This window comes from Pontibacter sp. HSC-14F20 (assembly GCF_019599265.1).
GTDB lineage: Bacteria > Bacteroidota > Bacteroidia > Cytophagales > Hymenobacteraceae > Pontibacter.
In genome coordinates this window covers 1-57,671 of record NZ_JAHZTC010000011.1, presented here as the reverse complement: position 1 = coordinate 57,671, position 57,671 = coordinate 1, and the positions used below count along the sequence as shown (strand labels likewise).

Annotated in this window: 48 protein-coding genes (1 of these 48 running past the window's edge); 16 read left to right on the top strand and 32 right to left on the bottom strand. The window is 49.3% G+C overall.

Annotated features, from left to right (window positions below; translation table 11 throughout):
* The 6 genes from K3G39_RS12225 to K3G39_RS12200 all read right to left on the bottom strand — a co-directional run.
* Window positions 1-717 carry the beginning of a SusC/RagA family TonB-linked outer membrane protein gene (locus K3G39_RS12225; RefSeq protein ID WP_220626460.1) on the bottom strand. Its footprint begins 2,496 nt before the window's first position, so the window shows 717 of its 3,213 coding nt (coding positions 1-717); its start codon is at window positions 715-717; its stop codon lies off the left edge, out of view.
* A 1,002-nt stretch (window positions 718-1,719) separates the two neighbouring features.
* Complete coding sequence (locus K3G39_RS12220; RefSeq protein WP_220626459.1) at window positions 1,720-3,141, bottom strand: SusD/RagB family nutrient-binding outer membrane lipoprotein; 1,422 nt, start codon at window positions 3,139-3,141, stop codon at window positions 1,720-1,722.
* An 11-nt stretch (window positions 3,142-3,152) separates the two neighbouring features.
* Entirely contained in the window at window positions 3,153-6,362 is a 3,210-nt protein-coding gene (locus tag K3G39_RS12215) for a SusC/RagA family TonB-linked outer membrane protein (RefSeq protein ID WP_220626458.1), read from the bottom strand.
* Between the two features lie 550 nt (window positions 6,363-6,912).
* Window positions 6,913-9,066: a ferrous iron transport protein B gene (feoB, locus tag K3G39_RS12210; RefSeq protein WP_220626457.1), complete on the bottom strand. Its 2,154-nt coding sequence runs from the start codon at window positions 9,064-9,066 to the stop codon at window positions 6,913-6,915.
* Between the two features lie 12 nt (window positions 9,067-9,078).
* Entirely contained in the window at window positions 9,079-9,327 is a 249-nt protein-coding gene (locus K3G39_RS12205) for a FeoA family protein (protein WP_220626456.1), read from the bottom strand.
* A 160-nt stretch (window positions 9,328-9,487) separates the two neighbouring features.
* On the bottom strand, window positions 9,488-11,938 hold the full coding sequence (locus tag K3G39_RS12200; protein WP_220626455.1) for a bifunctional UDP-N-acetylmuramoyl-tripeptide:D-alanyl-D-alanine ligase/alanine racemase: 2,451 nt from the start codon (window positions 11,936-11,938) through the stop codon (window positions 9,488-9,490).
* Window positions 11,939-12,100: 162 nt separating this feature from the next.
* Here K3G39_RS12200 and K3G39_RS12195 point away from each other — a divergent pair, with 162 nt between their 5' ends.
* Window positions 12,101-13,051 carry an EamA family transporter gene (locus K3G39_RS12195; protein ID WP_220626454.1) on the top strand — a complete coding sequence of 317 codons (951 nt, stop codon included), beginning with the start codon at window positions 12,101-12,103 and terminating at the stop codon, window positions 13,049-13,051.
* 71 nt (window positions 13,052-13,122) lie between these two features.
* Here the strand turns inward: K3G39_RS12195 and K3G39_RS12190 are convergent, their stop codons facing one another.
* The 3 genes from K3G39_RS12190 to K3G39_RS12180 all read right to left on the bottom strand — a co-directional run bounded on the left by K3G39_RS12190 (window position 13,123) and on the right by K3G39_RS12180 (window position 17,234).
* Window positions 13,123-13,488 (bottom strand): hypothetical protein, encoded by a 366-nt coding sequence (locus K3G39_RS12190; RefSeq protein ID WP_220626453.1) that lies wholly within the window; start codon window positions 13,486-13,488, stop codon window positions 13,123-13,125.
* Window positions 13,489-13,578: 90 nt separating this feature from the next.
* The gene (locus K3G39_RS12185) at window positions 13,579-16,164 is read right to left on the bottom strand and encodes a DUF5686 and carboxypeptidase regulatory-like domain-containing protein (protein ID WP_220626452.1); all 2,586 of its coding nucleotides are present in this window, start codon (window positions 16,162-16,164) and stop codon (window positions 13,579-13,581) included.
* A gap of 188 nt (window positions 16,165-16,352) precedes the next feature.
* A complete protein-coding gene (locus tag K3G39_RS12180) occupies window positions 16,353-17,234 on the bottom strand; it encodes a DMT family transporter (protein ID WP_220626451.1) in 882 nt (293 codons plus the stop codon).
* 253 nt (window positions 17,235-17,487) lie between these two features.
* Here K3G39_RS12180 and K3G39_RS12175 point away from each other — a divergent pair, with 253 nt between their 5' ends.
* A complete protein-coding gene (locus tag K3G39_RS12175; RefSeq protein ID WP_220626450.1) occupies window positions 17,488-17,970 on the top strand; it encodes a regulatory protein RecX in 483 nt (160 codons plus the stop codon).
* A 333-nt stretch (window positions 17,971-18,303) separates the two neighbouring features.
* Here K3G39_RS12175 and K3G39_RS12170 read toward each other — a convergent pair whose 3' ends face one another.
* The 7 genes from K3G39_RS12170 to K3G39_RS12140 all read right to left on the bottom strand — a co-directional run bounded on the left by K3G39_RS12170 (window position 18,304) and on the right by K3G39_RS12140 (window position 27,206).
* A complete protein-coding gene (locus K3G39_RS12170) occupies window positions 18,304-18,933 on the bottom strand; it encodes a DUF4230 domain-containing protein (RefSeq protein ID WP_220626449.1) in 630 nt (209 codons plus the stop codon).
* Window positions 18,934-19,001: 68 nt separating this feature from the next.
* Window positions 19,002-19,901, bottom strand: coding sequence for a 1-aminocyclopropane-1-carboxylate deaminase/D-cysteine desulfhydrase (locus tag K3G39_RS12165; RefSeq protein ID WP_220626448.1), 900 nt, complete (start codon window positions 19,899-19,901; stop codon window positions 19,002-19,004).
* Between the two features lie 45 nt (window positions 19,902-19,946).
* Window positions 19,947-22,391 (bottom strand): YfhO family protein, encoded by a 2,445-nt coding sequence (locus tag K3G39_RS12160; protein ID WP_220626447.1) that lies wholly within the window; start codon window positions 22,389-22,391, stop codon window positions 19,947-19,949.
* Window positions 22,392-22,597: 206 nt separating this feature from the next.
* On the bottom strand, window positions 22,598-22,870 hold the full coding sequence (locus K3G39_RS12155; protein ID WP_220626446.1) for a DUF4834 family protein: 273 nt from the start codon (window positions 22,868-22,870) through the stop codon (window positions 22,598-22,600).
* Window positions 22,871-23,595: 725 nt separating this feature from the next.
* Window positions 23,596-26,409, bottom strand: coding sequence for a carbamoyl-phosphate synthase large subunit (carB, locus tag K3G39_RS12150; protein ID WP_220626445.1), 2,814 nt, complete (start codon window positions 26,407-26,409; stop codon window positions 23,596-23,598).
* Between the two features lie 133 nt (window positions 26,410-26,542).
* Window positions 26,543-26,743: a helix-turn-helix transcriptional regulator gene (locus tag K3G39_RS12145; RefSeq protein WP_304610123.1), complete on the bottom strand. Its 201-nt coding sequence runs from the start codon at window positions 26,741-26,743 to the stop codon at window positions 26,543-26,545.
* A complete protein-coding gene (locus K3G39_RS12140) occupies window positions 26,733-27,206 on the bottom strand; it encodes a hypothetical protein (protein WP_220626444.1) in 474 nt (157 codons plus the stop codon). The genes K3G39_RS12145 and K3G39_RS12140 overlap by 11 nt, the downstream gene beginning before the upstream one ends.
* A 306-nt stretch (window positions 27,207-27,512) precedes the next feature.
* Here K3G39_RS12140 and K3G39_RS12135 point away from each other — a divergent pair, with 306 nt between their 5' ends.
* From K3G39_RS12135 to K3G39_RS12115, 5 genes are all read left to right on the top strand, one after another.
* Window positions 27,513-27,734 carry a hypothetical protein gene (locus K3G39_RS12135; protein WP_220626443.1) on the top strand — a complete coding sequence of 74 codons (222 nt, stop codon included), beginning with the start codon at window positions 27,513-27,515 and terminating at the stop codon, window positions 27,732-27,734.
* Between the two features lie 265 nt (window positions 27,735-27,999).
* On the top strand, window positions 28,000-28,398 hold the full coding sequence (locus K3G39_RS12130; RefSeq protein ID WP_220626442.1) for a hypothetical protein: 399 nt from the start codon (window positions 28,000-28,002) through the stop codon (window positions 28,396-28,398).
* Window positions 28,399-28,567: 169 nt separating this feature from the next.
* Entirely contained in the window at window positions 28,568-29,932 is a 1,365-nt protein-coding gene (locus K3G39_RS12125; protein WP_220626441.1) for a lysophospholipid acyltransferase family protein, read from the top strand.
* Between the two features lie 172 nt (window positions 29,933-30,104).
* Window positions 30,105-30,650, top strand: a complete 546-nt coding sequence (locus tag K3G39_RS12120) for a hypothetical protein (RefSeq protein WP_220626440.1) — start codon at window positions 30,105-30,107, stop codon at window positions 30,648-30,650.
* 90 nt (window positions 30,651-30,740) lie between these two features.
* Complete coding sequence (locus K3G39_RS12115; RefSeq protein WP_220626439.1) at window positions 30,741-32,255, top strand: HTTM domain-containing protein; 1,515 nt, start codon at window positions 30,741-30,743, stop codon at window positions 32,253-32,255.
* Window positions 32,256-32,301: 46 nt separating this feature from the next.
* Here K3G39_RS12115 and K3G39_RS12110 read toward each other — a convergent pair whose 3' ends face one another.
* From K3G39_RS12110 to K3G39_RS12090, 5 genes are all read right to left on the bottom strand, one after another.
* Window positions 32,302-32,748: a hypothetical protein gene (locus tag K3G39_RS12110; protein WP_220626438.1), complete on the bottom strand. Its 447-nt coding sequence runs from the start codon at window positions 32,746-32,748 to the stop codon at window positions 32,302-32,304.
* Window positions 32,749-32,886: 138 nt separating this feature from the next.
* The gene (locus K3G39_RS12105) at window positions 32,887-33,333 is read right to left on the bottom strand and encodes a hypothetical protein (RefSeq protein WP_220626437.1); all 447 of its coding nucleotides are present in this window, start codon (window positions 33,331-33,333) and stop codon (window positions 32,887-32,889) included.
* Between the two features lie 251 nt (window positions 33,334-33,584).
* On the bottom strand, window positions 33,585-34,061 hold the full coding sequence (locus tag K3G39_RS12100) for a hypothetical protein (RefSeq protein WP_220626436.1): 477 nt from the start codon (window positions 34,059-34,061) through the stop codon (window positions 33,585-33,587).
* Window positions 34,062-34,073: 12 nt separating this feature from the next.
* A complete protein-coding gene (locus K3G39_RS12095) occupies window positions 34,074-34,844 on the bottom strand; it encodes a zinc dependent phospholipase C family protein (protein ID WP_220626435.1) in 771 nt (256 codons plus the stop codon).
* Window positions 34,845-34,909: 65 nt separating this feature from the next.
* Window positions 34,910-35,701, bottom strand: a complete 792-nt coding sequence (locus K3G39_RS12090; protein ID WP_220626434.1) for a phosphatase PAP2 family protein — start codon at window positions 35,699-35,701, stop codon at window positions 34,910-34,912.
* A gap of 139 nt (window positions 35,702-35,840) precedes the next feature.
* On the opposite strand from K3G39_RS12090, the gene K3G39_RS12085 reads away from it, so the two are divergent.
* Window positions 35,841-36,401, top strand: a complete 561-nt coding sequence (locus K3G39_RS12085) for a DUF4864 domain-containing protein (RefSeq protein WP_220626433.1) — start codon at window positions 35,841-35,843, stop codon at window positions 36,399-36,401.
* Window positions 36,402-36,428: 27 nt separating this feature from the next.
* On the opposite strand, the gene K3G39_RS12080 is transcribed toward K3G39_RS12085, so the two are convergent.
* Together K3G39_RS12080 and K3G39_RS12075 are read right to left on the bottom strand one after the other, a co-directional pair.
* Complete coding sequence (locus K3G39_RS12080; RefSeq protein ID WP_220626432.1) at window positions 36,429-36,908, bottom strand: GNAT family N-acetyltransferase; 480 nt, start codon at window positions 36,906-36,908, stop codon at window positions 36,429-36,431.
* A 93-nt stretch (window positions 36,909-37,001) separates the two neighbouring features.
* Complete coding sequence (locus K3G39_RS12075; protein WP_220626431.1) at window positions 37,002-37,499, bottom strand: CHRD domain-containing protein; 498 nt, start codon at window positions 37,497-37,499, stop codon at window positions 37,002-37,004.
* Between the two features lie 163 nt (window positions 37,500-37,662).
* On the opposite strand from K3G39_RS12075, the gene K3G39_RS12070 reads away from it, so the two are divergent.
* Window positions 37,663-38,253: a membrane-associated protein gene (locus tag K3G39_RS12070; protein WP_220626430.1), complete on the top strand. Its 591-nt coding sequence runs from the start codon at window positions 37,663-37,665 to the stop codon at window positions 38,251-38,253.
* Between the two features lie 52 nt (window positions 38,254-38,305).
* On the opposite strand, the gene K3G39_RS12065 is transcribed toward K3G39_RS12070, so the two are convergent.
* The 4 genes from K3G39_RS12065 to K3G39_RS12050 all read right to left on the bottom strand — a co-directional run bounded on the left by K3G39_RS12065 (window position 38,306) and on the right by K3G39_RS12050 (window position 43,001).
* A complete protein-coding gene (locus K3G39_RS12065) occupies window positions 38,306-39,403 on the bottom strand; it encodes an efflux RND transporter periplasmic adaptor subunit (RefSeq protein WP_220626429.1) in 1,098 nt (365 codons plus the stop codon).
* Between the two features lie 43 nt (window positions 39,404-39,446).
* Complete coding sequence (locus tag K3G39_RS12060) at window positions 39,447-40,697, bottom strand: ABC transporter permease (protein WP_220626428.1); 1,251 nt, start codon at window positions 40,695-40,697, stop codon at window positions 39,447-39,449.
* 297 nt (window positions 40,698-40,994) lie between these two features.
* Window positions 40,995-42,239 (bottom strand): ABC transporter permease, encoded by a 1,245-nt coding sequence (locus tag K3G39_RS12055; protein ID WP_220626427.1) that lies wholly within the window; start codon window positions 42,237-42,239, stop codon window positions 40,995-40,997.
* 42 nt (window positions 42,240-42,281) lie between these two features.
* On the bottom strand, window positions 42,282-43,001 hold the full coding sequence (locus K3G39_RS12050) for an ABC transporter ATP-binding protein (RefSeq protein ID WP_220626426.1): 720 nt from the start codon (window positions 42,999-43,001) through the stop codon (window positions 42,282-42,284).
* 351 nt (window positions 43,002-43,352) lie between these two features.
* Between K3G39_RS12050 and K3G39_RS12045 the strand changes: the two genes are divergently transcribed.
* Entirely contained in the window at window positions 43,353-43,883 is a 531-nt protein-coding gene (locus tag K3G39_RS12045) for a hypothetical protein (RefSeq protein ID WP_255594279.1), read from the top strand.
* On the opposite strand, the gene K3G39_RS12040 is transcribed toward K3G39_RS12045, so the two are convergent.
* From K3G39_RS12040 to K3G39_RS12020, 5 genes are all read right to left on the bottom strand, one after another.
* A complete protein-coding gene (locus K3G39_RS12040) occupies window positions 43,880-44,659 on the bottom strand; it encodes a pentapeptide repeat-containing protein (protein ID WP_220626424.1) in 780 nt (259 codons plus the stop codon). The genes K3G39_RS12045 and K3G39_RS12040 overlap by 4 nt on opposite strands.
* Window positions 44,660-44,745: 86 nt before the next feature.
* Window positions 44,746-44,955 carry a hypothetical protein gene (locus K3G39_RS12035; protein WP_220626423.1) on the bottom strand — a complete coding sequence of 70 codons (210 nt, stop codon included), beginning with the start codon at window positions 44,953-44,955 and terminating at the stop codon, window positions 44,746-44,748.
* 141 nt (window positions 44,956-45,096) lie between these two features.
* Window positions 45,097-46,500, bottom strand: a complete 1,404-nt coding sequence (gene lpdA / locus K3G39_RS12030) for a dihydrolipoyl dehydrogenase (RefSeq protein WP_220626422.1) — start codon at window positions 46,498-46,500, stop codon at window positions 45,097-45,099.
* Between the two features lie 160 nt (window positions 46,501-46,660).
* The gene (gene odhB, locus K3G39_RS12025; protein ID WP_220626421.1) at window positions 46,661-48,247 is read right to left on the bottom strand and encodes a 2-oxoglutarate dehydrogenase complex dihydrolipoyllysine-residue succinyltransferase; all 1,587 of its coding nucleotides are present in this window, start codon (window positions 48,245-48,247) and stop codon (window positions 46,661-46,663) included.
* 120 nt (window positions 48,248-48,367) lie between these two features.
* The gene (locus K3G39_RS12020) at window positions 48,368-51,124 is read right to left on the bottom strand and encodes a 2-oxoglutarate dehydrogenase E1 component (protein WP_220626420.1); all 2,757 of its coding nucleotides are present in this window, start codon (window positions 51,122-51,124) and stop codon (window positions 48,368-48,370) included.
* A 711-nt stretch (window positions 51,125-51,835) separates the two neighbouring features.
* Between K3G39_RS12020 and K3G39_RS12015 the strand changes: the two genes are divergently transcribed.
* From K3G39_RS12015 to K3G39_RS20885, 6 genes are all read left to right on the top strand, one after another.
* Entirely contained in the window at window positions 51,836-53,563 is a 1,728-nt protein-coding gene (locus K3G39_RS12015) for a M28 family metallopeptidase (protein WP_220626419.1), read from the top strand.
* A 336-nt stretch (window positions 53,564-53,899) separates the two neighbouring features.
* The gene (locus K3G39_RS12010) at window positions 53,900-54,130 is read left to right on the top strand and encodes a hypothetical protein (protein ID WP_220626418.1); all 231 of its coding nucleotides are present in this window, start codon (window positions 53,900-53,902) and stop codon (window positions 54,128-54,130) included.
* 130 nt (window positions 54,131-54,260) lie between these two features.
* Complete coding sequence (locus tag K3G39_RS12005) at window positions 54,261-55,445, top strand: HRDC domain-containing protein (RefSeq protein ID WP_220626417.1); 1,185 nt, start codon at window positions 54,261-54,263, stop codon at window positions 55,443-55,445.
* 25 nt (window positions 55,446-55,470) lie between these two features.
* Window positions 55,471-56,880 (top strand): aspartate ammonia-lyase, encoded by a 1,410-nt coding sequence (gene aspA / locus K3G39_RS12000; RefSeq protein ID WP_220626416.1) that lies wholly within the window; start codon window positions 55,471-55,473, stop codon window positions 56,878-56,880.
* Between the two features lie 106 nt (window positions 56,881-56,986).
* Entirely contained in the window at window positions 56,987-57,226 is a 240-nt protein-coding gene (locus K3G39_RS11995) for a hypothetical protein (protein WP_220626415.1), read from the top strand.
* A gap of 37 nt (window positions 57,227-57,263) precedes the next feature.
* Complete coding sequence (locus tag K3G39_RS20885; RefSeq protein ID WP_255594278.1) at window positions 57,264-57,392, top strand: hypothetical protein; 129 nt, start codon at window positions 57,264-57,266, stop codon at window positions 57,390-57,392.
* Window positions 57,393-57,671 lie beyond the last annotated feature (279 nt).

Below are 57,671 nucleotides of genomic sequence, written 5' to 3'. Positions count from 1 at the left end.
TGCTGCGCGCGAACCATAAAGCGCTGTTGCAGCAGCACCTTTCAGTACGTTCACAGACTCAATGTTATCAGGGTTCAAGTCAGCTGCAGCGTTACCAAAGTCAGCACCACCACGGCCAGTAGCCTGGTTAGAACCATTGTTGTTGGCATTACTTACAGGCACACCGTCAATAACGAAAAGGGCCTGGTTGTTACCAGTTAGTGAAGAATAACCACGGATGATAACGTTAGTAGAACCACCCATGGTGTTGTTGGTTCTGATATCCAGACCAGCAACTTTACCTGACAGTGAGTTTACTACGTTTTCATTTCTGGCACGTGTAATTTGGTCTCCGCTAACTTCCTGAGCTGAATATGCCAGCTCGTTTCTGTTACGCTCGATACCAAGGGCAGTAACTACCACCTCACCTAACTGGCGGGTATCAGTTCCCAAAGACACGTTTATAGTAGATTCGTTACCGATCGGCCGCTCAATTGTCTGATAACCAATAAATCGGAAAACAAGGGTGGTGCCGCCTTCCGGCACATTTACAGTATAAGTACCGTCTGCCCCCGAGGCAGTACCCACTGATGTGCCTTTCACCAGGACTGTAACCCCTGGCAGCGGCTGTTTAGTACTAGCGTCTGTCACCGTACCGGTGATTGCCCTGACTTGCGCCATCGCCTCTTGGATAAAGGCCGACACAAGCAGCAGGCATAGCATTAGAATTTTTTTCATTGCGCTGTTTGTTTAGGTAAGAATTAATTCAAATTGGTTAAGGTGTTATTTTGTCACTGCGCTGGCTAGCAGCTTCAGTTCGTTTGTTTTATATGAAACATGAGCTCAGGCTCACTTTATCTGTTGATCACCTCCTTCTTCTATCACTTTCCTCCGTTCCCTATCTCTCGTGCTGATCAATGCCGTTGACAGAAAGGCCCTCTGCAGCAGGCTCCTGCCCTGATTCACCTAAATTGCTGGAGCCAGCATATTAAGAGTACAGAAGCACGACCCTGAAAAGAAGATTATCTTCAACAAATCATTGTATCAGATACCGAAAAATCTAAACTAAATTATAAAATTTATAAAAATATGAACACAGCCGTAGCCAGAGCAGACAGTATAAGCCTGAAAACAACAGTCAGATAACCTTAAAAACAGGTTATGGTAATCGATAAATACTTAGGAGGCCGCTAATTTACCTGCAATTGGTAAGCGGCGGTGAGATAAGAATAGCTCTAGGAGTAGTAGAGTTCTTTTCATTATTTTATTTGTTTAAGGTGAGAGATGTTCAATTTTAAAGAATGTTTTCGGCTTTCACAAATATTTAGTGCGTTTTTTAACCTCAAAAGCAAATCTTAACCATCTTCCCAGCGTCTCTTAGGGATCTGATTTCATCCTAATCTGAGCAAATCGGTAAAAGCTCCTCCTTATACGGACATATATGGGAAAGGATAAATTTATTCAATACTATAGTAGAAAAATTAAATTTTTAAAACATAAGACAAACAAAATCAAGTTCTTAGCTTCTTTGGTGTTAAAGATGAGAACACGATAAAGCTAGGCGTACTCTACTTCCTGTTCCAAATGTAAAAACCCGAACTAACAACCACACAATAAACTGTAAATCAGTAATTTATAACTTGACACCTATTATCAGAAAAGAAAAATGCCCCCGAAGCTCGGGGGCATTTTCTGCAGAAAACTACTATCAAGTTTATCTTCTATACATTCGGTCTGCCGCTATCGCACATCCCAGAATAGCTTCGTAGAGCTTTCGTCTCCTCCTATTGCCGATGCCGCTGCTCCACGATTAGTTGGGTTCAACGTCTGCTCGTTAACAGGATAGATCAATCTTGTTGGTACAATCAGTCCTTCCACCGGTGGTGCCAGGGTTGGTGCATCCAATCTTCTCCAGGTTAACCATGCCTCATAACCGCGGTTGAAAAAGGCAATCCAGGCTTGTGTACCAATTTTTTGTCTCCAGTCACCGGGAGCAGTAGCGTAGTTAACCCCAGGTTGAGCCAAATAAGCGGTTACCTCAGCTTCTGTTCCACCCCAATCTAAGATGGATGCTCTGATAGCTGCATTGTAATGTTCAGCAGCGGGCTCAGCAATAAAGCCTCTTTCTGCAGCCTCTGCCAACAGGAACTCAACTTCAGCGTAGTCCAACAATACCCCACGGAAATCAAGTGCCGCCACTTTCTCACTTACAGTAGAGTTATCTTCATAATTGTTGGCAAAGCCAACTCTGCCGCCTACAAACTGTCCGTCAACATCTGTAAAGTATTGCGGCCTTCTAGGGTCATTCAGCGCATTCATCACATCAACCAATGTGCTGGCTGCTATAAAGTCTTCCCTCGCCGAAAGCGGACCTGTCACGTTATCAGAAATGGGGTTGTTGTTCGGGGTTGCAGCCGTGTAAGGGAATGTTGCATTATCGGCGTTACTTTGGAACACATTTGGCGCTGCTTCCGCTACAAGCGTTCTGGCTTTAGCTTCATCAACATCGGCTATCACCATGGCTAACCGCAGCTTCAAAGAGTTACCAAACTTAATCCATTGCGCCATATCTCCATTATAAAGCACATCTCCTTCTCCAAATCCATCTTCCTCAGTATTGATAAGACCAAGAGCCATGTCAAGGCGTTCTAGGATATCGTTGTAAATCACCTGGTCATCATCATAAACTGGCTGCGTATTGCTCGGATCAAGCGCCTCGGTATAAGGAATATCACCAAAAGAAGTTACCAGCACTGACCAGGTATATACCTCCATAATCTCAACTTGAGCCAACTGGTTATTTTTCACTACCGGGTCTATCGTCTCATTAGCGACTAACAATCTTTTAGACTCTTTCAAGTCAGCGAGTACGTCCCGGTAAAGCGCATTCCAGAAGTTCTGAGGAATCAAACGGCCAGTCATGTTATACCTCGGCTCCTCCACATATTGCGTCGTAGCCCAGTGCTGCACATACAACCTGATGTTGTTCGTGTTTACGTTCGGGGTAGTCAACACATCCGTCAGGCCTAGCAATGCATTGGTGAACAGCGTGGCAGCCGGGACATCGGTGGCCCGCTTCGTGTCAATATTATATTCATCCAGGTCGTCTACGCACGCTGCCATAAATACCAGCGTGAATAAGCATATGATAAGTTTCTTCATCTCTTGATAGTTTAGAAGTTAAATCTGACGTTAAATCCGTAGTTTCTGAAGGCAGGGTATGCGCCAGACTGATACCCTCTTGATGCGTTACCTGAACTCAAGCCTTCTTCCGGATCAGAGTATTCCATGTTCTTGTGGATGATCCACAGGTTTCGGCCAATCAGTTGTAATTCAACTCCTTTAATAAAGCCGATATTTTCTATTAAAGTCTGTGGCAAGGCATAGGAAATAGCAACTTCTCTCAACTTCACGAAACTGCCGTCGAATACATACATTGCCCTCGGGGCCTCTATACCACCGGCAGCATATCCGAAAGGAGTATTTCCGTTGCCGTCTGTATTCTCTGCATACACATCGTTAGGGGTGCCATCTTCTTTCACGCCGGGCAGCAGTACACCACCACCTTCAGCTACCGGAAGACGAGAAGGGTTTCCTTTGTCGTTTACCCCTGCAGAATTCGGATACAGGCCTGTTGCTTCGCCATACCACTGGTCAAGAGAGAACACATCGCCACCATGACGCACATCTACCAGGAAGCCGAGCGATAGACCTTTAAAGGTTAGGGTGTTGTTAACCCCACCAGTCCAGTCCGGGTTCGGATCACCGATAATGTCAGCTGCGTTGCCAGAGTTTATGTAGTACCCGTCGGAGTTTACTGTCTTCTGTCCGTTCGTGTAGACGAAGTCAGTGCCCCTGATCACACCAAATGGATGACCGACAGCGGCGTTCAGAGATACACCACCCTGGAAAGTGGCAAGTGGAATGTTCTGAACATCCTGGTACAGACTAAGGACTTCACTTCGGTTACGGGCGAAGTTGATATTGATGTTCCATGAGAAATCTCCTGACTGAACAGGTGTAGCAAAAGCAGCCACCTCAAAACCATTGTTTTCTACTTCCCCGGCATTCACCCACTGTGCGGTGTAGCCCGTAGCACCAGTTGTAGATACGTTGATGATCTGGTCTACTGTGCTTGAACGATAATAGGTGAAGTCAAACCCAAACAGGCTATTGAAGAAATCTGCCTCAATACCAGCTTCAAAGCTCTTGGTTCTTTCTGGCTTCAGGTCCTCGTTGTTTTTAGTGTTCGGTATAGAGAAGAGTGGAATTGAGCCTAATCCTGTTGGCTGTGTGTACACATCGAAGATACTAAATGCCGGAGCACTGTTGCCTACCTCGGCATAGTTTACTCTAAGCTTACCACCTGACAGCCAGGGTACTTGGAGAAGATTAGAGAACACCACGTTTCCAGCTATAGACGGATAGAAGTATGAGTTGTCTCCTTCTGGCAATGTTGTGGATTTATCCCGACGGGCAGAAAGCTCAAGGAAGTAGGTGTCTCTGAAGCCGAAGTTGGCATTTGCAAAAATGCCATCAACACCTACGCGCTCAAAGTTTTCGATAGGAGCAGTGATGGGGTTAACTGAGTTTGAGAGCGTGTATAGTCTTGGTACAACAAGGCCACCATTCGTACTTGCTCTTATATCTCTGAGGCGGTTTCTGCGCAGGTTGGTTCCAATCAAACCATTCAGGCTAATATCTTCCGTAATATCCCTGTTGAAGTTTAAGAAGAGGTCATAGTTGGTTTCATTGAACTCCCGGTCATATCGCTCATATTCACTCACGTCAGCACTTCCTACGGCCACACGTTCTTCCTGCATATCTGTGGTTGTGTTGTATGTGACTCTGCCCATTAAGTTTAACCAGTCCGTAAACTTGTAGGTAGCAGTTACATAGCCATAGAAGTTGTCTCTGGCATCATTAGAGTAGTTCTCGAATCTGGACCAGTAGGGGTTGTCAGAATAGATAGGGCCAGTGTTTGCCGCATTCCAGTTCCAGGTAATGTTCTGGCGGTTTCTGAAATAGGCAGCTTCCTGCTCTTCAATATCTACGTTGGTTTGCCACCACTGCCTGAACTGCTGGTTAGGGTTACGACCTTGGTAACCTGTGCCATACCTACCCACACCTACTGTGCGCGAATAATTGGCAGAAGCACTTACCGATATCTTCTCAGTTGCCTCAAAAGAACCCGTAAAGTTAAAAAGGTCTTTATCAAGCGTTGCATTGGGCAGGTTGCCTTTAATATCGTTTCGGGTATAGCCTACATTAAAAGTAGTTTTATCGCCACCACCGCTTATCATAATACTCTGGTTAGAGTTGACACCAGTTTCATAAAAATCACGGGGGTCATTCGCAGCAGCTACCCAGGGCCTTGTCTGTCCAAAGTTGGGGTGGAGCGGATCAATAGCGTCCCATTGGTATACCTGCAGGTTCGGGTCGAATCTAGGCCCATAGGAAGCATCATCCTGAAAACGAACGACCGGCGCAACGCCGCTACCCAGGTCAGCTGAGGTACGGAACGCCTGGGAATAGCCTGCTCCATATTCTTTCTGGTAGTCAACGTAAGTGCTCCTGTCCATCGTGCTCCAGGTAACACCACTATTAACTGTAATGTTGAGGCTGTTCTTCGCGCCTTTCTTGGTCGTGATCATGATAACGCCGTTTGCTGCGCGCGAACCATAAAGCGCTGTTGCGGCAGCACCTTTCAGCACGTTCACAGATTCAATGTTATCAGGGTTCAAGTCGGCGGCAGCGTTACCAAAGTCAGTTCCCGTCCTACCAGACTGCTGATCGGCAGTGTTGGTATTGGCATTACTTACCGGCACGCCGTCAATTACAAACAGCGCCTGGTTGTTACCTGTGATGGACTTGTTACCACGAATGATTACGTTCGTAGATCCACCCATCGTGTTGTTGGAACGGATATCAAGACCGGCCACTTTACCTGAGAGGGAATTCACGAAGTCGGCAGGCCTGGTGCGCGTAATCTGCTCACCACTTACCTGCTGCGCAGAGTAAGCCAGCTCATTCTTATTTCGCTCGATACCCAGTGCTGTTACCACAACTTCTCCGAGTTGTTCTGTGGCTAGAGGGAGTGCTACGTTAATAGTAGTAGCATTTCCAATGGCCCGTTCAGTCGTACGGTAACCAAGGAATCGGAATTCTAAGGTAGTGGCACCATCCGGCACCGTTAAAGAGTAGTTTCCATCGGTACTTGTAGCGGTACCTACGGATGTTCCCTTCACCAGTACCGCTACACCTGGTAGAGGCTGATTTGAGGAAGCGTCCGTCACATTGCCAGTAATAACCCTTCCTTGGGCCAGTACTTGTAGCTGCAACGCAAAGATGAGTAAGAAGCTTATTGCTAGAAGTTTTTTCATCGCTTTCTGGATTTAGTAAAAATCAGAGTATGGTTGGCTTATAGAATTAAAGCCAAGTATCCAGCGCCAGAGTGGCGTCTGTTCAGAAGAAGGCAGATGTTGGTTCCCGGTGCCGATAGGCAGCCGTTCAGATGTAGGCGTATTATGCCGGAGCCAGAGTGGCGTCCGTAAAGTGGAGATACTAAGTGATTGCAGCTATCAAACCCATTCAATTATAGCTTACCAGGAACCTACCACATTCGGCCGCTGCATTTATTCCTGCGCCATATGTTATACCTATAGTGCAGCATATTTGTTATAACAATTTAGACTTAATCTTAATATTTTTAGCAATAGAGCAAATATTAAAAGACAAATAATACAAAATCAGGTATAACTCATGCACTTCTGAGATTTTACAAAGAGCGCGTATACCTTGACATACTTAAATTGTGTAATCTGCTATTCCTACGACGCCAGGTATAGGTAAATAAACAGCGTCCTTTCAGGTATAGAAACAAAAGGCCCGCTCCTTTCGGGGCGGGCCTTTCAAATTATATGAGGTTGTGGCTTAGCTCATCAGCTGGAAAACGGCAAAAGCAGATACATAAGCCAATCCCGTCATGTAGACCAGTTGCGCCAGTGGCCACATCCAACTTTTTGTTTCGCGGCGCACAATGGCCAGCGTACTGATACACTGCATGGCAAAGGCGTAGAAGATCAGCAGCGAGAAGGCCCGCGCCGGCGTAAAGAACGGATTACCATCGGCATCTTTCTCCGACATCAGCTTATCTTTGATCGTACTTACGTTTTCTTCTTCGCCTATACTATAGATCGTCGAGATAGTGCCTACAAACACCTCGCGGGCGGCAAAGGAGGTGAGCAGCGCTATACCTATCTTCCAGTCGTAGCCCAATGGCCGGATGGCCGGCTCAATCGCCTGACCAAATTTGCCCGCGTAACTCGACTCCAGTTGGTAAGATGCTACCAGGTTATTTGTTTGCTCTTCGCCAAAGCCTTTTACTTCGGCCTCTGCTACAGCGCGCTCCTCGGCACGTTCAAAGCTATCGCCGGGACCGTACGAGGCCAGCACCCACAGGATAATAGAAACTGCCACAATGATTTTACCCGCCTCCAGCACAAAGGTCTTAGACTTCTCAAAGATAGTGAGGCCCACATTTTTCCAGCGCGGCATGCGGTATACCGGGAACTCCATGATGAAGTAGCTGCGCTCGCGGGCCCGCAGCAATACTTTGAGCAACAAGGCAGAGAAGATGGCCGACAGAAAGCCCAGAAGGTAGAGGCCCATCAGCACAATGCCCTGCAGGTTCAGGAAACCGAAGTAGTATACCTCCGGCACTACCAGCGCGATAAGTACAGTATAAACAGGTATACGGGCCGAGCAACTCATGAGCGGCGTCACGAAAATCGTAATCATCCGGTCTTTCCAGTTCTCGATCGTGCGCGCCGACATTACAGCCGGTACGGCACAAGCCACACCTGAAATAAGCGGAACCACACTTTTGCCATTCAGCCCGAACTTGCGCATGATCTTGTCCATCATGAAAGTTACGCGGGCCATGTAACCTGTTTCTTCCAGAATGGCGATGAAGGCAAATAAAATAGCGATCTGAGGTATAAAGATCAGTACACCACCCAAGCCGGCAATCACGCCCTCGGTTAACAAGTTAATCAGCGGTCCGCTAAAGTTTTCCTGAATCAAACTATTGAGTCCGGCTATACCTTCGTCGATCAGGTCCATCGGGTAGCTAGCCCAGGCAAACACCGCCTGAAACACCAGAAACAGCAAGCCCACGAAAATCAGGTAGCCGAATACACGGTGCGTCAGAATCAGGTCGAGCTTGTTGCTGAACTTCTCTTCTTCTTTCGCTTTGTTCACGCGCACGGCGTCCAGCAAAATCTCATTGATGCGCACATAGCGGGCTACGGTCTCGTTGGCCTGCGCCGTATTCGATTTAAAGTCAGCCGCATCCAGCAGTTGGGTCATCCATGCCTTGTCCTGTTCAGATAGGAAGCGTAGGTTTTTGTACTGGTGTGCATAGTGCAGCGCCAGGTAATCATTGCGAAGCGAGAAACGCTCTCTGATCTGGGCGACAAGCGGCTTCAGCTCTGCCGGAACATCAAAGAAAGACGTTTTGGTAGGAGCCAGCTGTTGCGACATCACAATTTTGAGTGCCGCTATACCTACTCCTTTACGGGCATTCATGGGTATAACCGGTACGCCCAGGTCGCGCTGCAATACCTCGATGTCGATCTTCACACCCTCGGTCTCTGCCACGTCCATCATATTGAGAGCCAGTACAGCAGGTATGCGAAGGTCGGCTAATTGCGTAAACAGCAGCAGGTTGCGCTTCAGGTTAGAAGCGTCGGCCGTGACAATAACCAGGTCAGGGGAATGTTTTGATGCCGGATCGTAGAGCAGGTCGATGATCACCCGCTCGTCGAGGGACTTGGGGTACAGGCTGTAGCTACCGGGCAGGTCAATGATCTGCGCCTTGAGTTGCGGCGTGAGCTGGCTGATACCTGTTTTTTTATCGACGGTAACACCCGGGAAGTTGCCTACCTTCTGGTTAAGGCCTGTGAGTTGATTGAAAAGTGAGGTTTTACCCGAATTCGGGTTGCCAATTAAAGCGATTCTGGCCACCGGCTGATGGACAGGCACTTGTTTGGCTTCCGGCGCTTCCGCCTCCATAGTAACAGCCATGTGGTAATAAATCTACTTCAGCAGAATGGTTTCAGCTTCGTCTAAACGGAGTGAGAGGGTATAGTCATTTACAATAATGGTAACAGGATCTCCAAAAGGGGCTTTGCTGGTCAGCTTCACTGCAGTACCCGGTATGCACCCCATTTCAAGGAGCTTAAGCGCCATCTCCGGGTCATTAAGGCTCGAAATCTCTCCGCTCTCCCCGATCTTCAGATCGCGCACACTCTTCTGTTGCTCTGATTCCTGTATCCTGTTACGCACGACTTCTCTTCTTTTATTTAGACTATTTATAAACAACTGCAAGATACAAGCTGTTCCCCGTTAATGCAAAAGAATAGGACTTATGATTTGAAGATGCGCGAATTTGGAGCTGGCTGGCCCTGATAATTTCAGAATCTGAAGAGATTGGATGGTAGAAACGTCACTCCGAGAAGAAGATACGCTTGACGCGGGCACTAACGTTGGTGAGCAGTTCGTACGGAATGGTGTCAATACGCTGCGCCAGCTCGACCAGTGTGAGTTGTGGGCCAAACACGGTCACTTCGTCGCCTACTTTGGCAGGTATACCGGTCAGGTCGATCATGCACATATCCATGCACACGTTGCCGATGATCGGAGCGCGATGCCCCTGTACGATCACCTCGCCGGCGCCATTGCTGAAGCGGCGGTCGTAGCCGTCGGCGTAACCGATAGCAATGGTGGCGATGGTCTTGTTGGTGTCAGCTATACCTTTGCGGCTGTAACCCACGGTTTCGCCCTGCCGGATATGCTTGATTTGGGAGATGGTGGTTTTGAGCGTACTAACCGGCTGCAGCGCCTCCTGCTCCGAACCCGTGGACTCTACTCCATACAGACCTATACCTAAGCGCACCATATCCAGCTGGTGCTCCGGAAAGCGAACGATGCCTGCCGAATTGAGAATATGCTTGAGCAAGGTATAGCTGAGGCGTTCTTCTACCTCAGCAGCCAACACCTTGAAGTTTTGTAGTTGCCCTTGTGAAAAATCGTCGTGCAAAGCTTCGTCGGCTCCCGCCAGGTGACTGAAAGTGCTCACCACCCGCACCTGCGGATGCTGCCTGAGCAAAGCGAAAAGTTCGTCAAAGTCTTCTCCTGTAAAACCAAGGCGGTGCATACCGGTGTCGAGTTTCAGGTGAATTTTGTAGCTGATGCCAGGCTGGGCGGTTGCGAGAAAATCGTGGAGTAACTCCAGGGAATATATCTCAGGCTCGAGGCTGTATTGGTGCAGTTTGGCCAGGCTATCCGGCGACGGATTCATGACCATGATCGGTAGCGTGATGCCTTGCTCGCGGAGGCTCACACCTTCGTCTACATAAGCCACTGCCAGGTAATCTACCCGATGAAACTGCAGCAGGTTGGCCACTTCGAAGCTACCGCTGCCGTAGGCAAAGGCTTTCACCATCACCATCAGTTTGGTGCCCGATGCCAGTTTGGAACGGTAGTAATTGAGGTTATGCACCAGCGCATCCAGGTTCACTTCCAGCACCGTGCCGTGCACCTTCTGCTGAAAAGCCTGCACAATCTTCTCGAAACCGAACACGCGCGCGCCCTTCACCAGCACCAACTCGTTGCGGAACTGCTCAGAACTGAAATGTTGCAGAAATTCGGCCGTACTGGTATAGAAGCTCGTGTCGCCGCCGAACTTAGCACCATGCGCCTGTATGATTGGCCCGATCCCGATCAGGCGCTCCACTTGGCGGGCTTTGGTCAGGGCGGCTACTTCGCTGTAGAGTTTCCCTTCAGGCATACCGGACTCCAGCAAATCGGAAAGTATAAGTGTTCGCCTCCCCCGCTTCGGCTGACTGGCCAGCAGGTCGAGGGCGATGGAAAGACCGGCCAAATCGTTGTTGTAAGTATCGTCGATGAGGTAACAGCCGTTTATGGCTTCTTTCATTTCGAGGCGCATGGCCACCGGCTGCAGTCGGTCCATTCGGTCTTGTATAGCCGTCAGGTCAGTGCCTCGTTGCAGCAGCACTGCCAGGCAGTGCAGGGCATTTTCCACGGAAGCTTCGTCTGTGAAAGGTATAGCCAGGCTGTGCTGCTCACTCTGGAAGGTATAACTCACGATGGTTTTATGGCCGGAAACAGCGCTGCCTGAGATGTGCAAATCGGCTCCCTGCTGGCGCGACCAGGTGAAGGCAGGTATACCGCTTGCCTGCACCGCCTCGTGTATTAGCTCGTGATCCAAACAATAGAAAAGCAACTCCACTCCACTGAATAGCCGCATTTTCTCCGCCACCTTCTGCCTTCTACTTGTAAAACCTTCGTCGTGGGCGCTTCCGATGTTGGTGATCAGCCCGAGTATAGGCTGTATGATTTGCTGCAGCTTCTGCATCTCGCCCGGTTGCGATATACCTGCCTCGAACAAGCCGAAGGTATGGTTCTGATCCAACTGCCAAACCGAGAGCGGCACCCCGATCTGGGAATTGTAACTACGCGGGCTCTTCACAACCAGCTCTTCCGGACTCAACAGTTGCGCCAGCCATTCCTTCACAATGGTTTTGCCGTTGCTGCCCGTGATGCCCAGCACAGGTATACGGAACTTCGTCCGGTGCCAGGCAGCTACAGCTTGTAAAGCCTCCAGACTGCTCTTTACCTGCAAAATATTCGCCTCGGGGTATAGCTGCTCCATACCTGCTGCTTCCTCCACCACAAACTGCCGCACGCCCAGCTTATAGAGCTGCTCCAGGTATACGTGCCCGTCGTTGTGGCGACCCCTAATGGCAAAAAACAGCGTGCCCGCCGGCTGCGAAAGTTTTCGGCTGTCGGTGAGCAGGTGCACCACGGGGCTGTCCTGCAGCTGTTGCAACACGGCACCTCCTGTAATGGCTTGAAGCTGGTGAAAGCTGAGCATACAATTTAATTTAAAGCTCAAAGATAATGTTTCAGACGAAGGGTTGTGATGAGCTGCAAATAATTAAACCGGCCGGTAATTGATGTCAAAACACGGATATCGAAACCTATATAGCAGCTTTTTCAAAATCAAAACGATACATTTGCGCTCTTTTATATTGAAATGGAAACAACGAACACCAAACCATACTACGCAGCAGGTATAGCGGCCTTCGTCATCTGGGGCTTTATACCTTTCCCGCTCAAGGCCCTGGCCGACTACCCAAGCGGGCAAATCCTGTTCTTCCGGGTAGCGCTATCGGTCCTGCTGCTACTGTTTATCACAGTGCTTTTCCGCCGAAAAAAACTAATGGAGACGCTTGCGCTGGTGAAGGCCGCGCCTGCACGAGAAGCACGCAGGTTCATGCTTTTCACTTTTCTGGGTGGTTCGCTGCTGACCATCAACTGGCTGACGTTTATTTACGTGATCAACCATATCAACATCCAGACGGGCTCGTTCTCATACCTGCTCTGCCCCATCCTGACGGCCGTGCTGGGTTTTGCTTTGCTGAAGGAAGAACTGCGGGTGAACCAGTGGGTAGCCATCGGGCTGAGTGCGCTGAGCTGCGTGCTGATCGGAACGGGTGAACTGACGAGTCTGCTGTTTAGTCTGTTGATCGCGTTGAGCTATGCTTTTTACCTGATCACTCAGCGCATCCTCAAGGTATACGACAAGATCGTGCTGCTCACGCTGCAGCTTTTACTCTCTTTTGTGTTCATTGCGCCGTTTTACGAGCAACTCAAAGGGAGTTCTGGGGTCGTGCTGGATGGCCATTTTTTCCTGATGACAGGTATACTGAGCGCTGTCTTCACGGTGCTGCCGCTGTTTCTGAACCTCTATGCTCTCAAAGAACTCACGTCCGGCACCATCGGTATCCTGATGTACATCAACCCGATCCTCAACTTTGTTGTCGCGTTCATGTACTTCAACGAAGAGACCACGGCGGTAAAAGTAGCGGCCTATGTACTCATCTTTATCTCCGTGATCATCTACAACATCAATCTGAAAGGCCGCAAGAAAACGGGCGCCGGTCTGGTCATCCCACCGGTCGGTACTACGGCTGTGGTGAAATAGACTATACCTGCCAAAAACAAAGAGGCCATACCCGATCTTTTCAGGTATGGCCTCTTTTTATGAGTTGCTATTTACTGTCCTTCTCTGCTGCCATCCGCACCCCGGTTGGGTTGGGTCTCGATCTTAGGTCGCTGGTTTGGGTTTTCCTGTAGCTGTCTTTGCTTGTCGAGCTCTACCCGCTGGCGTGCCACAGAGTCTACGTTGGATGGCAGGTTGCCAAAGCGGTCGGCCTGCTCCCCTGTTTCAGCCGTGTCACCGATGGGTGCTGGGCGTGGCTTGGTCAGGTTTTGTGTGGACTCGCTTTTGTTCGTGATAGCTTCGGAGGTACTGGTGTCATCTACGGGGTCCGACTGCGGTCTTTCGCCGCAACTGGTGCCCAATACCGCTACCACCGCCACTGCCAACCCTGTTTTAAGTATATCTGATAACTTCTTCATAGTCGTTTCAAAATGATTAGTTCAAGTCTATTTTTTAACGGCCAATTTGTGTGTTTGGTTATAAAACAGCTTTTATACCAGCGCTATACCTTAAAATCCAAAACCAAACCGCACACCGGAATGCACTTTCTGCCGCTCCTGAAACGAAGTAAAAAAATCGACACGCAGTACTTTGAAGATGTGCTCTATACCTAAGCCCAGCTCCAGGTAGTTTTCTGATTCGCGTGTGTTAAGGTAGTGCAGACTCACCACCTCCTGCCACTTGAGCTTGCGGAAGAGCGGTATTTTATTGAACAGGAAACCATTGAAGTGGTGCTCGTAGTGCCCTTCGAAGTAACGGTTGCTGGTGCTATACCTGTAGTAGTCGAGGAGTTGGAAGCCGGTGTACACGCCCGCGAAAATGGTGCGGTTGCCGTTAAAATGGCGATAATCCATCAGCTGCATATTCTCTTTGCCCCAGAAAGTGCCTCCCGTAAAGCTGTACTCACTGCTGCCCAGCAGGCCCAGACTGAAGTCGTCGGAAATGCGCAACGCCAAGGTGGTATACCTCACATCGCCCCCCAGCGCTTTTAGACCTCCCCGATAGCCCAGCGAAAAAGTAGGCCAGCGCGAGCCGATATTGATCTTGCGGTCGGGTCGGGAGATGTAGTTCATGCCCGGCCGGAAAGCCACCGTAAAAGCAGCTGTCAGTGCTTGATTCGGCTCGAAAGATGCATCGGCCAGTTCTGCATTTTCAGGCACGTTGGACATAAAGTCACCGCTGCTGCTTTCCCGGAAAGTATAGCCAGTAGAATTCTCCAGCGGCATGCGGTGCGAATAATCAAGCGAGGTCAGGATGGTGACGCCGTTCAAAATTTCGGAGCGGTAGTTTATCCGGGCGTAGTCGCGCTGGTAGAGTTTGAGGTAATTGCGCTGCATCAGCAAGGTATAAACCGTGTTGGCAAATGGCGAGATCGGGTTAGTGGAGTTGATCTGGTCCACGAAGCGGCCACCTTCTACCGAAACCGAACTCCGTTTGATAGGATTATAGGTATAGCTCAGACGCAGTTTGGCGTTAAGTTTCTCATTGGCGAATCCGTAACGGATGGTCGGCTCTATCTCGTAATAGCGGCGGTCCTCAAAATTCTGCCGGTACTCCATGCCCACGTTCGCCACCACACCCTCTACGGTATTGTATTGCAGTACACTCGATCCGCCCGTCAGACTCAGCAACGGATCTATCCGGAAGGTGCGACGTTCGTAGGTGTTGCTGTAGGTATAGCCGCGCGTAAAAAAGCTGCCAAAGGTCGGCTTGTTGCGGATGCGGTCCACGGAATCTTTGTATACCCTTGACTCGCGGATGACCTCCAGACTGTCTTTACGCTGGTAGTCGATTTGTTCTTCCTCGGTGAGCGGTACCGGCCGGATCTCGGCCCAATAAGCCGAGTCGCGGGTGTTTGCTTCTTTCTCCACAACCAGCACTTCGCGGCTGAAGAGTTTTTCGTCGTGTATGGCAGGCTGCTCTTCGGGTGTGGCCTCTTTCGGTTCGATCACCCGGGCACGCTGTCGTCGCGCAGGCTTTACTTCCACTGCCATGGCATCTTCCACCACCTCCGGCTCCGGCTCCACCACCGTAGGCGGACGGCTGTAAGCGGGCTGCACCTTATACCTGGAGTACACGCCTGTAGCATAGCCTCCGCCTTTAAAGCCAAGCCCCGAGGCCTCGAACGTAAAGCGCTGTGATACCGGCATCCAGACATGGTCCTGCACCGGCGCGTATACCTGCCGCACCCGGATAAAATCGACAAAATCTATACCTGCATTTTTGGTGAGCGTGAGGTCAGTGCTGTGAATGCGCCAGGTACCGTCTACAATATAAATGCTTCCCTGAAACACAGGATCGTTCTTCCGCCTCGGGATGACTTTGATCTTGTTGATGGTGCGCCCGTTTTCCTCGAATGTACCCTGGTACTCGAAGCGGTAAAAGAAAAGTGCATTGTTGGCCAGCGGTGACACAAAACCCCGCTCACTCAGCCCTTGTACTTTGAGCAAATTATCATAAAAGCTGATGTTCATCTCCGAAGCCTGGTTAAAGCTGAAGCCCTGTTTCTTGCCGCTCACTTTAGAGGAGATCACCCGCTCGTTCACCTTATTGGGCTTCTTAAAATGCAGCTCCGACACCGACTCCGACAGGTATACGATGCCCGTATCCACATCCACTACCCGCACGCCGAGCACCTTACCGGGCACTTTGTCCATGCGAGCCAAGCCTTTCATGTATACCCGGGCGCTCCAGGCATTCACTTCGTCGCGATGGTATTTGCGGAGCCGGATGGCGTTGCGCATGATGCCGTAAGCCGGGTCTTCATCGGCCGCTTTCACCACCACTTCTTTCAAGTTAAGCACCTCCGGCAACAACTGCACGTTCAGTTCCTGCGCGCCGTCGCCTACGGTCACGGTTTCGATGCGGGCTCTATACCCGACATACTTAAATTCTAAGGTATAGGTGCCGGCCGGGAGTTGCAGTTGGTAATTGCCCTGGTCGTTGGAAGCAGTACCACTGGAAGTTTCTTTGATGTAGATGCTAGCGAAAGGTAAGCCCTGGTTGTTCTCGTCGGTGATGCGCCCACGCAGTGTTCCCGCCAAGGTAATGGCCGGCAACAGGTATAGCAGGAAAAGTAAGAAAACAGGGCGCATGTAAGTAGACTCTTGTCTTGAATGTAAGGCTTTACAATTTAAGAACTAACGACAAAACCCGCCCATCGTGTTTAGCTTTTTTAGAATTTAAGCCCGCTAAGCACTTTGCTGGTATAGGTTTTACATTGCCATGCCTCATTGTCATCTTGCAGAAGTCCAGGCAGCGTGTGCCGAAGCCTTAACCTCCGCTATACCTTCGGCAGCTTCGTTTCGTGAGCCTCAATCTCTCGCCGCGACAGGCGATTTTTGTAGCGCACGTTCAGCACCACTCCCACCAACACGAGCCCCATACCTACATAAGTTGCCAGCTCGAAATGCTCATCAAACAAAATAAAGCCTAGCGAAAGCGCGTAGATAATGCCGATGTAATTGAGATTGGCGACTTTGGAGATTTCCTCTGCCTGATACGACATGGTCATGTAGTACTGCCCGAGCTGGGTCAGTACACCCACCATCAGCAGGATGCCCCAGTCCCATCCTTCGGGCTGCACCCAGTTGAAAATGGAGTAGATGCCCGAGATCGGCAGGGCCACCAGCGGAAAGTAAAACACGATCACCAACGGATGCTCCCGTATGTTGAGGCGCCGAATGAAGTTGTATGCCAGCCCGGAGAAAACAGCACTCAGCACCCCCAGCCACACATAGAAGGAATCGGCACTGGCGTCAAGCCCTTCGATGATCAGGATGCCGGCAAAAGATACGGCAAAGAATACCCACTGCCAGGGCTTTACCTTCTCTTTCACAATAAAAATGCCCATGATCGTGGTGAAGATAGGGGAAAGGTACTGCAGGGTAGCCGCCGTGGCCAGCGGTATATTCTGCAGTGTATTAAAGAACAGCATCAGCGCTATAGCCCCGGCCGCACCACGGGCAATCAGGAGGCCGTAGTTGGTCCCCCATACCCTCACCCGCTTACTGCGCAGTACCACATAACTCATCACTAACGACACTACCGATCGGAACAAAATCACCTCGATGGCAGGTATATGCGGCACCATTTTCACGCACACGTTCATGAGCGAAAAAAACAGCGTCGACATCAGCATGTACCTGACTCCTTTTGAAAACATAAACCAGCATTATAGATTGGCTTTACAAAGGTGAGCGGAATAAGGTTTAGTTGTGTGATTTAATTGTCAGAATCAGATTGAGTATGTCTGATTTGAGCCTATACGAAGGTGCTTGTTGCTATACCTGACAGAACCACAACTACGGCACCGTTAAAAATTAACTCCGAGAAAGCTTATCTTTGAGTAAGCATTCAACTTTTCCCGCAACTCTTTGGCACCTGCGCGTGTTTTAAACAGGAGCAAAACGAACGATTTGGAACGACAGAAGAAACAGAAAACCTATACCCCGAAAGAGGCCCTGATTAAGGCGGCCGCTTACTGTGCTTACCAGGAACGTACGCAGCAGGAGGTGCGCACCAAACTCTATACCTATGGCCTGGAACCTGACGATGTAGAGGAAATTATTGTCCGGCTGGGTCAGGAGAAAATGCTGGATGAGGAGCGCTACGCACAGGCCTATGTGCGGGGTAAGTACGGTCTCAAGAAATGGGGGCGCCGCAAGATCACACAAGGCCTCAAGGCCAAAGGCATCTCGGACTACTGCATCAAGCAGGGCCTAAAGGAAATTGATTACGAGGTATATGAGCAAAACCTGCTACAGCTTCTTGAGAAGAAAAACGCCACCGAAAAAGAAAAGAACCCCTTCGCCCGCCGCCAGAAACTCACTTATTACCTCGTCAGCAAAGGCTATGAAAATGATTTGGTGCAGGATGCGCTGAAGAATTTGGAAGGTTAGGAATTGAAATTAGCGATGTTACAGCGTAACGTCGTGTTGGGAGGGTAGATGCCGACATGGTCAGGCATACACACTGCCTATCTGTAATGATAGGTCAGTACCTTCCCGAATCGTGGACGGTGTAATTGGCTGAATCTGTAGATAGGCTCCCTACCCCAAGAATTTACAGAATTGAAGGATTCAAATGATGGAGCTTACTGCCTTTCAAATTTCCTGCTCTGTCGTCAGGTGCACGTGCGGGTAGATTGCGACCTGTCACTACAAGCGAAATTGCTCTCCAAAATAATTAACACTGGCTCTGACATTTAACGCCTTAACAATCGAAAAATCAAATCACCTCTTCCCTGGCATTTCCGGGTTCTGGATACGTCGCTGTGGCACCAGCACGACTTTACGGCCGGTTATTTCCTCTAAAATTGGCTTCAGCACCTTCTCCGCATTTACCTGCGTCTGGCGCAGGATGCCGGAGTTGATGGCAGCTTCTTTTACATTGGATTCAGCGTAGCGGTAGCTTTCCTGCACCAGATCGGCATCCTGGAAATAGGTGTTCTCCTTTGAAAAAACTTTGGACTTGCTATGATCTATCTTGTAATAGCAAAGTTCGGGTTCCGGTAAACTGATCTGCACCAGCGAATCCCCCTGGAAAAGGATGTCCTGTTCGGTCAGTTTGGTAAAGTCGATACAGCCGACGGCCTCTCCCGTCACGATCAGCACCACCTTGGAATTGGGCACCCAGCGCGATACATTTTTCTCGTACTCCACTACGTCTTTAAAATTATAGCGCACCAATTCCATCTTCCCGAGCTCTTCTACAGTGGTTAGGATGGTGTTGTGATTCACGATGACTTCAGGTTGTTTCTCATCGGGGCCAAAGGTGTCTTTCACTTGTCGCCAGACGTACCAGCCCACTACGAGCAGCAGGATGAAGGGCAGCAGGCGGAACAAAGATCGGATAAGGGGCATGAGCAGCTTTTTGTCGGTTGTGATAACTACGGTCTACACAGCAATTATGGTGCTAAAGTTCAAATCAGTTACAGGGCTATACCCAGCCTTTCCTGAAAACCGGCATTGCCCTGCAGTCCGCCGGTATGCACCGCCACAATGCGACTGCCTTTCGGGAAGTAGCCTTTCCGGATCAGATCAACCAGGCCATAAAACATCTTGCCGGTATAAACAGGCTCCAGCGGCAGCTGGTGCTCCTGCTGAAAGCTGCGCATAAAGTCCAGCAATTCCGGTTTTACCTTAGCATAGCCACCGAAATGATAATCTGTGATCAGTTGCCAGTTATCGTAGTAGTGCCCGTTATATCTGTCGATCAGTTGCTCGATTTCCTCCTTTAGGAATTCTCCACCCTTCAAAGCCGGAAAGCCTACCACCTGCCTTTTGCCCTCAAGTCCGGCGATGATCCCGGCCAGAGTGCCGCCCGTGCCGCTGGCGCAGCAGATGTAGTCGTAGTCGATGGGGATGTCTGCCACAATTTCAGTGCAGCCTTTCACGGCCAGGGCATTGGTGCCGCCTTCAGGTATAATGTAAGGATTTCTAAACTGGTCGGACAGTTGTGTCAGGTATACGGGGTCAGACTTTTGCCGATAAGCTTCACGAGAAAGGTAGTGCAGTTCCATACCTGCCGAAGTGGCAAACGTGAGTGTGGGATTGAGCGGCAGGTGCTCCTCTCCCCTGAGGATGCCAATGGTCTTGAAACCAAATTCCTGCCCTGCCGCCGCTACTGCCGCGATATGATTGGAGTAGGCCCCGCCAAAAGTCAGTAGCATGTCGTGTTGCAACTGCTTTGCCTCCTGCAGGTTGTACTTGATTTTGCGCCACTTATTGCCCGAGATGGTAGGATGCAACAGATCCTCCCGCTTTACCCAAAGCGCTATACCTTGCTCCTCCCAAAGCGGACTGTGCAGTTGTTGCAGCGGTGCTTCCATGTGGCTTAAAACAAAGGCCCCGATTTACAAAACCGGAGCCTCAATTTATACGATCACTTCTTTTTCTACTTCCTCAGGCTTGCGGCGCATCCCGTAAAAAATAGCACCACCTATAACTATGAGCAGCAAAATAGACGAGATCAATGAGATGGTATTACCTAAGGTATAAGAACTCGGCTCAAACTTGAACTCGATGGTGTGTTTTCCGGCCGGCACTTCCATGGCCCGCAGGATGTAGTTTACTCGTATGTGGTCCACCGGTTGCCCGTCCAGGTAGGCTTGCCAGCCATCTTCATAATATATCTCAGAGAACACTGCCAGACCAGCCTGCGCTGCATTCACCGCATAGGTCAGGGCGTTTGGCTTATAGTCAGTCAACTCGATGGTAGAGCCCTCGGTATTGTAGCTGGAGGCAGAAGTCTTGAACTTCGACACGTCCATCACAGCGGTCGTACTGGCGTCCAGTCCGTTCAGTGCTTCAATTTCTTCATCCGGATTATTCACCGTTTTCACCTCGCTCACAAACCAGGCATTGCCCAGTGCGCCCGGCACGCGCTGCACCGGCTGCTGTTGGTCGCCTGTGATCACGTAGCGGGTATTGAGCATGCGCAGCACCTCCAGGTTATTTTGGGCGATGTGGCGGTCTATTACATCCTGGTAGCGGCGCAACTTGGCACCATGGTAACCACCTACCGACTTATGGAAGTACGAAGTACGGGCATCGTTAAACGGGTTTGGCAGGTATAGCACACGGTAGTGCGGGTCTTTGTCCTGCAGGATCATCTGGTCGGCTTTGGTCGGCTGGAAGTGCTTCTCCACCACACGTTTCTCAAAGTCGCCGTCGTTGAGGTAGCGCTTGTTCACGCTCCACAGGTCCACGAGTATCAGCAAACCTATACCTGCCATCGCCATAGTGGCCGACAGCTTATTTTTCAGATACAGGTATAGCAGTCCGAAGGCCAGCGCAATAAAGACAAATGCCCGTAGGGCATCGGAGCGCATCATGCTTTCGCGGTCGGCACGAATGGCGTCGAGCGGGAAGTAAGACTGCTGCAACTGCGCATCCACGGCACCTACGAAGCTGGCTGATCCGGCAAACAGCCATACCAGCAAGCAGACACCGGCGGTTATACCTGCTGAGATCATCAGTTTTCTGTCCAGATCTTTGATCAGATGGCGATCGCGGATGACTTTGTAAAGCGCCAGAATACCTAGTAGCGGCATCGTGATCTGCGCAATAATTAGTGCCGATGAAACCGCCCTGAACTTGTTGTAGCCCGGAAAGTAGTCGAACATGAAGTAGTTGAAAACCTCAAAATTCTTGCCCCAGGCCAGCACAATCGACAGGATAGTAGCGCCCAGAAGCCAGATGCGGGTAGGTTTATGGACGATGAAAAGGCCCAATACGAAAAGGAAGACGACAATCGCCCCTACGTATACCGGACCGCTCGTCATGGGCTGCGGCCCCCAGTAAGTTGGCAAGCCCTGCTCGAGCGCCTGCTCTGCCTGCACCGATGGCATCCCCAGACCCAGTAGCGCCTGGTAGCTTTGGGAGTCCTTGTCAAGGCGGGTGTTACTACTGCTTCCACCATAGAAGTCAGGTATAAGCAATGTCATGGTTTCGCCCACACCGTAGCTCCAGTTGAAAGCATAGTCGCGGTCAAGGCCGCTGGAGGTTTTGTCGCCGCTGTTGGCCACACTCAGCTCGGACTTGCCGCGTATACTGTGCTGGCTGTACTCGGCCACGGTATAGAGTCTGCCGAAGTTCACGCCCACCGCCAGCACAGCCGCTATACCTAGTACCAGCCCGCGCTTGATCAGGTCGGCAATTCTTCCCTCCTTGATGGCATAGATCAGCTCTACTACCATCCAAACCAGCACCATCAGGAGCATGTAATAGGTCATCTGGAGGTGGTTGAAGTGCAGGTTGAGCGTGAGTGCCAATGAAAAAATGGCTGCCCCTATCCAGACGTTCCGCCTCAGGGCATAGAACATGCCAGCCACTACTAGTGGGATGTAGGCAATGGTGAGTGACTTGGTATTGTGGCCCGCCTCCAGAATGATGAAGTTATAGGACGTGAAGGCAATGGCAATGGCACCGATAATGGATACCCAGGTGTTGAGCCGCAACGTCACCAGCAAAATGTAGGCGCAGAGCAGCGTAATAAAGATATTGCCCGCCATAGCCGGCATATTGAAGGTCAGAATGCTATGGATGTAGCCCGATAAGTCCCCGGAATAACGAGTGTTGATCAGGTACGAAGGCATGCCGCTGAACATGGAGTTGGTCCAGAGGGTTTCTTCGCCGGTGGCCTCGCGGTAGTCTTGTATCTCTTTGGCGCCGCCCTTAAACTGGAGAATGTCATGCTGCGCCATCGCCTTGCCCTCAAACAGGACTGGGGCAAAGTAAACGGCGGTAAGAGCAAGGAAAATCAGGATCGCGATGATATGCGGAAGCACATCGCGCTTAAAGTCAATAGAAGCTGTCATATCTTTCAAGAAACCTTAGAGCATGTTTAAAATTCATCCTTTACGCTGCAAACTGCTCATAACTGAACCTGACATTATGCTTTTCTCGTCACATAGCGCTGCTATGCAACTCTAAAAACATTGCGTCAGAACCCATTCTGACCATCTTTCGCTTGCAAAAACGAAATTTAAATATGCTCTTTGAATAGAGCTGAAAGATAGGCTTTTTATTTTATTTCTTCATAATCGACGTACTGGCCGCCATTGAAATCCTTGCGGTCAGGCTGCTCCGGCACATAGTCGATCTTGACATCACCCTGTCGCCTGCCATTGCTATTTGTTTGCGGTTCAGGACGTGGCTGATTCATGTTAGAATAGAAGAAAGTGCCGTTGCGCAGACTCTTCTTCACAAAGAAAGCCAGTAGCCAGCGAAACAGGAATGGGGCTACCATTCGGATGAAAAAGATAACGAGTAGGGTAACAAATATGAATTTGATCATGATAGTCGGTTAAGGTATAGCCAGCATATGGCCAGCTACTTGTTAACAAAAACAGTACCTGTTCAGATACAATTCCCCTGCCAAAAAGTTTTTGCCTGCCATTTCGGCGGGGCTCATGCAAAGATAATGATTTTGGAATCGGCTTGAAAATGGGAATATGAGTGGATACACCTTGCTCTCGTCCTAAATACTCTCGGGATGTGAGTTATAGAGAGGATTGTGGTCGCCTTTAAATTGTCTGAATAAGGATTTTCAGGATTTCCATGCATAATTAACCTGCCTCTCTCAAGAGGAGGATTTCTGCTGTTAATACTTTACGGGTATAGGCACTATTGTAAAAGTCATGCACCACTGGCAGGTATAGCAAGACATCCTTGTACAGAAACTACGAAGATATAGCTTTGCCAAGTGCACCTAAATGACGCTCCACTGTTGGGGGTGAAGGGGTCCCCCTGTCAAGAGCGTTCAGCGAGTGGGGGTAGGGGGCCTCGATTTGGAGGGTCTTGACTTTTTTGCCTACTGGGGGTAGGGGCCCTCGATTTTTTTGTCAAGAAAAAAAATAGGTGCCAGCCGCACAGGCGAAGCTATAAAACAACATAGGACGCTATACCTGCAAAAGCCACCGCTATAGCCAGAGGTTATCGAAAACACACTTCTACTATACCACTAAAAACAAAAACCCTCTCCTTTTCAGAAGAGGGTTTTTACAAATTCTTAGGCAGCCACTAAACGCTCAGGTATAGATTGCGCTCGGAATATACCTTCACAAAGTAATCGTCCTGCAGATTGTCGATAAAGTAGATCGCCTCACCTGTAGACTTCATTTCAGGGCCGAGCTCCTTGTTCACTTCCGGGAACTTGCTGTGAGAGAATACCGGCACTTTGATAGCGTAACCTTCCTTGTGCGGATTGAAATTGAAGTCCTTCACCTTCTTCTCGCCCAGCATAATCTTCGTCGCATAGTTGATGTATGGCTCGCGGTAGGCCTTTGCAATGAAAGGTATGGTACGCGACGCACGCGGGTTCGCCTCAATCACGTATACCTCTTCATTTTTCACGGCAAACTGTATGTTGATGATACCTACCGTATCCAGTGCCAGTGCGATGCGCTTGGTATAGTCTTCGATCTTTTTGATCACGTTTTCGCTTAGGTCGAACGGAGGCAATACTGCATAAGAGTCGCCGGAGTGGATACCGGCCGGCTCGATGTGCTCCATAATACCGCAGATGTGCACGTCCTCGCCGTCGCTGATTGCGTCGGCCTCTGCCTCTATGGCATGGTCGAGGAAGTGATCGAGCAATACCTGGTTGCCCGGGTGGTCTTTGAGCAGGTCAATTACGTGGGCTTCGAGTTCTTTCTCGTTGATCACGATCTTCATGCTCTGGCCACCGAGTACGTAGCTCGGGCGCACCAGCAGCGGGAACTTCAACGTTTTGCACTGCTCCAGTGCCTCTTCAGCTGTCTCGATCACGCCGAACGGAGGGTATGGTATCCCAAGGTCGCGCAGCATTGAAGAGAACGAACCGCGGTCTTCAGCCAAATCCAGGGCTTTGTAGCTCGTACCGATTACCTTAATACCGTAGCGGTCCAGTTTCTCGGCCAGTTTCAGAGCTGTTTGTCCGCCCAATTGAACGATTACACCTTCCGGCTTTTCGTGCAGGATGATGTCGTAGATGTGCTCCCAGAATACAGGCTCGAAGTACAGCTTGTCAGCAATGTCGAAGTCCGTCGAAACCGTTTCCGGGTTACAGTTAATCATAATAGTTTCGTAGCCGCACTCCTTGGCCGCCAGCACCCCGTGCACGCAGCTGTAGTCGAACTCTATACCTTGGCCGATGCGGTTAGGACCGGAACCAAGCACCACGATCTTCTTCTTGTCTGTTACTACGCTTTCGTTTTCACCGTCGAAGGTGCTGTAGAAGTATGGCGTTATGGCTTCAAACTCAGCGGCGCAGGTATCCACCATTTTGTAAACACGCTGTATACCCAGCTCCATACGCACGGCATGCACCTCGCTTTCAAGACAGCGCAGAATGTGTGCGATCTGGCGGTCAGCGTAACCTTTCACTTTCGCTTCACGCAGCAGTTCGCCTGGCAGGGTTGCTAAAGTATATTTCTCCATCTCCTTCTCCAGCATGTCGATTTCTTCGATCTGCGACAAGAACCACGGGTCAATCTTGGTCAGGTTCTGGATGGTGCTGGTAGGTATACCGATGCGCATGGCATCTTTGATGCAAAACAAACGGTTCCAACTTGGGTTCTTCAGGTTGTAGACCAACTCGTTGTAGTCCGTCATTTCCTTACCATCGGCACCAAGGCCGTTGCGCTTGATCTCGAGGCTCTGGCAGGCTTTCTGCAGCGCCTCCTGGAAGGTTCGGCCGATGCCCATTACCTCGCCCACAGACTTCATCTGAAGACCCAGCGTGCGGTTAGCGCCTTTAAACTTGTCAAAGTTCCAGCGTGGTATTTTTACAATCACATAGTCCAGCGCCGGCTCGAAATAAGCTGAAGTGGTCTTGGTGATGGCGTTTTTCAATTCATCAAGATTGTAACCGATGGCCAGCTTGGCGGCAATCTTCGCGATTGGGTAACCAGTGGCTTTAGAGGCCAGTGCCGAAGAGCGGGAAACGCGTGGGTTGATCTCGATGGCGATGATGGTATCGTCTTCCGGGTTCACCGAGAACTGCACGTTACAGCCGCCGGCAAACTGCCCGATGCCGTTCATCATTTTGATGGCCAGATCGCGCATTTGCTGGTAAATGGTATCCGGGAGGGTCATGGCTGGCGCTACGGTAATGGAGTCGCCGGTGTGCACGCCCATCGGGTCGAAGTTCTCGATAGAACAGATGATGATGACGTTGCCAATGTTATCGCGGAGCAGCTCCAGTTCGTACTCTTTCCAACCCATGATGCTCTGCTCCACCAGCACCTCGTGTGTAGGCGAAGCGTGCAGGCCGCGGGTCAGGGCTGCGTCGAACTCCTCAGGGGTATTAACAAAACCGCCCCCCGTACCTCCAAGGGTAAACGAAGGGCGAATAACGAGTGGAAAACCGATTTCCTGCGCTATCTCTTTTCCTTCTAGGAACGAGGTAGCTGTTTCTCCTTTGCAAACATTTACCCCGAGCTCGAGCATTTTCAAACGGAACTGCTCGCGGTCTTCGGTGGTTTCGATGGCTTTAATGTCCACCCCGATGATGCGAACGCCGTATTTTTCCCAGATACCGGCCTTATCGCACTCGATAGCCAGGTTCAGGGCTGTTTGTCCGCCCATGGTAGGCAGCACGGCGTCGATCTTATGTTTCTCCAGAATCTCAATGATGTACTTCTTCTCAAGTGGCTTGAGGTACACATTATCCGCTGTTACACTATCGGTCATGATAGTGGCGGGGTTTGAGTTGATGAGCGTCACTTCGATGCCTTCTTCACGAAGGGAGCGTGCCGCTTGCGAACCGGAATAGTCAAACTCGCAGGCCTGGCCAATAACGATGGGGCCAGAACCAATAATCAGAACGGATTTAATACTGGTGTCTTTAGGCATTTGCTTGGGTAGGTATAAATTGCCCAAAGTTACCGCAAAATGTTCGTGCTCACAAACGAAAAATACACCCGATCAGCATCTTTTTATAACACAGGCTGCTTGCTATACCTGTACCAAAACCTGTTGCAGCGTGTTAATCGCCCTCCTCGAGCACAAAAAGCTCATTTACGGTCAGGCCAAACAGGTTCGACATTTTAAGGGCGAGCAAGGTGGAAGGCAGGTATTTATTTTTCTCGATGGCATTGATGGTCTGCCGGGTGACGCCCAGGGCTTCAGCCAGCTGCTCCTGCGTCATATCTTTTTTAGCCCGCTCTACCTTAATGTTATTCCGCATCAGCTTCGAGGGCTTTTCGGGTTTGGTGTAGCTTATACCTGAAAGAGCCATAGGTATAAATAAGCAGCAGCATAAGCGCCCCTAACATTCCGCCGATATCAGGCATCTCAATAGTCGCGCCTCGCAGTAGCCTAAATGCGTTGTAAAATAAAGGAAGCATCAGGATACCGATTATCAGGTAGAAAACACCGTTCATAAACGCCTGGTAGCGCAGATGCCGCACCATTTCATCTTCTTCCTTTTCTTGTGAGAAATTAAGCAGCGCCAGTCCGATAATGATAGGGTAATAAACCATTGGGTTATTCCATTCTGTGAAAAAAGTTTTTGTGTCTGTCACTATACCTAGCCCAATGAGCGCGAGGGTTAGCAGCATCATGAGGGGTATACCGACAATGAGCACTAAAATACCATAGCGCTTATACCTGTGTGGCAGCAGTTTTACTTGTGGCAACATCTCTTTCATAGTTTTTATTATATGTACGATTCTATTTACTAAAAGTAAAATATATTTTACATAAAGCCAATACTTTTTTACATACCTGAATAATATTCTCTCCGATAAGCGTTCTAAACAAGGCGCAAAAAAGAGATTCTTGGTGGCTGATAAGGTTGTTATGGCCCATACCTATGCTGTATACCTGACGCATTGACTGCGGTGCATTTATTGAATAATACCATAGAAATGAAGCAACACGATACGCTAACACACGGTATACACAAACCTTGCACGCCCGATACGTACACAAGGTATAATCTAACCTATACAACCATGGAAACACCACGCGAAGACGATATCATAACCAACTCCGATGAAAGCGAGCGTCTGCCTGACGAAAACCCGGAGCCACTTGAAGGTGTCAAAAAAGAAGAGCGCGACATTATAGACGCTGAGCCGGAAGGCGTAGAAGAAGGAGGCAATGTCGCAGCCAAAAAAGAGGAAGACACCCGCAAACTGGACGGCAGTAACGCTAATAATTTAAGAACGAAATAAGAAGTTATTTACCATAGAAGCCGCAAAATGCCAGCATCTCCTGCTGTTATTTTGCGGCTTTTTCCTTTCCTATTGAAGCAGTAGAAGACATCAAAACCAGAAGCAACAGATACAATTATCAGCTCCCATAAAAAACAGGATAAGGACTGCATAATATAGAGTTACTGCAATATTTAGATAGCTTTATTTTATTGTTAAAAGATTGATTATACCATAATTATTCACTATCATTAGGCTGGGATTCACCGGTTTAACACCATATATTATGGTTTACTTCCAAACAGATTATCTGCTCGTAGAGTACCATGCGGCTAGCCATGTGCTGCTGAGTCAATGGTATGGAAAATGCAGCAGTCTGCAGTACAGGCAGGCGCTTATCAGACTCATCAGGCTGGCCCGTGAATTGGGAGTGCCGTATGCTATTACGGACAGCCGCCTACTCACCCCACTCGACCCCGATGACCTGGCTTGGACCCGTGATGTATACACGCAGGCTTTCAGCCAGCTCCCGCTCAGGCGTTCTGCATCTCTCAAACCCTTCGACCCAGCTGCCAACCGCCAGTTCCAGCAGTTGTTTGCCAGCAAATCCTCCCCGCTCCCCTTCGAAACCCGGGAGTTCGACGACCTCACCTCTGCTTACGACTGGCTCATTTCTGAGGAATAAGAAGCATTTCCTGGTTTTGCCCGTCACATCCAAAACAGGTAGCTATCCGTTTTCGAGGCTTTATTTTATCCGCTCCCGCCACAACCAGCTATAATAAATTGCTTATATTGGTAGGTTAAACACAGGCACATTTCCCGGTGAGGTACGCCTACACACCCGAAAAGCGCATATGCTATACCTTGTTTTAAAGCTGATCTTACGCACGGGCCTGTGGGTGTTCTTCCGGAGGTTTGTGGTGCGCAACCGCCACCTGATGCCAGCGCGTGGTCCGCTGCTTGTTGTAGCCAACCACCCCAACACGTTCATGGATCCGATCGTGATCGCCTCGCTGCTTCCCCAGCAGGTATACTTCATCGCCAAGAGCACCGTCTTCAGTTCTCCACTGCATAACTGGCTGCTCCACCACATGAACCTGATCCCGATTAACCGCAGAGAAGACCAGCCAAACGAACCTGTAGATAATGAAGCCACGTTCAAAGCCAGCTACCAAGCGCTGGAAGCTCAGAAAACGCTGCTTATCTTTCCGGAGGGGACCAGCTTTAATGAACGGCGCCTGCGCAAGCTCAAGACAGGCACGGCCCGAATGGCGCTGAGTGCTGTAGAGCTTCTGGCGGAGGTGGCTGACTTGCAGATACTCCCGGTAGGTCTCAACTATTCCGACCCTACCCGCTTCCGAAGTGATGTGTTTGTGAATGTGGGCAAACCCATTGCGGTAGCTTCATACCTGTCCCGTTACCGGCACGACGGGAAAAGTACTGTCAACGAACTGACCGATCACATACGGCAACAGCTGGAAAAATTGATCGTGATAACACCTTCTGACGACGAGGATATACTCATACGGCAGATCGAGGACGTATACAAAGGAAGGCTGGCCGCAGAAACACCTATTGCAGCACCCCGCCACGTGCGCGACTTTCTGCTGACAAGGGCTATTGCGAAAGGCCTGGCTTACTTCCTGGAAACACAACCGGTGCGGGTGGAGCACTTTCAAAATAAAATACGGGCATACACCCGTCAGCTTCAGGAACTGGACCTGCAGCACCTCCCCACTGTGGAGGAAAACAACGTACTGCTCCGTCAGACGCTCGCTCGCACTGTGCTGCTGACACTCACTATGCCGCTATACCTGTACGGGCTTATCAACAATTACCTGGCTTATATTATACCTTCCAAAGTAGCCGACGTGCTTACGCAGGAACAGGAGTTCAGGGCGCCGATCATGTTGTCGGTGGGCATCTTTTCGTTTCCGTTGCTGTATACACTCCAGGCCTATACCTTGTGGCACTTCTGTCCCAATGCCCTATACCTGTTGCTATACCTGATCAGCCTGCCGCTATCGGGTTTTCTGGCATTGCGCTACTGGAATACATTGCTGCGCGTGCGGGAACACTGGCTGCTGCTGCGCCTCTTTATGAGCAACAGCCCGGTGGCAGAAAGCCTGAAACGGCAGCAACAGGAGTTAATAGAAAAACTGGAAAGCGCCAGAAAAGAGTACCTCCACCAGCAAAACGACAGCCAGAGCACCGGGTAAGATTACCTCCGATTCGTTTGGTTATACCTGAATATTTGTCCCGGGAGCCCTGTATTTAGTAACAAAGCAGGATTTATCCGGTCTATTTCCCCAAAAAAACTATCCAAATAGCACTAGTTCCGTAAATAGGATACTGAAATCTAATTTTTACAGTATTACAAACTTAAGGACTATGAAAAAGACATTTGTAAACATGCTTGCGCTATCGTTTGTAGCAGCAACGGTAATGACCGGTTGTGCAGATACCACTACCACCGGTACTGATGCAACAGATACCGATATGAATGGTACAACTACTGGTACAACAACTACGGGCTCAACTACCGGGACAACGACCGGGACAACGACAGGTACTACAACTGGAACGACTACCGGAACTACGACTGGCACTACTACTGGTACGACCACAGGTACTACAACTGGAACGACGACTGGAACAACAACTGGTACGACTACCGGAACTACTACTGGTACGACTACCGGAACTACTACTGGTACGACTACCGGAACTACTACTGGTACGACTACCGGAACTACAACTGGTACGACTACCGGAACTACAACTGGTACGACTACCGGAACTACAACTGGTACGACTACCGGAACTACAACTGGTACGACTACAGGCACAACCACAGGCACAACCACAGGCACTACTACTGGTACTACCACAGGCACTACAACTGGAACGACAACTATGGGCACTACTCCCCGATAGGAGGTATACTTAGACACTGTAAGTAAAAAGGCAAGCACCTACTGGGGCCTTGCCTTTTTGCTTTTTTAACTATAACCCTCGCTTAACACCATGCATCAACTGCAACAATACCTGCGCCGTGTTTTTACAGTTGACCTGCGAGCCCTGGCCATCATGCGCATTTGGGTAGCTGGCATTATTATAACTGACCTGGCTATACGTACCACAGACCTCGAGGCACACTACTCCAACATGGGTGTACTGCCGCTGCATGTGCTGCATCAGTTTGGCTGGCATCCCTACCATTTTTCCTTCCATACCCTGAGCGGACTCTGGCAGGTGCAGGCCGTGCTTTTTCTGATCGCTGCCGTGTTTGCTGTTTGCTTGCTACTTGGATACAAGACGCGCACCGCCACCATCGTCAGCTGGGTACTGCTCGTATCGCTCCAAAACCGAAATACATTTATAGCACAAGGCGGTGATGACCTGCTCCGTATGCTGCTCTTTTGGGGTATGTTTCTGCCATGGGGAAAATGTTACAGCTACGATGCAACCAAGGCTCCTAAGCTTGGGCTGCAGCAAACCAGCTACTTCAGTGCGGCAACAGTAGCTTACATCATGCAGATTTTTCTGGTTTACTTCTGCACGGCTTTGCTCAAAAGCTCACCGGAGTGGAGCATCGACGGTACCGCACTCTACTACGCCCTCAGCCTTGACCAGATTTTGATGCCGGTAGGCAAACTCATATACCCTTACCCGGAATTACTCCGGTTCCTGACGCTCACTACCTGGTACACTGAACTGCTGCTTCCTTTCCTGCTGCTTATTCCTTTCTACAATCATGTATGGCGGCTTGTGGTGGTGGGGGTGCTGTTCATGTTCCATATTGGTATCAGCCTGACCCTGTTTGTCGGTTTGTTTTACCTCATCAATATTGCCTCTATTTCGGGTCTGCTCCCACCTCAGGCCATGAATTGGGTAGAGAAAAAGTTTCTGACATCATTCAGGAGGCCGTTTTCCGGTCAGTTCCAGCGCATTTTCAGAAGCTTTAAAAGCCCGGCCCAACTGCGACTACAGATTAGTATGCAGAAGCCGCTGCTTTCTAAGAATCAGTTGCAATACGTTCGTGAAGGTTTGGTGACTTTCGTGTTAATCTACTGCATCTGGTGGAACCTGGCGGGAGCAACTACACGGGTGCCTGCCATGCCGGACTCCACCACCTGGTTTGGCAGCCTGCTACGTGTTGACCAGCGCTGGGGTATGTTTGCACCGGCCGTTTTTAAGGACGATGGGTGGTATGTGCTGGAGGGCCAGGCAGCCAATGGTCAGCTTATCGATTTGAACCGTGAGGGGAAAGAGGCAGATTACGCCAAACCGACCTCTGTTGTGAGCATGTTTAAGAATGACCGCTGGCGGAAGTATTCCGAAAATTACCTGTTCGTGCAATTTGCTTTCTTAAGGCCCTACTACTGCAATTACCTGGTGCGCCGCTGGAACGAGGCTCATCCGGACAATCCTGTAAAAGAACTGCAAGTGGTATATATGAAAGAATTTACACTTCCTGATTACCAGCCGGTTACTCCCCAAAAAGAAGTGCTCTGCATCTGCGCCAATCTACCAGAGTAGACTCAGCACAAATACAGAGCACAATACGAAACCACTATCTCCGGTCTCAGCAATTTTTTTCGTCGCAGGCAAGTGTGCTGCCCACGGCAGCGGCAACCAGCCCACCCATCAGGTATAGCCCCACTGTCATGGCACGGGTACTGTTGGTGCGGTTACTCGGGTCAGTGCCCAAGCCCATGGGGCCGGGCAATAGCACAGCACCTGCCCCAGCTCCGGCTCCCAGAAGACTGCCCCGCAACCAGCTATCTTTGCCGGCTCCGGCCAAGCTGTAGTAAAGTGAGTTTGAAACCACATCGCCTACCATCGCCCAGGTACGCAGGGCACCTCCTTCAGGCGGCTGTGCACCCGCTTTTTTCATGATCTTTGAAATGGCCCGCATGCCCAGCACATCCATACGGGGCGCTTCAGGCACAAGTCTGCGCAGGGTTTCATGTGCAATTGTTAAGGCAACGGCCCCTGCCAGACCGCCCACCAATGCTTTGCTTACTTCCATAGTATTCGCTTCTTCATAGAGTTATTAAGGTCAGTTTTGTTGCTATACGCAGGACTTGCCTGTTGGCTATACCTACATGAAACAAAAAGCCGGGCTGATCACCCGGCTTTTTGCCATGTAGTTCTATAAACGGAGCAATTAGCGGTTGCTTCCGAGGTTTTTATTCAGGTTTTTGTTCAGCTTGTTCTGAGAGCTGGCTCCTTTAGAGCTCATATTGCCTGATTTGTTTTTGTTCATCGAGTTCATGGCTACCCAGCCTGCGCCCAGCGCCAGCAAAGAGCCGCCGACTACTTTTTGCGTAGTACTCAGGCCGTTCACTTTGTTCATGGTGTTGTTGCCAAACTCCTGCAGCTTGCCTGTCAGGTTATCCAGGTTCTCCTTCTTGAAAGTGTCCATCCAACCCGACTTGCCTGAAGAGCCTGACTGGTTGCTTCCAGATAAGTTTCTGGCAGAAGACTGACTGCTGCTACCCATATTTGAAGCTGAGGACTGGCTGGAGCCCATGTTCGATATATTTGACTGTGAGCTGCTCTGAGCTGTTGGATTCTGATTCGATTGCGAATTCTTATTCGTTCTATTTTCCATAGGTAAGTTTGTTTTAATTAAACACATGCACACCCTGACATGCATCCAAAACCGGACTTTTATGCAGGGTGTCAGACTTATATGTATCGGGTTTTGGGGCGTAGGGTTTCAATTGTCGCTCACATTCCTGTGTGCGCACAAGTCCGGCACGCTATAATTATATGCGCATCAGCAGCTGGTGAGCTGTTTGGGTGGTGTATGTGCGGGCAATTTTTTTATTATACCTGTGAGCACAGGTGCCTGTTCCCTTACTACAATTGAAATGCCTGCAGCTTTTCCAAATCCTCTTTCAATTCAGCCAGGTCGTCTTCCTCCACTTCCTTGATCGCCATCCGGCTTTGGTAGAATTTCAGAATATCTTGTCGCAGCGCAGGGCTCGTGTTTTTGAAATCAGATTTGGCAAGTTTGTCCAGCAACTCAGCGTACGTTTCGTCGGCAAGCTTGTAATTGCCGGGCTTTGTAGGCTCTCCTGTGTCGAGCTGCATATTGTCTAGTTCGAGCTGGCCTTGTTGCCTGAGTTGCTTTATGAGCTTTGTGTAATTCTCGACGGAGGTATTGAAGCTGTGATAGAATAGTTTTTCTGCCTCCGGAGTTGGTGGTTTAAAGGCAAGCGTACGGAAAGGCCCTAGTTTAGGGAGCACTTTGATGATCCAGGCTGAAAAGCGAACAAGCAGGTTGGGTCTTTCGTAGTCTGTGCCCCAAGTCTGGTTAAACTCAGCGCGCTTCATGTGGTAACGGAACTAGCTTTGGGTTATACCTGGACTAGCCTCTTGTATATCACTACGCTTGGCCTGCCAGGCGGCCTTGGTCAGGTCCGGCAGAAAACCACGAATGGTATAGCGGTAGGTCCCGATGGCCATGGGAACGTTCATAAACACGTCATTCAGTTCGAGGCCATACGTCTCCAGAAAAGCACGTTCCAACAGTTCTTTCGACACCTTAAACCCGATAAAATCCTGGTATTGCTCAGATGCGTAATTTCCTCTTGCTACCTGCAGTACATCAAACCCGAACTCCGTTTTGATATGTGACACGGGATCTTCGGCATACGTTACTTCCCGACCATGCTCAGCCTTCACCTTAGGGTATACCAGCGCCACTGCTTTGTTGGTGCCGAGTGAGTGTCCGTGTATATCGGCATTGTAATGCGACAAAGCGCCGAGCGCAAAGCCATACTCTTCCACAGTAGTAGCTGATTTGATCAGGTTTTCTACAAAGGCACCACTCTGGACATAATGCGTCAGGTCTGTGAAGAACGTGTTACCAAACGGGAAGTAGCCCATATCCTGCACAATAGAGCCTCCATAGGCATGCGCATGGGCCTTCTGCAGGTCTTCGTCTGTAGCATTGGGGAAGCGCTTGCGCAGCAGAGGTTTAATAGAATCTTTCCAGGCAGCATCTATAATGGCTTGGTGCGTGAGTACACCATAAGCCCGCGCGGTAGTTGCCGTTAGCAGCAGGTATAGCATCAGGGCCAGGGAGCCCAGTTTTGTAAGGGTGCGATTGTTCATCGTAATAGGTATGCGTCAGGTGTTGTACGCAAAAGCTGGCAAAGAGATAGTGTATAGGCTATATTCTATGAAGAGGTACGCAGCTTCTTACGGGCTCTGAGGTAGCTCATCACTTCCACGATGCTAATCCCTAGAAGCACCCACATGGCGCCCAGCAGAAAGCCAGCCAGCACATCCGAAAGAAAGTGCACGCCCAGGTATATCCTGCTGAAACCTATGAGTAAAATCAATGCTCCGGCTCCGGCCAGCACTATATTACGCGAGCGCCTCCGGTGCAGGTGGCGGTACCCAAAATAGGCCAATATACCCCAAAGCGCTATGCTAGTGGTGGCATGCCCGCTCGGGAAAGAAAAGTTGTGCTCCGGATAGAAGGCCACATCGGTGGGACGGTCGCGGCTGATGAACTTCTTACCGTACTGCACCGATAGACCGGTTCCTGCCATGGTCAGCCAGAAAGCCAGCACCGCTGTATAGCGCCGGTTGTATAAAAACACGATGGTGGCCAGACCGCCAACGGCAAACACTGCTTCCCGCGTGCCCAATTGCGTAAGTGCATAAAAAGTCTGGCTGAGCCACTCGCTGCGCATGTTGAAGAGAAAGGCAGTAAATGCTTTATCGACATGCACTACCCCTTCCGATTCAATCACATCTTCGGTGAGGTGAGAAAGCAAGGCCGCATTGATACCAATGACCAACAATAGAATGGACAGAGGTAAGCCAATAAAAGTTGTGGTATCGAAGCGGCGGAGCAGAAAACGGAAAAGCCCTGGGAACCGCAGGTATAGCCGCTGCACCAGCGGTTGCCTGACCAGCCAGCCGCGTATAGATTGAAAGAGGTATGTGAGGAAATGACGCATAAAGGAAAAATCCAACTCTTATACGCAATCCTCTCAATTTGATATAAGCGGTTGCGCATTTACCCGCAAAAAATAACTGTTCGCACGGCAAAATGATTTATTAACAACTTATTAGCCCTATATAAAGTACATATTGAACATGAGAGGGTTTGAAAATATGTACGACAAACTCCTGCTCGGAGTAGGAGTCATATTGCTGGTGTTGCTGTGGGTACAGTTTCCGGCTATGCCTGAGATGAATGCGGACGACCATGTACGCTACACCTCGGACGAAGCCAAAACGGTTATGAACTCAAAAGCCCGGTTTCTGAAGCCCTCTAAGGCACTTTCTCCACGCCAGGTCATCAAAATACAGCTCCATGCCCTCCAACGAAACGACATGACCGACAGTGGCATCATCACGGTTTTTAATTTTTCGTCGCCAACCAGCCGGGTAAGTCTCGGGCCGCTTAACCATTTCCGGATGATGGTGCGCGACCCAGCCTACAGCCCCATGCTCAACTTCGTTTCATACAAAACTGGCAAAATGGTAATAACCGATAATACCGCCTATCAACTGGTGGTTATTAAAGGAGCAGGTGGGGAGCAGGTACCTTACTTGTTCATACTGGCTAAGCAGCGAAAAGGTATGTATAAAGGCTGCTGGATGACAGTGGGCGTTGCCCGCCAGGATGTAAACCGCCAAACCAGCCTGATCTAAAGGTATACCTGCACAGCTATACCTTCTTTACAATGGCAATTCCATTTTGATATCGGCACGCTCGTAGATGCTCGGCGGCATCGGAACTTCTACAAAATCCAATCTTCGGTAGAGATTTAACGCTGTTTCCAATCTTCGGTTTGATACCAGGTATACCTTGCGGGCACCAACTTCACGGGCTTTCCGGATGGCTGCCTCGCCTAATAGCTTTCCGATCCTCAGGCCCTGAGCTTTGGGAGTCACGGCCATTTTAGCTAACTCGTACACACCATCGCCATCGTTGATCAGTGCGCAGGTGCCTACGATTTCGCCCTGGTAGCTGGCCATCAAAATAAAGCCTCCCTTGTCGATGATGTAACTTTGCGGATTGCCTAACGATTTGTAGTCGGCCTCTTCCATTACAAAATAGCGGGTGATCCACTCTTCATTGAGAGCGCGAAAGGCGCCGGCATGTTGCGGCTCGTAATCAAGTATCTGTACGGTAGCGTCGGTGGTAGCCAAGAGCATAGGATATTCTAATTTGCTGCAAATTTACGCCTATACCTGTCTCATTGTCAAACAGGTCATCCACAAAATATTTCCATCAGCAACAGCTCATACTTAGTTTTCGCCACGCAATAATTGTCCCCTCAACTCACCGTCGGGGTAAGTGCTGCTGTGTATATTCAGGTACCATTTTCCGTCAAGCAATTGCTCTTCTTCTGTTTGGGTGAGTTCCCTGGTGGTGCCCGTCATGGAACCGGTGTGGCTCGTGGGGTGGTTTTCGATCGGTATCACGACAGGAGCACTCTCGGTGGCAAGTGCCGGACCATGAAAGTGTATAGCTGACGTGTTATCATCTGCGCTGCCAAGCGTCCAGCTAAAATTATACGTCAGCACCCGGGTGCTCCGGTCGTAGGTAGCGGTGAGGGAGCCAAATCCATTTGTAGTGACAGCCGGCACCTCGTTTTCTCCGGACAGCCCTACATTCGTGAATTCGATCTCACTCTGGAGCGTGTCATCCTTCTTATCGTCCTCGTCGCAGGCATAAGCAAAACCGCTCAACAATACCAAAAAATAAAATAATACCCTCCTGACACTTCTATCCTCACGTTTCATAAACATCTATTTAACCAATTATAAATCAATCCCTTGTATTGTTTTACTTGCCTGACCGGCACTTTGTTAACGGTCAGGTATAATTTGAGACCTCATGCTGACCTTTTCCATCTTTTCGTAGCGAAGTGAAGTATAAGATGATCGGTTAAATGCTTCTGTTTTCATGCCTGACACCATTCCTCTCTGGTTGCCGATCGCCTATACCTTATTTCTGATGGTATTGGTGCCAGTGTATTGGAAGCACTATGGCCCGGGCAATTTTCTGTGGTTTTCGGATGTAGCGCTGTTCTCGGTGGGCATTGTGCTCTGGACGGAAAATCATCTTTTACTGAGCATGATGGCTGTGGGAGTGCTGGGGCTGGAGCTTGTCTGGAATATCGATTATTTCGGGCGCCTGCTTACCGGAAAAGAACTGCTGGGCCTGAGTGATTACATGTTTCATCAGGACAAGAGCCTGTTTTTGCGGGGGCTGTCGCTGTTCCATGTATTTCTGCCGGCCATTGTGATTTGGTTGCTGATCGAGTGGGGTTACGATACCCGCGCTTTCTGGTACCAGACGGTACTGACCTGGGTCGTGCTGCCGCTCAGCTATTTCCTCACCGACCCCAAAGAGAATGTGAACTGGGTATACGGTCTTGGCAGCAAACCGCAAACCGTTATACCTAAGGCACTATACTTTACACTATCCATGCTGTTTTTCCCGATCTGTGTATACCTGCCTTCGCATTTTATACTGCTGTGGCTATTTGTCTGAACATAAAAAAAGCGGGCTAAGCCCGCTTTTTCCTCTCACCTTAAACAAACAATTAACTATTCTGAGGCACATTCGCGTCCGGCACTTTCACTTTTTCTGAAGTCTTGAGCCCTGACACAACTTCTATATTGATGCCGTCTGATAAACCGGTTTTCACTTCACGTTTCTCAAACACCTGCGGAGCGGTCTCAACTTCTACAAACGACTTGTCTTTCTCGAACTTGAGCAGACTTTCTTTCACCGCCATTACTTTTTCTCGCTTGTCGAGTACGATGTCGGCGTTGGCGCTATACCCTGCCCGGATAAAGTCTTTCTCGTCGAGCTTCACCTTGGCACGGATAGGGAATTTAATAGAGCCTTCTTCCAGCACGCCTTTCGGAGCAATGTACTCAAGTTCGGCATTGAATACGCGGCCTTCGATGGCACCAATGGTTAAGAGCAGGTCCATACCTTCTTTCAGCTTGCCTACTTCCGACTCGTCGATTTTGCCTTCAAAAATCAGGCTGCGCATGTCGGCCACGGTGGCGATAGAGGTGCCCTCATTGAAGTTGTTGCGCTCGATGATGGAAGTGCCCACTTTTACCGGTACGTCTAGTAGCATGCCGTCGATTGTGGAGTAAACCAGGTTAGAAGCCTGTCCGCTGCGCTTGGAAGCACCCTCGCGCACGAGTTGCAGGTTGCTCTCCGCCGACTGCAGGGCTTCGCGCTTCAGTTCGTAGTCTGATTTAAAGCGGCGGTATTCCTGTTCGGCAATCACTTTTTGGTCGTAGAGCTGTTGATAACGAGCCAGTTCTCGCTTAGCCTCGTCGAAGTTGATGCGGGCTGTTTCTAGTGTGTTCTGCGCGTTGTTCACGTTTACGATGTTCGGCACAATCTTCACCTTGGCCAACAGTTGTCCCTGCTTCACGATCTGCCCTGCCTCCACATACAGTTCCTCCACAATGCCCGACACCTGCGACTTTACCTCCACCTCTTTGCGCGGCACAATCGCCCCTGTGGCCACTGTTTTCTTCACAATGTCGGTGGTAAAAGGCTCTTCAGTTTTATACACAACCGGATCGGTGTTGGCCTTGTTGTAGAAGTACCGGCCCAGCCAAACAGATGCAGCCAGCATGAGGATTACGAACAGTCCGATAAAAACCTTTTTCATAGGGGTATACTCAATTATGTTCTTGTTAATTCGATGCCTTAAATTATTCTTCCTGCAGGGCCACGACCGGATTCACACGGGCCGCCTTGGTGGCAGGTATAAGTCCGGCCAGAGCGCCGGCCACCACCAATAGTATTGTTGCTGTTACAGCTACGGTCGGGTTCACCTCTGGCGGACCAAAGAATCCTGCCTGCACATTGTTATCCACCATAAAGCCTTCGATGGTCGCGATAAGCCCGGTACCTGCCAGCAATCCAATGTAACCGGCAAAACCCGTGATCACGATGGATTCCTGAATGATCAGGCTCACGATGGAGAGCGGTGTCGCGCCGAGTGCCTTGCGTATACCTATTTCCTTGGTCCGTTCTTTCACTACGATCAGCATGATGTTGCCTACCCCGATGATACCGGCCACGATGGTGCCGATGCTCACCAGCCAACTGAAGCCCGCTATACCTGCAAACAGCCCCTGCACATCCTGAAATTCCTTCTCCACATTAGCTGAGCCGAAGGCCTTCAAATCGGTCGGGGCCACCTTGTGTCGCTTCATCAACAGGGCTTTCACTTTTTCCTCCACCACGGCCGCTGCTATACCTGGCTTTGGTGTCATGGCAAAGAAGTTTACCTGGTTGGGCTGATTGAATGCTTGCTGCAAGGTTGTGTTGGGTATATAAATAGTCTGGGCATCCTGCACCACTTCTTCGTCCTTGCCGATCGGTTTGAAAGTGCCCACCACCTGAAAATAAATGCCTTTGATACTGATGTACTTGCCAATCGGGTCTTCTCCTTCGCCAAACAGCAGCTCCAGGGTACGCGGTCCCACCACCGCTACCTTGCGACGCTCTTCTACATCTTTTTGGTTGATGAAGCGACCACTCAAAATATTGGTCGGCTTTACGTGCAGCACTTCGGGTGTTTCGCCATTCACGGTAAAGGAAGAACTCCTGGTGCCATACACCACCGAAAAGCTTCCGCGCACCTGGTTGCTCGGCGCGATCACCCCCACCTCGGGCACAAAAGCCCGGATAGCGTCTATATCATCGTTGGTCATCTGGATAAAACGCCCCGCTTTCAGGCCCATGTAAGGCACACTGGTGCGCTGCGTCCAGACAAACACAGCATTTTTAGCCACGTTAAATTCAGAGGTTATACCTTTCTCCAGCCCCTTGCCCGCACCCAGCAAAAGCACCAACATGAAAATGCCCCAGAACACCCCAAAAGCCGTCAGCGCCGTACGCAGCTTGTGCTTTTTTACGGTGTTATAAATCTCGGTCCATTTATCAATGTCGATCATGTTTTTTTATTGAGTGAATGAGTGACTTAATGAATGAGTGATTGTTTATTTCTTATTAATTGAATTAGTGAGTATTCAATAAGTAGTTGTTTTGTTGATTATTGGGTCATTGATTCAGAAAAACTTTGGCAAACAATAATTATGATTGATTATTATGCTCACGATTCATCAAGTGAATAACTAACCGGTTCTATAGTCTTATCTCCATTTAATCGCTTAGTAAATCATAAATAAAAATCACTCATTCACTAAATCGCTAGCTCTCAAATTCCTCCACTCCATCACTCATTCAAAATTCTAACTCGCCCTCAGCGCCTCTATCGGTTTGATTCTGGCTGCTTTCAGAGCGGGCATCAGACCGGCCAGGGCTCCGGAGATCACCAGTACCAAAGTGGCCGCCAGCGCTACGCCGGGGTCTACCTCCGGATTGGCAAAGAAAGGTGCTTCCGTACCTGACGATTCCATCAGATATTCCAGACCAGCGAGCACACCTGTACCTGCCAGCAAACCTAAGTAACCCGAGAAAGCCGTTATCACTACAGACTCCTGCAGGATCAGGCTCACAATGGAAAATGGCGTAGCTCCTAAGGCCTTGCGCACGCCGATCTCGCGGGTACGCTCTTTCACGATGATCAGCATGATGTTGCTCACGCCCACGATGCCGGCGATCAGGGTGCCTATACCTACAATCCACACAAATATTTTGATACCATTGAAGAGGCCCATCACTTTCAAGAATTCCGCTTCTGTATTCTCTACCCCAATGGCCATCTTGTCGTCGGTCGAGAATTTATGGCGCTCGGCCAGCAAATTACGCAGACGGCCCTCCATGTCTTTGGCGCTCACGCCGGGCTCTGCCACCAGCGCCATCATCTGCACCTGGTTAGGTTGGTTAAAGGCAGCCTGTAAGGTCGAGAAAGGGATATAAGCCCGCTCTTCGCGACGGCTGCTGTTATTGCCGCGCATCTTAAAGGTGCCTACTACCTTAAAATGTATACCCTTAATGTTGACGTACTCGCCCACCGGATCGGCCTCTCCGAACAGCACTTTGCTCACCTGATCACCGATCACGACGACTTTGCGCTTCTCACGCTCGTCGATGTCGTTGAGCAAACGGCCTCTGAACGGAATTTCGCCATTTATTTTCAGGAAACCCGGCTCGGCACCAAACACTTGGTAAGAGCCGTTTTGGGTTCTGTAATTGATGGTATACTCCCCCATCACCCGGTTGCGGGGCGAGAGTAGCTGCACATTATCCACATCGCGGTGCACTGACGCTATATCCTGATTGGTCAGTTTTATCTCGCGCCCCGGCGACATGCCTTGGTGGGCCAGTGCCGTTTTGCCGGTCCAGACGTAGATACTATTCTTGGCTCCGGCCCCGAAACGGTTGTACACGCCGTTCTCCAATCCCTTGCCCGCACCCAGCAAAAGCACCAGCATAAAGATGCCCCAGAACACGCCAAAAGCGGTCAGGAACGTACGCAGCTTGTTTTTCTGCATCGTCCCGATTATCTCCTGCCATTTGTCTAGGTCGAACATCTACTTGATTGTTAAATTGTTGATTGCTGGTGTCTATGTTCGTTAACTCTTCGCCGCGACAGCTTCTGCAGCGAGTATAGCCTCTTCTGCACCGTGGTCACTATTCACGATCAGACCGTCTTTGAGCCGGATAACGCGGTGCGTTTGGGCAGCAATGTCGTTTTCGTGTGTCACGATTACGACCGTCATACCTTTGCTGTTCACGTCTTTGAAAATATCCATCACATCGTAAGAAGTCTGCGTGTCGAGGGCACCGGTCGGTTCGTCGGCCAGGATCAGTTTAGGTTGCGAAATAAGCGCTCTGGCAATGGCTACCCGCTGTTTCTGACCACCTGACATTTCGTTGGGGGAGTGCTCTGCCCAATCCCTTAGGCCCACCCTGTCGAGGTACTCTAGGGCCAGTTTGTTGCGCTGTTTGCGGCCCACATTCTGGTAGTAGAGTGGTAGGGCCACGTTCTCTATCGCGTTTTTGAAAGAAAGCAGGTTGAAGGACTGAAATACGAAACCCAGAAACTTATTGCGGTAATAGGCAGCCTTCGCAGCTGATAGATTCCGGATAGGCGTGCCTGCCAGGGTATAGCTGCCGCTGTCGTAGTCGTCGAGGATGCCGAGTATGTTGAGCAGCGTGGATTTGCCAGAGCCGGAAGAGCCCATGATCGAGACCAGTTCGCCCTCTTCTATGTGCATATCAATGCCTTTGAGCACGTGCAGTTTGTTGTGCCCCACTGCATAGTATTTATGTATATTTTCCAACTGTATCATAGGCGACAGACAAAAATGACGGCAAATAATTTACAGGAATTTGCCAGACAAGGTGCTCTATATAGTGCCAGGATTTCTAAATTTTATACCTACAAGGTTTTTCTATCGATTGATAGGTATAATTTGTCTCTTAACCGATTACCTTTTAGCAGAGTAGTTTCAGTTACCTCACCCCTTATTTAAGTTAAAACGAAACTCAATACCTGACTATTTTGCTTTGTTCATGATAAAGATGAAACAGACAGGCGGGAGGTTGCCTGCGCTATAGAAAATAATTTAATCGCTATACCTGAGCTTCGTAGAAAGGCTATGCGATATTCGGACCTACCCCAGCCCATCCTTTTTCACCCTTTGAAGCATCACCTGGGATATATTCGGGAGTTTATAGAGACACATACCGATGCAGAAGATTCATTTCTGAGGGCACAGCTTAAGACGTTAGGCCGTTCGCAGCTCGACCTATACCTGGGTAAGTTATCCGCCCAACAAATTGCTAATGAAACCACCCTATACCTGCAAAAGCACCGCGCCCTTGCCCCAGATGCTTACCGGCTATACCTGTCGGACAGTGGAGCGGAGTATAAGTTGATTAGCCTGTCTGACGAAAGCAAGTGGGTACTGCGTTGGGGCGTAGTTGAAGGAAGGCACGTGCATCTGCACCCGGCCAGGTATAGCCAGCACACCATCAGGGTGAAGGCAAATACCTTGAAAACAGCTGTAGCAGTGCAAATAGCCACTCGACGGTATAAAGAGCCACTGAGCTTAGCACTGGTTAACCAGGTGCGTACTCAGTGGCTGGAGTTGGCTCCTATACCTGCTTACCTTCCTGAAGGGGGTTTGGGGAAGTTGCTCCACTTGCTGGGCGGCAAGGACACCATTTAGTTTTCAGTTCGGCTAAAGACCATTCGGTTGTTGACTTTTGTATACTTAAAGTCCTCATCGCCTCTGAACATGGCTCTTTGTAAGTGCATGTTGTTCGTTACTTTGGTATATTTAAAGTTGGCCAAACCTCTAAAATCTGCCGCCTTAAAATCAGCGTCACCACTAAACTTGGCATATTTGAAATTCGCCTCTCTTTTAAAAGCAGCATTCTCGAAACTTGCCTCCGCCGGAAATGCTACGTACTTGAAGTTGGCCTCTTCTGCAAACTTTGCGTTCGTAAAGTCAGCTGATCTGGAAAACTTGGTGTACTTGAACAACGCTTCGTGTTGAAAACTGCTGCCTGCAAACGATACGTCATCTTTGAATTTGGCATATTTAAAAGCGCTGTATCCTTCAAACACACAGTCCTCAAATCGAACAGCCTTTTCGAAATCAGTATTGAACAACTCGTTTTTCCTGTTGAGAAGTTTTATATCTTGGTTATCCGGATTATAATACGCCAGCACGTCGTCTTTGAAAGTGCAGTTCACAAAGGTCACAGGTGCTTTTACGGTGCTGATATACTCATTCGTACTATTCTTATTGTCAGCCTTTTTATCGAGGCGCATGTTGTCCAGACGCGTCAAGTCCAGCACCCCCACAATTTCAGCATTCTTGTAAGTCACGGCCTCGCCACGGTTTATCTTAGAGATAATTTCAGAGGCATTCACGCGCGTTTGCGCCCAGGTTAGAAAAGGAACCGCTAACAGGAAAAGGAGTAGGAATGATTTTTTCATGGTCTTAAGGTATAAGTTTTGAGTGAAATATCAGCTTATACCCTCTAGATGAAGCAAGTCTGCGAATGGTTGCCTGACCATCTATTTTATTCTTCCAGAAACTGCACGATGGTGCGCACCACGATCCAATAGATGAGAAAAGCGAAAGTGAAGATGGTTACAAACAATAAGCCCTTTGCCAACAGGCTAGAGCTGATCACTTGGCAGGTATAGCTCGCGACCAGGAAAGGCAGCAGGATGCCGAGTCCCAACATGATTTTTAATACTTTGTCAAAGGATTGCTGCGGCTCGTTCATGGCTATACCTGGTTTAGTGCTTCATGTTTTAATACAACGTAAAACATAACCAGAGAGTTTTAATCGCTATATAGTTATAAAACAAAAACAGCACCACCATTTTCGGGTGATGCTGTTTTTACTATGCCAATATGATCTTAACTAGATATGCAGGGCGCGGTTTTCTGTCGCTGCCAGGCAAGCCTCTTTGATGGCCTCCGTATACGTTGGGTGTGCATGGCTCATGCGGGAAATATCCTCTGCCGAAGCTCGGAATTCCATCGCCACGACTGCCTCTGCAATCAGGTCAGCTATACGTGGGCCGATCATGTGCATACCCAGGATCTCGTCTGTTTCCTTGTCGGCCAGCACTTTAACGAAACCGTCCGTATCCATCGACGCCTTGGCACGACCTGAAGCTTTGAACGGGAAGGAACCTGTTTTATAGGTACGGCCCTGCTCTTTCAGCTGCTCCTCGGTATAACCTACGCCCGCCACTTCCGGCCAGGTATACACCACACCCGGGATCAGGTTGTAGTTGATGTGCGGCTTCTGGCCTACGATGGTCTCTGCCACGAACACGCCTTCTTCTTCAGCTTTGTGGGCCAGCATCGCGCCACGCACCACATCACCGATCGCGTAGATACCCGGTACATTGGTTTCCAGGTGGTCGTTTACGGCAATCATGCCACGCTCACCCATCTGTACACCGGCATTCTCCAAACCAAGTCCTTCGGTATAAGGCTTACGGCCCACCGATACCAGCACGTAGTCACCGTCAAAGGTCACGGTTTCGCCTTTCGGGTTCTCAGCCGTCACAGTTACTGTTTCGCCTCCGTTGGTAGCGCCGGTTACTTTGTGGTTGAAGAAGAACTCGAAGCCCAATGTTTTCTTAAGCACACGCTGCAGCTCTTTACCCAACGCTCGGTCCATGGTCGGGATGATGGCGTCCATATATTCAATCACCTGCACTTTCGTACCCAGGCGAGCATACACAGAACCCAGCTCCAAACCAATCACACCACCACCGATCACGATCATTTTCTTCGGTACCTCTTTCAGTTCCAAAGCTTCTGTAGAGGTAATGATGCGCTTCTTGTCAATCGGTAGGAAAGGAAGCGAAGTTGGCTTAGAACCTGTTGCGATAATAGTTTTGTCTGTCTCGATCTGCTGCTCCTGACCGTCTGTACCTGCTATTTTGATGGTGTTCTTGTTCACAAAAGAACCCATACCGTAGTAGGTATCGATTTTGTTTTTCTTCATTAGGAAGGCAATGCCGTCGTTATTCGACTTCACCACGCCAGCCTTGCGGTTGATCATCTGCTCAATGTTCACCTGTAGGTCATTCAGCTCAATACCGTGCTCCTTAAAGGTATGCGCCGCGTTGTGGTAATGCTCTGATGAATCAAGCAGTGCCTTAGAAGGTATACAGCCCACATTTAGGCAAGTACCGCCCAGCACATTGTATTTCTCTATAATAGCAGTTTTCAGGCCCAGTTGTGCGCAGCGTATAGCCGCCACATACCCGCCAGGACCAGAACCGATTACTGTAACATCGTATTTCATCTGTCTCTATTTTAGGGAGAGGTATACCTCTCGTTTTATTTTGGTTTCTATAGTTCACATGGCAGGAGCGAGTGTCCTCGCTCCTGCCATACTCTGCAAAAGCAAAAAATAAAGGAGGAGCAAACTTTAGCGCTTACCCCTCCTTCCTTATCTCAATAATTTAGACGCCAAGAAGCAATCTCATCGGATCTTCCAACAGCTCCTTCACGCGAACCAGGAAGCTAACTGACTCACGACCGTCGATGATGCGGTGATCGTAAGAAAGGGCCAGGTACATCATCGGACGGATCTCAACTTGTCCGTTCACGGCAACCGGACGCTGCACGATGTTGTGCATACCAAGTATAGCCGACTGCGGCGCGTTGATGATTGGCGTTGACATCATAGAACCAAACACACCACCATTGGTGATCGTGAAGGTACCGCCTGTCATCTCTTCAATCGAAAGTTTCCCGTCGCGTGCCTTCTTCGCCAGACGAATTACTTCTTTCTCAATGCCATCCAGTGTCAGACTTTCCGCGTTGCGGATAACCGGCACTACCAGACCTTTTGGTGAAGAAACAGCGATAGACACATCCACAAAATCATTGAAGATCATATCATTGCCATCGATCTGTGCATTCACAGCTGGCCACTCCTGCAGGGCTACGGTACAGGCCTTCGTAAAGAAAGACATGAAACCAAGGCCTACCTCGTGCTTCTCCTTAAACTTGTCTTTGTATTTGGCGCGTATATCCATGATCGGCTTCATATCCACCTCGTTAAAGGTCGTCAGCATAGCCGTTTCATTTTTCACCTGTACCAGGCGGCGGGCAACTGTTTTGCGCAGTGAGCTCATCTTCTCGCGGCGTTGGTTGCGATCACCTGAAGCAGCTGGTGCGGCAGCAGTTTCCTGCTTAGCGGCAGGGGCAGCGGCGGCAGCCGGTTTCGCAGCTGATTTCTGAGCGCCCACGGCGTCTTCTTTCGTAATGCGACCGTCGCGGCCTGTACCTTGCACATCAGCTGGGTTGATGCCTTTCTCAGAAAGAATCTTTCCGGCTGCTGGCGAAGGTGTGCCTGATGCGTAGGTTTGTCCACCAGATGGAGCGGCAGCGGCTGGCTGAGAAGCCTGCTGTGCAGCAGGAGCGCTTGGTTGAGCGGCTGGCTGAGCAGCGCCGGCACCTGCACCCTGCACAATGCGGCAAAGCAATCCACCGATCTCTACCGTGTCGCCTTGCTGGGCTACGATCTGCAGCGTACCTGCGGCTTCAGCCGGCAATTCAAAAGTCGCCTTATCTGATTCCAGTTCGGCAATTACCTCGTCCATTTCTACATGGTCGCCGTTGTTTTTCAGCCAGCTGGCAATCGTTACTTCTGTAATAGACTCGCCTACAGTTGGTACACGCATTTCTTTTGTCTCACCGGCACCCTGTGCAGCGGCCGGAGCTGGCTCCTGTGCAGCCGGAGCAGCAATAGTTGGTGCTGCAGTTTCTTGTTTAGCGGCTGGGGCAGCAGGAGCGCCACCGGCTTCGCCGTTTTGCTCGATGCGGCAGATCGTAGCGCCTACCTCAATGGTATCGCCTTCCTGGGCAACGATGCGTAAAATGCCTGCGGCTTCTGCGGGCAGTTCGAATGTGGCTTTGTCAGATTCCAGCTCCGCAATCACCTCATCCATTTCCACTCGGTCGCCGTCTTTCTTTAGCCATTGGGCTATGGTTACCTCAGTGATGGACTCACCTACGGCAGGCACTTTAACTTCTAAGCTCATATTTTCTATCGATTATGAATTACGAATTAAGAATTACGAATCATTACTGAATAACGACGAATGATTAATGGATAATTACCCTCCACCAGCCAAACGTCCTTATTCAGCAATCATTATGAATTAAATAGCGAAGGCACGTTCAATCAACTCTGTCTGCTCCTTGCCGTGTATTTTGTTATACCCTGTTGCAGGCGAAGCACTTGGTTTACGGGCTACTACATCTTCAACGCCATTGCGCATCACACGCAGCACGTACATCCAGCCGCCCATGTTTTCCGGCTCTTCCTGTACCCAGTATACCTTCGCGTTCTTGTATTTACTCAGCTCAGTTTCCAACTGCACTTTCGGGAACGGTGCCAGCTGCTCCATACGGATAATGGCCACATCCTTGCGCTTGTTCTTCTGCTGCTCTTCCACCAGGTCGAGGTATACCTTACCAGTACAAAGCAATACTTTCTTTACTGATTTTGCGGCTGCATAATCGTCACCGATTACTTCTCTGAAGCCTCCTTTCGTGAAATCTTCCACTGGAGACACCACGTTTGGATGACGCAGCAAGGACTTAGGTGCCATATTGATAGCTGGCTTGCGGAATGGCAAGGCCAACTGACGACGCAGGAAGTGGAAGAAGTTGGCTGGCGTTGTAATGTTGGTCACGTACATGTTATTTTCTGCAGCCAATTGCAGGAAGCGCTCCGGACGGGCATTGGAGTGCTCCGGGCCCTGCCCTTCGTAGCCGTGCGGCAACAGCATTACCACACCATTCATGCGCTGCCACTTAGACTCGGTAGCGGCCACGAACTGATCAATCATTACCTGAGCACCGTTGGCAAAGTCCCCGAACTGTGCCTCCCAGATAACGAGTGCATTTGGGTTTGCCATCGCATAGCCAAACTCAAAGCCCAGCACACCATACTCTGACAGCAAAGAGTTATAGATTTCCAGTTGGCGCTGGTCGTCCTGGATATGGTTCAGGCTATTATAAGGAGCACTGGTATTGGCATCACGGAGCACGGCGTGACGGTGCGAGAACGTACCGCGCTGCACATCCTGTCCGCTTAGGCGCACAGTTTTTCCTTCTGCTAACAGGGAACCGTAAGCCAGCAATTCGGCAGCAGCCCAGTTTAGTTGGCGGCTCTCGAAGAACATTTCTTTTCGGTCTTTCAGGAGCTTCTCAATTTGCTTGAGTGGCTTAAAGCCCTGCGGCACCGTTGACAGCGCCTTGCCTACCCGCTCCACTACATCAGGAGCTATACCTGTTTCAGGAGATTGGTTGAAGTCTTCTGGTTTTGAGCGACGCAGTGTCTGCCATTCCTTCTCCAGAGACTGGTAGTTGTAAGGCAAAGGTTTCTGCTTCACCATATCCAGACGATCCTGCAGCATCTGGCGGAATTCTTTGTCCATGGACTGAGCCAGTTCTACATTGATATCGCCATGGGCAATCAGGTTCTTGTTGTATACCTCCCGCGGATTCGGGTGCTTGGATATCAGATTGTACAGGTGCGGCTGCGTGAATTTCGGCTCATCTGCCTCGTTGTGGCCATGACGACGGTAGCACACCATGTCGATAAAGATGTCGTTGCCGAACTTCTGACGGTACTCTGTAGCCAGGCGAACAGCAAACACAACCGCTTCCGGGTCGTCGCCATTCACGTGCAGCACCGGTGCATCGATAATTTTGGCTACGTCCGTGCAGTAGATAGAAGAACGGGCATCTTCAAAATCAGTAGTAAAGCCTACTTGGTTATTGATCACGAAGTGAATGGTACCGCCGGTCTGGTAGCCTTTCAGCTTGGCCATTTGCGTTACCTCATATACTATACCTTGTCCGGCCAGGGCAGCGTCGCCATGAATCAGGATAGGTACAATTTGTTTCGGGTCGCGGTCGTACATGCAGTCAATCTTGGCACGCACGAAGCCTTCCACCACTGGGTTCACCGCCTCTAAGTGCGATGGGTTCGGTGCCAGTTTCAGATTAACTGTATTACCGGATGTAGGTGTCACTACTTCAGAAGAGAAGCCCATGTGGTACTTCACGTCACCATCGCCCATGGTAAGGTCTGGTGTGGCTGTGCCCTCAAACTCCGAGAAAATCTGCTCGTAGGTTTTGCCCATGATGTTAGCCAACACGTTCAGGCGACCGCGGTGCGCCATACCTATCACCACTTCTTTTGCACCCAAATCAGAGGCTTTGTCAATGATGGCATCCAGGGCAGGTATAGTTGTTTCGCCACCCTCCAGTGAGAAACGCTTCTGACCTAAAAATTTTGTGTGCAGGAAGTTCTCGAATACAACCGCTTCGTTCAGTTTAGAAAGAATGCGTTTTTTGTATTCTATACCTGGGTTAAAGGCAGGGAATTCTTTTTCTATTTTGTTTTGCAACCACGTAAGCACTTCCGGGTTGCGGATGTACATATACTCATAACCGATCGGCCCTTCGTAAATCTGCTGTACCTTTGCCACAATGTCGCGCAGTTTAGCGGGTCCGATACCGATTACTTCACCCACCTGAAACACAGTGTCCAGGTCCGCTTCTGAAAGTCCAAAGTCTTTCAGGTCGAGCAGGGCCTTACGGTCTTTGCGCTCACGTACCGGGTTGGTTTTAGAACGTAGGTGACCGCGGCTGCGGTAGGCATATATAAAATTGCGAACAGCTACCTCTTTGTCTGACTCGCCAGCGGCGGCAGATTTGGCAGGAGCACCGGCAGTGGTTTCTGCTGTGTCGTGGCCGTTCTCGTTGTAAGCTGTTGAGAAGTCAAAACCTTCAAAGAATTTGCGCCATCCAAAGTCCACAGACTCCGGGTCCTGCTGATAAGCTTTATAAAGCTCGTCTATATAGGCTCCGTGCGCATTGGCGATATAGGTATATTTATCCATAACTGATGTTTACGGCTGTGTGTGAAGGCAAAGTTAAGAGTATTTATAACAAATCAAACTTTACGCATTCGCATAAGCAAATACATCTATTTATCAGCACTATACCTCAACATGTATTATCTATATATAAGGTAGAATGATAGCATGAGACTTCATGTAAGTGATGAAATTACTGCAGCGTTTATACTTATAGTTCTTACATCAGATTGAATACTTCCTTTATTCTGAATTATTAGACTTGCTGTCTTTTGAGGTATACAGTATGACCCTTTGGGAATTGATTGCCAGAGAAAAAGTCTCGATTTATAATAAAGCTTGCGCGTGTGCCGTGTACACTGTCGCAAAGCCTACCATCTATTTCACAGCCGGGGCTTGATCATTTCCTGCAAGGCTATTTTTGGTATCCCTGCCCTCATTGCCTACAGGTATACTCCAAGTCGAACCTACGATTCTGGGAGGAAAAGTTTATTAATCATCAATCTCGCGGCAAACGCTACAAGATGCTATACCGGGAAGCTGGCTGCCAACGGACCGTTATAAAGGAATATCAGTTGTAGCAGTCACCTAACTTCTTCTCAGTCTAATTGAAACACTTTACACGGCCATACCAAACAGTCGGGAAATAGCTGCCTGATCAAAATCTGGACGTCCGTAACTATAGGTATAAATTAAAGTATTATCTTCAGTACTTTAACATACCTATAAACCCCTATGAAAAAAGATATGATCGGTCTGGCTGTGCTCAGCCTGCTGGCTTTTGGCTGTAACGAAAATGCCAGAGAGGTAGCAGACAGCGACAACGACCGCACCGCAGTTGCCAGCGACACAACTGGCCTGCTTACCGCTCAACAGAGCATAAACGCCAACGACCTCCTGCAGCACATCAAGGTGCTCGCCTCTGATGAGTTTGAAGGTCGTAGCCCTGGCACTGCCGGCGAAGATTCTACTGTAAACTACCTCACCCGCGAGTTTAAGAAGCTGGGTTTACAGCCGGGCAATCCGAATGGTACCTTTGTGCAGAAGGTTCCGATGTTTGGCTTTACCGCACAGCCTCAGGCAAATTTCACGGCGGGAGGCAAAACCATTAACCTTTCTTTTCCGGATGATTACGTGGCTGTATCACGCCGCTTTGTGCAGGATGTGAACGTAGACAACTCTGATCTGGTGTTTGTGGGCTACGGTATTGTAGCACCTGAGTATGGCTGGGACGATTACAAAGGGGTGGATGTAAAAGGCAAAACCATCGTGATGCTTATAAACGATCCGCCTATACCTAGCTCAAATAACCCGGAGCAGCTGGACAGCACCATGTTTGGCGGAAAGGCCATGACCTACTACGGCCGCTGGACCTACAAATATGAGATTGCTGCAGAAAAAGGCGCTGCTGCTGCCATCATTATCCATGAAACAGATCCGGCAGGCTATCCTTACGAAGTGATATCAGGAAGCTGGAGCCGCGAAAACTTTGACATCAGCAACCCGGGCAAGAACATGGACCGCTTAGCAGTAGAGTCCTGGATAACGGATGACAAGGCGCGCGAACTCTTCACAGCCTCCGGTAACAACTTCGAAAAGCTAAAGAGCGCTGCTGCTCAAAAAGGCTTTAAACCTGTGCCGCTGAATGCAAAGGCAAACTTCACAATTAAAAACAAACTGCGCGAAGTAGAATCGCAGAATGTGATCGCTAAGCTGGAGGGGTCCGACCCGCAGTTGAAAGACGAATATGTGGTGTACACGGCCCATTGGGACCACTTGGGTAAAGACGAGAAACTGCAAGGTGACCAGATTTATAACGGTGCCATGGACAATGCCAGTGGCACGGCGGGACTCATTGAATTGGCAAAAGCCTTTACACAATTACCCGAGAAGCCGAAGCGTTCTATTTTGTTTCTGGCTGTAACCGCTGAAGAAAAGGGTTTGCTGGGCTCCAAGTACTATGCCTCTAATCCGCTATACCCACTCACCAAAACCCTGGCCAACATCAACATGGATGTGCTCAATCCTTACCATCCAACCGAAGATGTAATTGTGATTGGGTACGGCAACTCTGATTTGGAGGATATTCTGCAGGAAGAAGCCCGCACGCAAAACCGTCGCATCGTTCCGGAGGCATCTCCGGAGAAAGGCTCCTTTTACCGCTCTGATCACTTTGAGTTTGCCAAGCAAGGTGTGCCAGCCCTTTATGCCAAATCAGGTATAGTTGCCCGTGAGCAGGCTGCCGACTTTATCACCAAAAAGCAAGAGCAGTACACAGCCGAGCATTATCACAAAGTAAGCGATGAAGTGTACGATGATTGGAACCTGGACGGTGCTGTAGAAGATCTCCAGCTTTATTTCCGGGTGGGGCTCCGGGTGGCAAACGGCACCACATACCCAGCATGGCGCGAAAAATCTGAGTTTAGAGCGAAACGGGAAAAATCATTGGCTGAAATCCAATAGAGATTATCCCCTCTATTAATAAGGAGTCTTTCTGAAATGTCAGGAAGGCTCCTTTTTTATTGGTCTTCATTAGAAGCATTCACTCACATCATACCTAAACAGCTGCGCCAAGCCTCAATAAATTAATAAAATTATATTTTATAACTAACTCACTATAATAGCCGCATCACTATGCCTGATTTAAGACCTGCCGCTCACCCACATAAAACACTTTTTAACAACCAAATACGATCCTTTCACAGGGATTAGCATCAAAAAGACTAATCTTATGGGTTACCTTTCCGTATAACCTGAATAAATAAGTACAATTTACTTGTTTAACAAAAATTGAAAATCATGAAAAAGACAATAAAATTTGCATTCGCTGCTTTCGCTTTTTTTGCTTTCACAGCTTGTGGTACCGATAATAACACAGCCACGGAAACTGATCGTATTGACGAGGTAGAGACCTCTGATATTGATGTGGATGCAGACATGGACATGGAAACTGACACTACTACCGTTATGGATACAACCGTAAATGATGGTGTGGCAGACGATATCCCAGAAGAAAGACCTATTCAGTAGCATACATAATTTCGTTTATAAAAAAGCCCCCTTCCGCTTTGCCGGAAGGGGGCTTTTTTATAAACATTTAACTAAAGAAAAATAGTATAGGAGGTATGGATATGGCTTAATACTTGTTTAAATTTAGCCAATGGAAAAATTATCTTTAGAAGAAGACGGTGTAGCGATTGTGCTTGTGGCAGCTGACGCAGACTTGCGTCAGGCCGTGCAGCAATTGGAGCAATGCGAGGAGCTTGCCGTTGACCTTGAATTTGATCAGAACCGCTATACCTATGGCTTTAACCTTTGCCTGATCCAGATTGCTGATGGCAAAGGAAAATGCTTTATTATAGACCCATTCTACATTAATGATCTGAAGCCTTTTTTCGGGTTAATGGAAAATCCGGCAATTACAAAGATCATTCACCATTCAAACAATGACATCCTGTTGCTTGATAAGATGGGTTGCTCTGTAAAAGGTATAGTTGACACGGATGTGGCTGCTAAAATCCTAAACTACGAGCGCTCTTCGTTGGCAACCGTGCTCAAAGAAGAATTTGGGAAAGAGATCGATAAGTCGCAGCAGTCGAGTAACTGGAACAAGCGACCTCTTACAGAAGACCAGCTCCGCTATGCAGCCATTGATGTAATATACCTGCATCAGGTTAAGGCTAAACTACTTCAGGAAATACAGAAGCTTGACCGCATGCACTGGCTCGAAGAGGAGAACTACTTGCTGGAGCAGCTTAAGTATACGGAGTCAGAAAACCCGCACCTGCGCCTGAAGCATTCATATCGCCTCAATTACTATCAGCAATATCTTCTGAAATTTCTGTATACCTTACGGGAAAATCTGGCACAGCAGTTTAACAAACCAGCTCACTTTGTTATTCCTAATGATGCATTGGTAGAGTTGGCTAATAATCCGAACGCGGATATACATGAATGGCTGAACCACACGAGAGGTATACACGGCAATCTGAAAAAGCCAAAAAATGAGCGGCTGCTACAAGAAACATTGCAGGAAGCCAAAGAAGCAGCCAAAACCAACCACATCAGTCATGACTATCCTGAGCACCGTTTTCAGCGGCCTTTGCGGACACCTGAAACAGAACGCCGCAAAGAATTGATGACAGCAGTGCAGAAAGAGATCATGGCCAGGTATGGAGAATATGCATCTAAATTAATCATTAACCAAAGCCTGATAACGGACTATAGCCAAAACGGCAAGCTGCGCTGTAATAAGAAATATGGCAGTGCGATTGTACTGGAAGTAGCGCATGAATTAGGTATAGCAATACATGTTTCAGCAGCTCCACAGCAAACAGAGGAGTAAATAAGTTTGTCTTTAAGAAAACAGCATGGAAAACGTAAGGATTGAACACGACTTTTTGGGAGAAAGAGAAATTCCCAATGAAGTTTACTATGGCATACAGACGACGCGCGCGCTAGAGAACTTTCATATTACCGGTACACCTATTTCGAAAGAACCTCTTTTCATAAAGGCTTTTGCTTATGTAAAAAAAGCAGCTGCACTGGCCAACCACAAATGTGACGTTATAAACAAAGAGGTGACAGATGCTATCGTGTATGCCAGTGATAGACTGATTGCCGGAGAGTACCTGGATCAGTTTGTAACAGACATGATTCAGGGAGGTGCCGGGACTTCGGTGAACATGAACGTAAACGAGGTGATCGCTAACATTGGTCTGGAACACATGGGACATGCGAAAGGCATGTATAATTTCCTCCATCCTAATAACCATGTGAACTGCTCTCAGTCTACAAACGATGCTTATCCAACGGCTTTCAGGCTGGCACTCTACTGGAAAATACAGGCATTCATTGAAAGTCTGGAAGCTTTACAGCAGTCATTTGGGCGCAAGGCAGAAGAGTTTAAAGAAGTATTGAAAATGGGACGCACGCAGCTACAAGATGCTGTACCCATGACTTTAGGAGCTGAGTTCCACGGTTACGCAACAACCATCCGGGAAGACATTCAGCGTCTGCACGAAGTTAAAATGCTGATCTGCGAAATTAACATGGGGGCAACGGCAATTGGTACCTCTATAAATGCTCCGCAGGGCTATCCACAGCTGGTAACAGACATTCTGCAAGAGATATCAGGTGTACCTGTTGTGCTCGCCGAAGACCTGATCGAGGCTACGTGCGATACAGGTGCATATGTACAGGTATCTGGTGTGATGAAACGCTGCGCCGTAAAAGTATCCAAAATTTGCAACGACTTACGACTGCTCTCTTCAGGACCACGTGCAGGCTTGAATGAAATCAATCTGCCACGTATGCAGCCTGGTTCATCTATCATGCCAGGCAAGGTAAATCCTGTTATACCTGAAGTCGTAAATCAAACGGCTTACTATGTTATTGGGGCAGATATAACCGTTACCATGGCTGCAGAGGCCGGTCAGTTACAGCTCAACGTAATGGAGCCAGTGATAGCCTACAGCCTTTTTAACTCCCTGACTTTTCTGGAAAACGCCTGCTATACCTTGCAAAGCAAGTGCATAGACGGTATAACAGCAAACGAAGAGATCTGCCGAAATATGGTCATGAACAGTATCGGCATTGTCACCTCGCTAAACCCGATTTTAGGTTACGAAGAGTCGGCATCCATTGCAAAAGAAGCGTTGAATACTGGTAAGTCTATACACGAGATTACAGTACTAGAGCGTAAACTCATCACGCAAGCTAAATGGGATGAGATATTCTCAATGGAGAATCTCATTCATCCTAAGTTCATTAATATATAAGAGTAGCCAAACTATAAAAGAAGCGGCTTCAGGTGATTCTGGAGCCGCTTCTTTTTATAAGAAAGATGTACCGTCCTGAAATAAGTTGACACAAAAGTTGACTTATATGGAAGAGACGAGCAAGAGTGTCTTTTTGCGGAAAAGTCAAAAGGACTACAGTTTAGCATTCAAACTGGCGGTCGTAGACCAGGTAGAAAAAGGGCTGTTGACTTACAAGCAGGCCCAGCTCAGGTATGGCATCCAGGGGCGATCGACTGTTTTGGTGTGGCTGCGTAAACACGGTCAGTTAGACTGGACAAGCAAATGCCCTATGAAAGACACAGCCACCGCGCAAGAAAATCAATGACCTGGAGGCCAGGATCAGGCGCCTGGAGCAGGAGAAAATGATCCTGAACCGGGCCATCGACATTGCCGACGAGCAGTTTGGCACTAACATCCGAAAAAAGTATTTGCCCCTCTCGAAAACAGCTTTCCGGCCAAAGGGGCAGGAAGAACCACCCGAAAGCAAGTAGCCCGCAGCCTGGGCTACAGCCGCCAGTACCTCTACAAGCTGCAAAAAGAAGCGGCCAAAACAACTCTCCTCAAAGAACAGGTGCGGCAGCTGGTCTGTGAGCAGCGCAAACTTTTGCCCCGGCTGGGCACTCGCAAGCTGCACGTTAAACTACAGCCGGCCTTCAGGAGCCTGGGCCTCAAAGTGGGCAGGGACAGGCTCTTTGGCTGCCTCAGGGAGTTTGGCCTGCTCATAAAGCCAGGCAGGCGCTACGTGCAGACCACCATGTCGCGGCACCACC

Bases quoted from the DNA above. Each gene is read 5' to 3' on its own strand.
- K3G39_RS12220 (WP_220626459.1), bottom strand. From the start codon at position 3,141: ATGAAGAAACTTATCATATGCTTATTCACGCTGGTATTTATGGCAGCG.
- K3G39_RS12215 (WP_220626458.1), bottom strand. From the start codon at position 6,362: ATGAAAAAACTTCTAGCAATAAGCTTCTTACTCATCTTTGCGTTGCAG.
- feoB (WP_220626457.1), bottom strand. From the start codon at position 9,066: ATGGCTGTTACTATGGAGGCGGAAGCGCCGGAAGCCAAACAAGTGCCT.
- K3G39_RS12200 (WP_220626455.1), bottom strand. From the start codon at position 11,938: ATGCTCAGCTTTCACCAGCTTCAAGCCATTACAGGAGGTGCCGTGTTG.
- K3G39_RS12195 (WP_220626454.1), top strand. From the start codon at position 12,101: ATGGAAACAACGAACACCAAACCATACTACGCAGCAGGTATAGCGGCC.
- K3G39_RS12190 (WP_220626453.1), bottom strand. From the start codon at position 13,488: ATGAAGAAGTTATCAGATATACTTAAAACAGGGTTGGCAGTGGCGGTG.
- K3G39_RS12185 (WP_220626452.1), bottom strand. From the start codon at position 16,164: ATGCGCCCTGTTTTCTTACTTTTCCTGCTATACCTGTTGCCGGCCATT.
- K3G39_RS12180 (WP_220626451.1), bottom strand. From the start codon at position 17,234: ATGTTTTCAAAAGGAGTCAGGTACATGCTGATGTCGACGCTGTTTTTT.
- K3G39_RS12170 (WP_220626449.1), bottom strand. From the start codon at position 18,933: ATGCCCCTTATCCGATCTTTGTTCCGCCTGCTGCCCTTCATCCTGCTG.
- K3G39_RS12165 (WP_220626448.1), bottom strand. From the start codon at position 19,901: ATGGAAGCACCGCTGCAACAACTGCACAGTCCGCTTTGGGAGGAGCAA.
- K3G39_RS12160 (WP_220626447.1), bottom strand. From the start codon at position 22,391: ATGACAGCTTCTATTGACTTTAAGCGCGATGTGCTTCCGCATATCATC.
- K3G39_RS12155 (WP_220626446.1), bottom strand. From the start codon at position 22,870: ATGATCAAATTCATATTTGTTACCCTACTCGTTATCTTTTTCATCCGA.
- carB (WP_220626445.1), bottom strand. From the start codon at position 26,409: ATGCCTAAAGACACCAGTATTAAATCCGTTCTGATTATTGGTTCTGGC.
- K3G39_RS12145 (WP_304610123.1), bottom strand. From the start codon at position 26,743: ATGCGGAATAACATTAAGGTAGAGCGGGCTAAAAAAGATATGACGCAG.
- K3G39_RS12140 (WP_220626444.1), bottom strand. From the start codon at position 27,206: ATGAAAGAGATGTTGCCACAAGTAAAACTGCTGCCACACAGGTATAAG.
- K3G39_RS12135 (WP_220626443.1), top strand. From the start codon at position 27,513: ATGGAAACACCACGCGAAGACGATATCATAACCAACTCCGATGAAAGC.
- K3G39_RS12130 (WP_220626442.1), top strand. From the start codon at position 28,000: ATGGTTTACTTCCAAACAGATTATCTGCTCGTAGAGTACCATGCGGCT.
- K3G39_RS12125 (WP_220626441.1), top strand. From the start codon at position 28,568: ATGCTATACCTTGTTTTAAAGCTGATCTTACGCACGGGCCTGTGGGTG.
- K3G39_RS12120 (WP_220626440.1), top strand. From the start codon at position 30,105: ATGAAAAAGACATTTGTAAACATGCTTGCGCTATCGTTTGTAGCAGCA.
- K3G39_RS12115 (WP_220626439.1), top strand. From the start codon at position 30,741: ATGCATCAACTGCAACAATACCTGCGCCGTGTTTTTACAGTTGACCTG.
- K3G39_RS12110 (WP_220626438.1), bottom strand. From the start codon at position 32,748: ATGGAAGTAAGCAAAGCATTGGTGGGCGGTCTGGCAGGGGCCGTTGCC.
- K3G39_RS12105 (WP_220626437.1), bottom strand. From the start codon at position 33,333: ATGGAAAATAGAACGAATAAGAATTCGCAATCGAATCAGAATCCAACA.
- K3G39_RS12100 (WP_220626436.1), bottom strand. From the start codon at position 34,061: ATGAAGCGCGCTGAGTTTAACCAGACTTGGGGCACAGACTACGAAAGA.
- K3G39_RS12095 (WP_220626435.1), bottom strand. From the start codon at position 34,844: ATGAACAATCGCACCCTTACAAAACTGGGCTCCCTGGCCCTGATGCTA.
- K3G39_RS12090 (WP_220626434.1), bottom strand. From the start codon at position 35,701: ATGCGTCATTTCCTCACATACCTCTTTCAATCTATACGCGGCTGGCTG.
- K3G39_RS12085 (WP_220626433.1), top strand. From the start codon at position 35,841: ATGAGAGGGTTTGAAAATATGTACGACAAACTCCTGCTCGGAGTAGGA.
- K3G39_RS12080 (WP_220626432.1), bottom strand. From the start codon at position 36,908: ATGCTCTTGGCTACCACCGACGCTACCGTACAGATACTTGATTACGAG.
- K3G39_RS12075 (WP_220626431.1), bottom strand. From the start codon at position 37,499: ATGAAACGTGAGGATAGAAGTGTCAGGAGGGTATTATTTTATTTTTTG.
- K3G39_RS12070 (WP_220626430.1), top strand. From the start codon at position 37,663: ATGCCTGACACCATTCCTCTCTGGTTGCCGATCGCCTATACCTTATTT.
- K3G39_RS12065 (WP_220626429.1), bottom strand. From the start codon at position 39,403: ATGAAAAAGGTTTTTATCGGACTGTTCGTAATCCTCATGCTGGCTGCA.
- K3G39_RS12060 (WP_220626428.1), bottom strand. From the start codon at position 40,697: ATGATCGACATTGATAAATGGACCGAGATTTATAACACCGTAAAAAAG.
- K3G39_RS12055 (WP_220626427.1), bottom strand. From the start codon at position 42,239: ATGTTCGACCTAGACAAATGGCAGGAGATAATCGGGACGATGCAGAAA.
- K3G39_RS12050 (WP_220626426.1), bottom strand. From the start codon at position 43,001: ATGATACAGTTGGAAAATATACATAAATACTATGCAGTGGGGCACAAC.
- K3G39_RS12040 (WP_220626424.1), bottom strand. From the start codon at position 44,659: ATGAAAAAATCATTCCTACTCCTTTTCCTGTTAGCGGTTCCTTTTCTA.
- K3G39_RS12035 (WP_220626423.1), bottom strand. From the start codon at position 44,955: ATGAACGAGCCGCAGCAATCCTTTGACAAAGTATTAAAAATCATGTTG.
- lpdA (WP_220626422.1), bottom strand. From the start codon at position 46,500: ATGAAATACGATGTTACAGTAATCGGTTCTGGTCCTGGCGGGTATGTG.
- odhB (WP_220626421.1), bottom strand. From the start codon at position 48,247: ATGAGCTTAGAAGTTAAAGTGCCTGCCGTAGGTGAGTCCATCACTGAG.
- K3G39_RS12020 (WP_220626420.1), bottom strand. From the start codon at position 51,124: ATGGATAAATATACCTATATCGCCAATGCGCACGGAGCCTATATAGAC.
- K3G39_RS12015 (WP_220626419.1), top strand. From the start codon at position 51,836: ATGAAAAAAGATATGATCGGTCTGGCTGTGCTCAGCCTGCTGGCTTTT.
- K3G39_RS12010 (WP_220626418.1), top strand. From the start codon at position 53,900: ATGAAAAAGACAATAAAATTTGCATTCGCTGCTTTCGCTTTTTTTGCT.
- K3G39_RS12005 (WP_220626417.1), top strand. From the start codon at position 54,261: ATGGAAAAATTATCTTTAGAAGAAGACGGTGTAGCGATTGTGCTTGTG.
- aspA (WP_220626416.1), top strand. From the start codon at position 55,471: ATGGAAAACGTAAGGATTGAACACGACTTTTTGGGAGAAAGAGAAATT.
- K3G39_RS11995 (WP_220626415.1), top strand. From the start codon at position 56,987: ATGGAAGAGACGAGCAAGAGTGTCTTTTTGCGGAAAAGTCAAAAGGAC.
- K3G39_RS20885 (WP_255594278.1), top strand. From the start codon at position 57,264: ATGATCCTGAACCGGGCCATCGACATTGCCGACGAGCAGTTTGGCACT.